At 61.8% G+C, this 57,671-nt stretch carries 46 protein-coding genes and 1 pseudogene (2 of these 47 only partly in view); 15 read left to right on the top strand and 32 right to left on the bottom strand.

Going from position 1 to position 57,671, the window contains the following annotated elements:
• Both HS122_16115 and HS122_16120 read left to right on the top strand, forming a co-directional pair.
• Positions 1 to 647 carry the end of a sugar porter family MFS transporter gene (locus tag HS122_16115; protein MBE7539922.1) on the top strand. 649 nt of this gene lie to the left of the window's left edge, so only the last 647 of its 1,296 coding nucleotides appear in the window; the start codon falls outside the window, past its left edge; it ends in the stop codon at positions 645 to 647.
• A 207-nt stretch (positions 648 to 854) separates the two neighbouring features.
• Positions 855 to 2,345 (top strand): NAD(P)/FAD-dependent oxidoreductase, encoded by a 1,491-nt coding sequence (locus tag HS122_16120; GenBank protein ID MBE7539923.1) that lies wholly within the window; start codon positions 855 to 857, stop codon positions 2,343 to 2,345.
• Positions 2,346 to 2,458: 113 nt separating this feature from the next.
• Here the strand turns inward: HS122_16120 and HS122_16125 are convergent, their stop codons facing one another.
• A complete protein-coding gene (locus HS122_16125; protein ID MBE7539924.1) occupies positions 2,459 to 2,899 on the bottom strand; it encodes a hypothetical protein in 441 nt (146 codons plus the stop codon).
• A 1,114-nt stretch (positions 2,900 to 4,013) separates the two neighbouring features.
• Positions 4,014 to 4,346: a hypothetical protein gene (locus tag HS122_16130; protein ID MBE7539925.1), complete on the bottom strand. Its 333-nt coding sequence runs from the start codon at positions 4,344 to 4,346 to the stop codon at positions 4,014 to 4,016.
• A gap of 61 nt (positions 4,347 to 4,407) precedes the next feature.
• Here HS122_16130 and HS122_16135 point away from each other — a divergent pair, with 61 nt between their 5' ends.
• Complete coding sequence (locus tag HS122_16135) at positions 4,408 to 5,796, top strand: IS4 family transposase (protein MBE7539926.1); 1,389 nt, start codon at positions 4,408 to 4,410, stop codon at positions 5,794 to 5,796.
• An 82-nt stretch (positions 5,797 to 5,878) separates the two neighbouring features.
• Here the strand turns inward: HS122_16135 and HS122_16140 are convergent, their stop codons facing one another.
• A complete protein-coding gene (locus tag HS122_16140) occupies positions 5,879 to 6,211 on the bottom strand; it encodes a hypothetical protein (protein MBE7539927.1) in 333 nt (110 codons plus the stop codon).
• Between the two features lie 61 nt (positions 6,212 to 6,272).
• Here HS122_16140 and HS122_16145 point away from each other — a divergent pair, with 61 nt between their 5' ends.
• Positions 6,273 to 7,661 (top strand): IS4 family transposase, encoded by a 1,389-nt coding sequence (locus HS122_16145; GenBank protein ID MBE7539928.1) that lies wholly within the window; start codon positions 6,273 to 6,275, stop codon positions 7,659 to 7,661.
• Positions 7,662 to 7,727: 66 nt separating this feature from the next.
• Here the strand turns inward: HS122_16145 and HS122_16150 are convergent, their stop codons facing one another.
• Complete coding sequence (locus tag HS122_16150; protein MBE7539929.1) at positions 7,728 to 8,711, bottom strand: hypothetical protein; 984 nt, start codon at positions 8,709 to 8,711, stop codon at positions 7,728 to 7,730.
• Between the two features lie 163 nt (positions 8,712 to 8,874).
• Here HS122_16150 and dprA point away from each other — a divergent pair, with 163 nt between their 5' ends.
• Positions 8,875 to 10,017 carry a DNA-protecting protein DprA gene (gene dprA, locus HS122_16155; GenBank protein ID MBE7539930.1) on the top strand — a complete coding sequence of 381 codons (1,143 nt, stop codon included), beginning with the start codon at positions 8,875 to 8,877 and terminating at the stop codon, positions 10,015 to 10,017.
• Positions 10,018 to 10,086: 69 nt separating this feature from the next.
• Positions 10,087 to 12,192 carry a S9 family peptidase gene (locus tag HS122_16160; protein ID MBE7539931.1) on the top strand — a complete coding sequence of 702 codons (2,106 nt, stop codon included), beginning with the start codon at positions 10,087 to 10,089 and terminating at the stop codon, positions 12,190 to 12,192.
• 49 nt (positions 12,193 to 12,241) lie between these two features.
• Here HS122_16160 and HS122_16165 read toward each other — a convergent pair whose 3' ends face one another.
• The 8 genes from HS122_16165 to HS122_16200 form a co-directional block, all read right to left on the bottom strand.
• A complete protein-coding gene (locus HS122_16165; protein MBE7539932.1) occupies positions 12,242 to 12,832 on the bottom strand; it encodes a hypothetical protein in 591 nt (196 codons plus the stop codon).
• Between the two features lie 161 nt (positions 12,833 to 12,993).
• Complete coding sequence (dnaA, locus tag HS122_16170) at positions 12,994 to 14,391, bottom strand: chromosomal replication initiator protein DnaA (GenBank protein ID MBE7539933.1); 1,398 nt, start codon at positions 14,389 to 14,391, stop codon at positions 12,994 to 12,996.
• Positions 14,392 to 14,838: 447 nt separating this feature from the next.
• Entirely contained in the window at positions 14,839 to 16,941 is a 2,103-nt protein-coding gene (ispG, locus tag HS122_16175; GenBank protein MBE7539934.1) for a (E)-4-hydroxy-3-methylbut-2-enyl-diphosphate synthase, read from the bottom strand.
• Between the two features lie 47 nt (positions 16,942 to 16,988).
• A complete protein-coding gene (rseP, locus tag HS122_16180) occupies positions 16,989 to 18,431 on the bottom strand; it encodes an RIP metalloprotease RseP (GenBank protein MBE7539935.1) in 1,443 nt (480 codons plus the stop codon).
• 45 nt (positions 18,432 to 18,476) lie between these two features.
• Positions 18,477 to 19,682, bottom strand: a complete 1,206-nt coding sequence (locus HS122_16185) for a 1-deoxy-D-xylulose-5-phosphate reductoisomerase (protein MBE7539936.1) — start codon at positions 19,680 to 19,682, stop codon at positions 18,477 to 18,479.
• A 38-nt stretch (positions 19,683 to 19,720) separates the two neighbouring features.
• Positions 19,721 to 20,545 carry a phosphatidate cytidylyltransferase gene (locus HS122_16190; GenBank protein MBE7539937.1) on the bottom strand — a complete coding sequence of 275 codons (825 nt, stop codon included), beginning with the start codon at positions 20,543 to 20,545 and terminating at the stop codon, positions 19,721 to 19,723.
• A gap of 48 nt (positions 20,546 to 20,593) precedes the next feature.
• Entirely contained in the window at positions 20,594 to 21,337 is a 744-nt protein-coding gene (locus HS122_16195) for an isoprenyl transferase (protein ID MBE7539938.1), read from the bottom strand.
• A gap of 138 nt (positions 21,338 to 21,475) precedes the next feature.
• Complete coding sequence (locus HS122_16200; protein ID MBE7539939.1) at positions 21,476 to 22,438, bottom strand: acetylxylan esterase; 963 nt, start codon at positions 22,436 to 22,438, stop codon at positions 21,476 to 21,478.
• Positions 22,439 to 22,714: 276 nt separating this feature from the next.
• On the opposite strand from HS122_16200, the gene HS122_16205 reads away from it, so the two are divergent.
• On the top strand, positions 22,715 to 25,753 hold the full coding sequence (locus tag HS122_16205) for a bifunctional proline dehydrogenase/L-glutamate gamma-semialdehyde dehydrogenase (protein MBE7539940.1): 3,039 nt from the start codon (positions 22,715 to 22,717) through the stop codon (positions 25,751 to 25,753).
• Positions 25,754 to 25,759: 6 nt separating this feature from the next.
• Here HS122_16205 and HS122_16210 read toward each other — a convergent pair whose 3' ends face one another.
• Entirely contained in the window at positions 25,760 to 26,101 is a 342-nt protein-coding gene (locus tag HS122_16210) for a hypothetical protein (protein ID MBE7539941.1), read from the bottom strand.
• 860 nt (positions 26,102 to 26,961) lie between these two features.
• A complete protein-coding gene (locus HS122_16215) occupies positions 26,962 to 27,228 on the bottom strand; it encodes a hypothetical protein (protein MBE7539942.1) in 267 nt (88 codons plus the stop codon).
• A gap of 662 nt (positions 27,229 to 27,890) precedes the next feature.
• Between HS122_16215 and HS122_16220 the strand changes: the two genes are divergently transcribed.
• A complete protein-coding gene (locus HS122_16220) occupies positions 27,891 to 28,664 on the top strand; it encodes an SDR family oxidoreductase (GenBank protein ID MBE7539943.1) in 774 nt (257 codons plus the stop codon).
• Positions 28,665 to 28,692: 28 nt separating this feature from the next.
• On the opposite strand, the gene HS122_16225 is transcribed toward HS122_16220, so the two are convergent.
• From HS122_16225 to msrA, 5 genes and pseudogenes are all read right to left on the bottom strand, one after another.
• A complete protein-coding gene (locus HS122_16225) occupies positions 28,693 to 29,733 on the bottom strand; it encodes an agarase (GenBank protein MBE7539944.1) in 1,041 nt (346 codons plus the stop codon).
• Between the two features lie 274 nt (positions 29,734 to 30,007).
• Positions 30,008 to 30,318: pseudogene (locus HS122_16230) on the bottom strand (type II toxin-antitoxin system RelE/ParE family toxin).
• Complete coding sequence (locus HS122_16235; GenBank protein ID MBE7539945.1) at positions 30,303 to 30,488, bottom strand: hypothetical protein; 186 nt, start codon at positions 30,486 to 30,488, stop codon at positions 30,303 to 30,305. Before HS122_16235 ends, HS122_16230 begins: the two are co-directional and overlap by 16 nt.
• Positions 30,489 to 30,640: 152 nt before the next feature.
• Positions 30,641 to 31,000: a hypothetical protein gene (locus HS122_16240; GenBank protein ID MBE7539946.1), complete on the bottom strand. Its 360-nt coding sequence runs from the start codon at positions 30,998 to 31,000 to the stop codon at positions 30,641 to 30,643.
• Positions 31,001 to 31,455: 455 nt separating this feature from the next.
• Entirely contained in the window at positions 31,456 to 32,082 is a 627-nt protein-coding gene (gene msrA, locus HS122_16245; GenBank protein MBE7539947.1) for a peptide-methionine (S)-S-oxide reductase MsrA, read from the bottom strand.
• Between the two features lie 125 nt (positions 32,083 to 32,207).
• Between msrA and HS122_16250 the strand changes: the two genes are divergently transcribed.
• Positions 32,208 to 33,050 (top strand): CHASE3 domain-containing protein, encoded by an 843-nt coding sequence (locus HS122_16250; protein MBE7539948.1) that lies wholly within the window; start codon positions 32,208 to 32,210, stop codon positions 33,048 to 33,050.
• 25 nt (positions 33,051 to 33,075) lie between these two features.
• On the opposite strand, the gene ettA is transcribed toward HS122_16250, so the two are convergent.
• From ettA to HS122_16265, 3 genes are all read right to left on the bottom strand, one after another.
• A complete protein-coding gene (gene ettA, locus HS122_16255; GenBank protein MBE7539949.1) occupies positions 33,076 to 34,764 on the bottom strand; it encodes an energy-dependent translational throttle protein EttA in 1,689 nt (562 codons plus the stop codon).
• A gap of 75 nt (positions 34,765 to 34,839) precedes the next feature.
• On the bottom strand, positions 34,840 to 37,977 hold the full coding sequence (locus tag HS122_16260) for a DUF748 domain-containing protein (GenBank protein ID MBE7539950.1): 3,138 nt from the start codon (positions 37,975 to 37,977) through the stop codon (positions 34,840 to 34,842).
• A gap of 26 nt (positions 37,978 to 38,003) precedes the next feature.
• Complete coding sequence (locus tag HS122_16265) at positions 38,004 to 38,381, bottom strand: dUTP diphosphatase (protein ID MBE7539951.1); 378 nt, start codon at positions 38,379 to 38,381, stop codon at positions 38,004 to 38,006.
• A 902-nt stretch (positions 38,382 to 39,283) separates the two neighbouring features.
• Here HS122_16265 and HS122_16270 point away from each other — a divergent pair.
• The 3 genes from HS122_16270 to ruvB all read left to right on the top strand — a co-directional run bounded on the left by HS122_16270 (position 39,284) and on the right by ruvB (position 42,335).
• Positions 39,284 to 39,871, top strand: a complete 588-nt coding sequence (locus tag HS122_16270) for a hypothetical protein (GenBank protein ID MBE7539952.1) — start codon at positions 39,284 to 39,286, stop codon at positions 39,869 to 39,871.
• 87 nt (positions 39,872 to 39,958) lie between these two features.
• Positions 39,959 to 41,248 carry a UDP-N-acetylglucosamine 1-carboxyvinyltransferase gene (locus HS122_16275; protein ID MBE7539953.1) on the top strand — a complete coding sequence of 430 codons (1,290 nt, stop codon included), beginning with the start codon at positions 39,959 to 39,961 and terminating at the stop codon, positions 41,246 to 41,248.
• A 7-nt stretch (positions 41,249 to 41,255) separates the two neighbouring features.
• Positions 41,256 to 42,335, top strand: coding sequence for a Holliday junction branch migration DNA helicase RuvB (ruvB, locus tag HS122_16280; GenBank protein MBE7539954.1), 1,080 nt, complete (start codon positions 41,256 to 41,258; stop codon positions 42,333 to 42,335).
• A 107-nt stretch (positions 42,336 to 42,442) separates the two neighbouring features.
• Here ruvB and HS122_16285 read toward each other — a convergent pair whose 3' ends face one another.
• The 6 genes from HS122_16285 to HS122_16310 all read right to left on the bottom strand — a co-directional run bounded on the left by HS122_16285 (position 42,443) and on the right by HS122_16310 (position 48,084).
• Positions 42,443 to 43,582, bottom strand: a complete 1,140-nt coding sequence (locus HS122_16285) for a Gfo/Idh/MocA family oxidoreductase (protein MBE7539955.1) — start codon at positions 43,580 to 43,582, stop codon at positions 42,443 to 42,445.
• A 13-nt stretch (positions 43,583 to 43,595) separates the two neighbouring features.
• Positions 43,596 to 44,666 carry a Gfo/Idh/MocA family oxidoreductase gene (locus tag HS122_16290; GenBank protein MBE7539956.1) on the bottom strand — a complete coding sequence of 357 codons (1,071 nt, stop codon included), beginning with the start codon at positions 44,664 to 44,666 and terminating at the stop codon, positions 43,596 to 43,598.
• A 109-nt stretch (positions 44,667 to 44,775) separates the two neighbouring features.
• The gene (locus HS122_16295; protein ID MBE7539957.1) at positions 44,776 to 46,002 is read right to left on the bottom strand and encodes a Gfo/Idh/MocA family oxidoreductase; all 1,227 of its coding nucleotides are present in this window, start codon (positions 46,000 to 46,002) and stop codon (positions 44,776 to 44,778) included.
• Positions 45,999 to 46,631, bottom strand: coding sequence for a DUF1080 domain-containing protein (locus HS122_16300; GenBank protein MBE7539958.1), 633 nt, complete (start codon positions 46,629 to 46,631; stop codon positions 45,999 to 46,001). Before HS122_16300 ends, HS122_16295 begins: the two co-directional genes overlap by 4 nt.
• A gap of 24 nt (positions 46,632 to 46,655) precedes the next feature.
• Positions 46,656 to 47,459: an SIS domain-containing protein gene (locus HS122_16305; GenBank protein ID MBE7539959.1), complete on the bottom strand. Its 804-nt coding sequence runs from the start codon at positions 47,457 to 47,459 to the stop codon at positions 46,656 to 46,658.
• A gap of 319 nt (positions 47,460 to 47,778) precedes the next feature.
• On the bottom strand, positions 47,779 to 48,084 hold the full coding sequence (locus tag HS122_16310) for a hypothetical protein (GenBank protein MBE7539960.1): 306 nt from the start codon (positions 48,082 to 48,084) through the stop codon (positions 47,779 to 47,781).
• Between the two features lie 332 nt (positions 48,085 to 48,416).
• Here HS122_16310 and HS122_16315 point away from each other — a divergent pair, with 332 nt between their 5' ends.
• Entirely contained in the window at positions 48,417 to 48,860 is a 444-nt protein-coding gene (locus HS122_16315) for a LacI family DNA-binding transcriptional regulator (GenBank protein MBE7539961.1), read from the top strand.
• A gap of 187 nt (positions 48,861 to 49,047) precedes the next feature.
• Here the strand turns inward: HS122_16315 and HS122_16320 are convergent, their stop codons facing one another.
• The 3 genes from HS122_16320 to HS122_16330 are packed head-to-tail and all read right to left on the bottom strand — an operon-like array spanning position 49,048 to position 54,607.
• The gene (locus HS122_16320) at positions 49,048 to 50,322 is read right to left on the bottom strand and encodes a TolC family protein (protein ID MBE7539962.1); all 1,275 of its coding nucleotides are present in this window, start codon (positions 50,320 to 50,322) and stop codon (positions 49,048 to 49,050) included.
• 59 nt (positions 50,323 to 50,381) lie between these two features.
• A complete protein-coding gene (locus HS122_16325) occupies positions 50,382 to 51,422 on the bottom strand; it encodes an efflux RND transporter periplasmic adaptor subunit (protein ID MBE7539963.1) in 1,041 nt (346 codons plus the stop codon).
• Positions 51,423 to 51,442: 20 nt separating this feature from the next.
• Complete coding sequence (locus HS122_16330; protein MBE7539964.1) at positions 51,443 to 54,607, bottom strand: efflux RND transporter permease subunit; 3,165 nt, start codon at positions 54,605 to 54,607, stop codon at positions 51,443 to 51,445.
• A gap of 181 nt (positions 54,608 to 54,788) precedes the next feature.
• On the opposite strand from HS122_16330, the gene HS122_16335 reads away from it, so the two are divergent.
• On the top strand, positions 54,789 to 55,124 hold the full coding sequence (locus HS122_16335) for a helix-turn-helix transcriptional regulator (GenBank protein ID MBE7539965.1): 336 nt from the start codon (positions 54,789 to 54,791) through the stop codon (positions 55,122 to 55,124).
• On the opposite strand, the gene HS122_16340 is transcribed toward HS122_16335, so the two are convergent.
• A complete protein-coding gene (locus HS122_16340) occupies positions 55,111 to 55,911 on the bottom strand; it encodes an IclR family transcriptional regulator (GenBank protein ID MBE7539966.1) in 801 nt (266 codons plus the stop codon). The genes HS122_16335 and HS122_16340 overlap by 14 nt on opposite strands.
• Before the next feature lie 420 nt (positions 55,912 to 56,331).
• Between HS122_16340 and HS122_16345 the strand changes: the two genes are divergently transcribed.
• A protein-coding gene (locus HS122_16345) for a Plug domain-containing protein (GenBank protein MBE7539967.1) crosses the window boundary here: on the top strand, positions 56,332 to 57,671 show its beginning. It continues 1,537 nt past the right edge of the window; only the first 1,340 of its 2,877 coding nucleotides appear in the window; it begins with the start codon at positions 56,332 to 56,334; its stop codon lies off the right edge, out of view.

Below are 57,671 nucleotides of genomic sequence, written 5' to 3' on the forward strand. Positions count from 1 at the left end.
GTGAAACATCCTCGGCCCCGCTCTTCACCAGAAAGCTCAGAAAGCCCGTCATTCTCGCGATCCTGATCGCAGCGTTCAATCAGCTCGGCGGCATCAATGCCCTTTGGTACTATGCCGATGCGATCTTCGCGGCGGCCGGATTCGGGCGGGATTCGAGTGCCAAGCAGGCCGCCATCCTCGGCGTGGTCAATCTGCTCTCAACCCTCTTTGGCATGGCCGTGATCGATCGGGTGGGGCGGCGGCCGCTCCTGCTTTGGGGAGCGCTCGGATGCGGACTGAGCCTCGCGGGCGCGTCCTGGATCATCGGCAGCGGCCAGCATGCCGGATGGCTCGTCGGATTCTTCGGCCTCTTTGTCATCTGTCATGCCTTCGGGCAGGGTGCGGTCATCTGGGTTTTCATCAGCGAGATATTTCCGACAGCGGTCCGCGGCAAGGGCCAGACCCTGGGCAGTTTCGTCCATTGGTTCATGGCCATGCTGATATCGTGGCTCTTCCCGCTTTTTGCAAAAGAAGCGGGCCAGCCCGGTGCGGGCTTGCCGTTTGCCTTTTTTGCCGGGGCGATGGTCGTGCAGATTGTCGTGATCGCCAAATATTTTCCGGAGACCAAGCAGATCGCCCTGGAAGACATGAGCGCAGCGCTCCGTTGAGGCGGCAGGAATGGAGCGCAACGAACCTTCGCGGGGCCGTCTGCTGCCGGACCATCGCGTCGCCCCGGGATGCATGGAATTGAGTTCTTGGGTGATGGGTTTCTCGCATCCGCGGCCTCATTTTCGTGATTGAGCACCGTTCGAATTCCTCCGCGGGCTGACTTCCCTGTTGCGCTTTTGCGGCCGGGCACGTGATCTCCCGGTGCTATGGCGTATGACTGGCTTAAGGGAGTTGCTGACGACTATGACGTGATCGTCATAGGCAGCGGTCTGGGCGGGCTCACGGGTGCGAATGTGCTCGCGAAGGCGGGGCATCGGGTGCTGCTGCTGGAGCATCACTACCAGTTCGGCGGGCTGGCGACCTGGTTCACGCGCAAGGGGGGACACATCTTCGACATTTCACTGCATGGGTTTCCCAGCGGAATGATCAAGTCCTGCCGCAAGTACTGGACGAAGGAGATCGCGGACTCGATCGTGCAGTTGAAGGACATCCGGTTCGTCAATCCGCAGATGGATGTGTGGACGACCTTCACCAGGGACGACTACAGTCGTGTGCTCATCGAGCAGTTTGGTCTGAGCCGCGAGGTTGTGGAGCGGTTCTACGACCACCTTCGGTCGCTGAACTACTACGACAACAATACCGAGACGACGCGCGAATTGTTTGAGCGGTTCTTTCCCGGGCGGGATGACGTTCACCGGCTGCTGATGGAGCCGATCGCGTATGCCAACGGCTCGACTCTGGATGATCCCGCGATCACGTACGGAATTGTCTTTTCGAACTTCATGGGGGCGGGAGTCTACACCTTCCGGGGCGGATCGGATCTGCTGATCGGAAAGATGATCGCCGAGTTGAAGCGGAACGGCGTGGAGTGCAGGAAACGCGTGCTCGTCGACCGCATCCATGTGGAGGATCGCGATGGAAGGAAGGTTGCCGCGGGGATTGTCAGCAAGAGCGGGCGGGTTATCCGCGCTCGGGCGGTTCTGTCCAACGCCAACATCAAGAACACAATCTTTCGGCTGGCAGGGGAGGATAATTTTCCTGCGGACTATGTCGAAGCAGCCCGTGCGGTTCGCATCAACACATCTTCCTGCCAGGTGTACTTCGGCGTCAGGAAGGGCGAGTCGATTCCCCACATCGGCGACCTTGTGTTCACGTCGCGTGCGGCGAAGTTCTGCAGTGACGAGCTCACGGACTTCCGGACGACGAGCCGCACCTTTTCCGTGTACTATCCCGACACTCGCCCAGGGTCGGAACGATACACCGTCGTGGCATCCTTGAACGGGAGATACCCGGACTGGCAGGCCTTGTCGGAGGACGAGTATGAGGCCCACAAGCGGCGGCTGATCGAGGAGTCGCTCGCCGCGCTGGAGGAGTTCATTCCCGGTGTGAGGGAGAAGATCGACTGGATGGAGGCGGCCACGCCGCGAACGATCGAACGCTACACTACCCACATGAGCGGGACCTCGTTTGGCACGAAGTTCGAGGGATTGAAGGTGTCGATGGACCTGCCCGAAAAACTGCCCGGGCTGTTTCACGCGGGCAGCGTGGGCATCATCATGTCGGGGTGGCTGGGAACGATCAACTACGGCGTGATCACGGCGAATCGCATCGACAAGCACCTCTTTGCGCTCGGCAGGGGAAAGCGGGGTTCCGCCTCCGGGATGTCCAGTCCGGCGGATGCGAGCCCGGGGGCATGAACAAACCCGCGTCGCGGCGCAGGGCGCGAGGCGGGTTTGGCAGAACTATTGCTCGCGCCGTCCGGTGGGAAACTCCCTGACGGAGGCGGCGGAGATTTCGGTCGTGCGGAAACTCAGTCGGGCTTCTTGAACTCCTTGTGCCCCTTCTTCTGCAGGTCGCCGAGCTTGGCAACGAGCGCCGCGGCATCCGCGTTCTTGTTGCCCTTGAGTGCTGCTTCAATCGGTTCAATGTTGGCAATGAATTCGCGCATCTTCTTGTGATAGGCGGCGACAAAGGCCTCGCGCTTGTCGGCGGGCTGGTCGTCCGCGAGCGCCGGTGCGAGAGTCAGCGCATGCTCGGCGGCTGTGCGGATGGATTTGACCAGTTCGAGGGAGTTTTCGTTGTGGGACGGATCCTTCACCTGGCGCCGCAGCTTCTTGTAGGCGTGACTCAGGTCCTCCATCGTCTTGCCCAGTTCAGTTGTGGGTTTATCATCCTTTGCGGAAGCATTTTGGGCGCGAACACCGGGAGCAATGACCGCGCAGATCATGAGGGCTAGCAGCAGTTTTTTCATGCAAGGCAAGTCGGGCAGGGGAAGAAAGGCAGGGCAAATCAATTCCCGAGCCGCTCCGGTCGGGCAGTTGTGGGAGCCGCTCGGATCATGGCGGGGCTTGAATCTCAATGCCGTTCAGCGCTCGCGATCGTCGCTTTCCCCGCTTGCAAGAAAGAATCGAGGGGCGCGCTTCGTCGTGCCCAGGGGACGGGTGCCGCAAGACGCCGCCGGCTCAATTCCCCCTCAGCATCGCACAATGTGATCTCAATTGTCGATGTACCCGATTACTGCTTGTTTTACCGAGTGAAATTCCCATCACAGGTGCGGTGACACTCCGGCAGCGGAGCGGCCTGGCTCGTCACATTCGTGCCGAGTTAACCGATGCCCGCGATCAATGCCCCGCGTCCATTGCTGGCAAATTGGCGGTTTGTAGCGTCGCCATAGTCCGCATAGGCGGTGCCCGCCTCGTGTGCTTTCAGTTTTCTTGGTCACCGCAAAGGTTGGGGGCCGGCCCCGAGGGAATGACTCGTTCGCGCTGGATCAACATTCCGCGCCTATCACTCCCCCGATGGCGGCATTTGGACACAGCTGGGGCAGCCCGCAACCATCCCGATGAATGAAGCCGCCTGCGTGGGTCTTGCGGGCTGTTCCATCGTCAACTCGCCATTCCTCTTCAAGTCCACTTTCGAAAGCGTGTATGTGAAGTAGTGGTCCCGGGGAAATTTGCATCGACAGGGTGAATGCTTGCGGGATCTCTCCATGGGGCGTATGGAGGAGGGCGCGCCGTTGCACCCGAGGATGGGCGTGAAGTTTGTCGCCGGACCATCTCAACCCGGGCATGTCGAGGTTCGAGTCAGGCCGTCGATGCGCGCGGCCGCGGCAGGCGGTTCCATTTCCCGTTTGGAATCATGTGTCGCCGAATTCACCATGGCACCAAGCGCAATCGCGCCTTCCTGCCGGTCATCGCGTGCCGAGACACATTGATGCGAATGATGATGTGTGCCACCATGGTCCCCAGATTGAAGCAAATGCGAAAAGTGAGGTTTGACCCCTTCGGCTTGAGAGAACCTTTTGACGGGGTTGAGACGCCCGTTTTTGGGGCTCCAAGTCAGAAGGGGTCAAACCTGAATGGCGCTTAGATAAGGCGTAAAACTTTTTTGTTGAGAGGTTTGCGGCGGACTGGATCCGGGAAGCGAGCGCGCATGATTTGACGGGATAGCCTGTACATTTCCGCGAGGATTTTTTTGAGACGGCGGTGTTCGGCAATGGCTTGATCAAACCAGTCGGCCTGTTCCTCTGACAATGCGAGGCTGACTGTCTTTGCGTTCACTTTTGTTGACCAGGTGAAACGATTTCCAGGCCGGCCCGGGGGGCGTCGGTAAACTGAACCTTGGCTGAGGGGACCCAGGCTTGCGAGTTCGGCCCGAAGCTGGGCGTAGCGTTGTTCCAGTCTGTCAATCGAGGGCATCGAGGAATTGTTGGCGATCGAGGGGAACAAAGTCAACACAGGACTGTCGATATACGGCCACATGCAAACGACTCCCTATTTCCCCTCCATGCGGGCGCTCTGCGCCCCTTTGGGCTCCTGCCTCCGGCAGGCCGCCAGTTCAGCCGGTGACCTGGGCGGCCTGTCCGCTCTGTTCGGATCCTTTTTCCCAGGTCTGCTTGTTTCCTCTGAAAAAGGCCCGGGCAGCCGCAGGCGTCAGTTCGGAAGAGTGGACATCTTCTGGGCCTTTCTCGCCCAGGTGCTCAGGCGCGGTGATTCATGCCGGGCCGCCTTGATTCGCCTTCAGGCCGCCATGGTGGCGCGAGGCGCCGCCCGGCCTTCCGACAACACCAGCGCCTACTGCCAGGCTCGCCAGTCCCTTGATCTCTCTTGGCTTCAGTCGCTGTTCGCATCAGTCAACCGATGGTTCACTCCCCGCACTCCCGGCGACTGGCTCGGACGCACCGTGCGCATCATGGACGGGTCCTGTTTCTCGATGCCTGATTCAGCCGAAAACGCCCGCCAGTTTGACTATCCCGGATGCCAGAAGAAAGGCTGCGGCTTTCCTCTCGGAAAGTTTGTCGGGTTGTTCTGCCTTCACAGCGGTCACCTGATCACTTTCGCCTACGCAACATGGAAGACCCATGAGCTCACGCTGGCCAGAATGATCACCCACCATCTCAAGCCCGGGAATGTCCTCCTGGCCGACCGCCTCTACTGCGGCTATGAGTTTCTCTCCGAGCTGCTGCGCAGAAGGGTCGACTTCGTCATCCGCCTTCATGGTTCTCGCAAGACCATTCGCAACGGCTGCGGCAGCTGGTGCGAAACCTTCAAGCGCGGACCGAAATCCAAGGGAGTTTCCCTCGAGCGCCTCCAGCGCATGCCCGGTCAGATCACCGTGCGCCTTGTCCGCTTCAAAGCACCCTGTCGCGGATACCGCACACAAACCATGACAATCGCCACCTCCCTGTTGGATCGCTCTGCGTTTCCCGATCACGCCATCGCGGCATTGTACATGCAGCGCTGGCACATCGAATTGCACTACCGCCAGATCAAGACCAATCTCGGACTGGATGTTCTTCGCGGGCTTTCCCCCGCCACAGTCGAGCGGGAGCTTTGGATGCACGCCATCGCCTACAATCTGATCCGCGCACTCATGCTCAAGGGCGCATTGACCGGCCAGATTCCCGTGGCGCGCCTCAGTTTCAAGGGCACCCTCGATCTTCTCATGAGCTGGGCGCCACTTGCGACACGCAAGCGACTCCTGCGTCATTTGAAGCAGGAACTGATTGATCGCATCATCTTCGATCTCGTCCCCTTCCGCCCCGGTCGCTCCGAACCACGGGCAAAAAAGCGCCGACCGAAAAACTACCAGTTCCTCACCAAACCTCGTCACATCTTCCGCGTATCTGCTTCTCGTGCCCTCAAATAATGCTTCCCTTCTCGCAACCATCACTGGATCGCTCCCCCTCGGGGCTTAACTTAGCGCCATTCGGGTCAAACCTGAATGGCGCTTAGATAAGGCGTAAAACTTTTTTGTTGAGAGGCTTGCGGCGGACTGGATCCGGGAAGCGAGCCCGCATGATTTGACGGGATAATCTGTACATTTCCGCGAGGATTTTCTTGAGGCGGCGGTGTTCGGCAATGGCTTGATCAAACCAGTCGGCCTGTTCCTCGGACAGTGCGAGGCTGACTGTCTTTGCGTTCACTTTTGTTGACCAAGTGAAACGATTTCCAGGCCGGCCCGGGGGGCGTCGGTAAACTGAACCTTGGCTGAGCGGACCCAGGCTTGCGAGTTCGGCCCGAAGCTGGGCGTAGCGTTGTTCCAGTCTGTCAATCGAGGGCATCGAGGAATTGTTGGCGATCGAGGGGAACAAAGTCAACACAGGGCTGTCTATATACGGCCACATGCAAACGACTCCCTATTTCCCCTCCATGCGGGCGCTCTGCGCCCCTTTGGGCTCCTGCCTCCGGCAGGCCGCCAGTTCAGCCGGTGACCTGGGCGGCCTGTCCGCTCTGTTCGGGTCCTTTTTCCCAGGTCTGCTTGTCGCCTCTGAAAAAGGCCCGGGCAGCCGCAGGCGTCAGTTCGGAAGAGTGGACATCTTCTGGGCCTTTCTTGCCCAGGTGCTCAGGCGCGGTGATTCATGCCGGGCCGCCTTGATTCGCCTTCAGGCCGCCATGGTGGCGCGAGGCGCCGCCCGGCCTTCCGACAACACCAGCGCCTACTGCCAGGCTCGCCAGTCCCTTGATCTCTCTTGGCTTCAGTCGCTGTTCGCATCAGTCAACCGATGGTTCACTCCCCGCACTCCCGGCGATTGGCTCGGACGCACCGTGCGCATCATGGACGGCTCCTGTTTCTCGATGCCTGATTCAGCCGAAAACGCCCGCCAGTTTGACTATCCCGGATGCCAGAAGAAAGGCTGCGGCTTTCCTCTCGGAAAGTTTGTCGGGTTGTTCTGCCTTCACAGCGGTCACCTGATCACTTTCGCCTACGCAACATGGAAGACCCATGAGCTTACGCTGGCCAGAATGATCACGCACCATCTCAAGCCCGGGAATGTCCTCCTGGCCGACCGCCTCTACTGCGGCTATGAGTTTCTCTCCGAGCTCCTGCGCAGAAGGGTCGACTTCGTCATCCGCCTTCATGGTTCTCGCAAGACCATTCGCAACGGCTGCGGCAGCTGGTGCGAAACCTTCAAGCGCGGACCGAAATCCAAGGGAGTTTCCCTCGAGCGACTCCAGCGCATGCCCGGTCAGATCACCGTGCGCCTTGTCCGCTTCAAGGCGCCCTGTCGCGGATACCGCACACAAACCATGACAATCGCCACCTCCCTGTTGGATCGCTCTGCGTTTCCCGATCACGCCATCGCGGCATTGTACATGCAGCGCTGGCACATCGAATTGCACTACCGCCAGATCAAGACCAATCTCGGACTGGATGTTCTTCGCGGGCTTTCCCCCGCCACAGTCGAGCGGGAGCTTTGGATGCACGCCATCGCCTACAATCTGATCCGCGCACTCATGCTCAAGGGCGCATTGACCGGCCAGATTCCCGTGGCGCGCCTCAGTTTCAAGGGCACCCTCGATCTTCTCATGAGCTGGGCGCCACTTGCGACACGCAAGCGACTCCTGCGTCATTTGAAGCAGGAACTGATTGATCGCATCATCTCCGATCTCGTCCCATTCCGCCCCGGTCGCTCCGAACCACGGGCAAAAAAGCGCCGACCGAAAAACTACCAGTTCCTCACCAAACCTCGTCACATCTTCCGCGTATCTGCCTCTCGTGCCCTCAAATAATGCACGCCTTCTCGCAACCATCACTGGATCGGCTCCCCCTCGGGGCTTATCTTAGCGCCATTCGGGTCAAACCTCACTTTTCGCATTCGCGTGCGACGGGAGGATGCCTTCAACCCGGGGATCCTGCGCCGGTCCTCCGGGGGATGTTTGTGCCGTCGGGAGGCGTCCGAAGCTTGCGGGGGAATCAATCATCCTGACTGCGGCAACGAGCGCCAGCGCGGAAAGGCAGTGCCAGAGCGCATGGGCCTGGACTGGCGATGCGGGGTCGCACAGGAATCCGCCCGGGCGGTCGCCGATCTGAAAGACAATGGCTGCGCCGAACGCCGAGAGTGATGCGACGCATCCCAGAACGGCCCCACGGGTGCGCCGGCGAAAGCCAGTGATGAGGAGGGCCGCGATGATTGATGCGGCAGATGCAACGATGATGACGTCGAGCGCCAGCGGCTTTGTCCCGGCGACCGTCACGTTCCTCGCAGCCGCTCCCGCCGTCGCAAGAGCCAGTGTCAGGATTCCCATGGCCATCCCGTGTCTGTCAGTCCGGGCACCAAACCGCGGGAACATCGAACCCATCGCATGAAGGGTGGCGGAGAGAAGGACCCAGTACATGCCCCCGACATCGAGATGCCGCAGGGTGCGCGATGCGGATGCGTGGTAGAGAAAGCTGCCAATGCCCACGCCGATGAGGGCGATGCCGATCAACCGGACGGTGCGGCTCGAAACCACGGAGCAAAGGAGGAGGGATCCGCCTGCGAGATAGGCGATGTTCGACCAGGCGTTCTGCGGTTCCCGGATGAGGTGTGACATTGCCTCGGCCGAATGCACCGCCTTGCGATTTACCATGAGCTGGGTTCGATCCAGTGCCTCGCCCTGGCGCGGCGGCGCCTCGGGAACAGGCCAATGTTCAGGAGTGGCGACGATTGCGAGCACCCCGATCAAAAGGATGATTGCGGCAAGTGTCGTTGGGAATCCCGTTCGCATCAGACGCTGGGAAATGGGAGTCACTTGTGTGGATCGCGTGTCGCCGGTTTTCTGCGGAGGGATTGAAACCATTGGGGCGGTTCGCGTTGCGCTATTGCGCAAGGCTGGACGATTTTCAAGTGGATTTGTCATGGCTGACATCAGTAGTTGGGTTGCCCATCCGGGGCCGGGGTTGCCCCAGACTTGGGGTAAAATTGGCGGCGACAGGGGAGGGGGCGCGATGCATGAGGTGGGCATGTCGACTTCGGAACCTCCCTCACATTTTCAATCCCTCCTCATTCTGAACGCGCTTTCAGAGGTGGGGCCGGTGACGACCAATCGGTTGCTGGCCGAGTTTGGCGGGGATGCCTGCCAGATTCTTTCAGCGGGATTGGAACGCCTGATGAGCGTTCGCGGGGTTGGCGACATCAAGGCCCGTTCCGTTGCAGGGTGGCGGGAGGCGTTTGACCTCGAAAAGGAGGAATCGCGGATGGCGGCGGCCGGGGTCGGATTCCTCACGGCTTCGCATGCCGGCTATCCGCCGCTCTTGAAGGAGATTCACGACCCGCCCATCGGACTCTATCACAAAGGCACCTACGCGCCGGACAGGCCATGCGTTGCGATTGTGGGCTCCAGGCGCACGACGCTGTACGGCCAGACTGTAGCTGCAAAGCTCGGAGCGGACCTGGCCGGCGCGGGATTCTGCGTTGTCAGCGGGCTTGCCCGCGGCATTGACACCGCCGCGCACGAGGGGGCGCTTTCGGCCGGGGGAAAAACGGTGGCGGTGCTGGGTCATGGCATCGACAGCGTCTACCCCCCCGAGAACCTCCCGCTGTTTCGACGCATCGCCCAGGATGGCGCGCTTCTCACGGAGTTTCCCTTTGCGCGCCGGGCGGATCGTCAGACATTCGCCATGCGAAATCGCATCGTTTCAGGGATGAGCGTGGCATTGATCGTTGTTGAGAGCGACATCGACGGCGGATCCATGATCACTGCGAAGTTTGCGGGCGATCAAGGCCGTCTGGTGTTCGCCGTGCCGGGACGAATCGATCAGGCGTCCAGCGCGGGCTGTCATCAATTGATCCGCGATGGCGCCGCGCTCCTGACCAGCGTTGATGATCTGCTCTCGGAGTTGAGTTATCTCGACGGGCTCAGACCGACTGCAATCATGCCCAATGCGAGTCGCCATGAGTGTCTGGCACCTCCACAGGATCTTTCCCGGGAAGAACACCTGCTGCTCTCCTGCTTCAAGGGCGGATCGATTCTATCGATCGATGCCCTTTGCTCCCTGTCAGGACTGCCGCTGCCGGTAGTTTCTGTCGGCTTGATGCGCCTGGAGCTCAAACGGATGGTGGCAAAACGTGTTGATGGAGCCTTCGAGGCAAGAACCACGCCTTGAGCAGGGCCGGTGGTGCCGGACTCAAAATGAGATCTGGCACCCGCTGAAGAAGCGAATCAGTCTTCAAGGATGCCCCCCAATCAATTCGCCCTGCTTGCGCTGACCCTGGCGGTGACGTCCGCCGCAACGCCCTTGAACGCGGCCCGGCGTGCCATCACGCACGAGGACGTCTGGTTGATGAAGCGGGTTGGGAGTCCCGTGCTCAGTCCGGATGGCCGGTGGGTGGTCTTTCAGATGGTGGAGCCCGCCTATGACTCCAAGGACCAGACGAGCGATCTCTGGATTGTGCCCTCGGACGGCTCGCAGGAGCCGCGCCCCTTGACCCGGACAAAGGGCGGCGAATCCGGCGCCAGTTGGAGTCCCGACGGCCGGCGGCTGGCGTTCTCAGCGAAGCGCGACGCGGATGAGGCGCAGCAGATTTATGTTCTCGATCTTTCCGGAGGAGAGGCTGAACGGGTGACCTCGCTCTCGACGGGTGCCCGGATGCCACGCTGGAGTCCGGATGGTTCAAGGCTGCTGTTCACGAGCGAGGTTTATCCGGGGACCATCGATGATGCTGCAAATCAGAAGGAGGCGAAGCGGGAGAAGGCGCGGAAATGGAACGCCCATGTTTACGAAGGCTTTCCGATTCGGTACTGGGACAAGTGGCTCGACCGGAAGCAGGCGCATCTTTTTGTGCAGGCGGCAAAGGCCGGTGCGGTTCCCCGGGACCTGCTTGCAGGCACACAATTGGTGGCGGAGGCTGGGTTTGCCGGCAGGGAGACTGAATCGGGCGAGGAGATCGCCGCGGTCTGGACACCGGACGGCAGGCAGATCGTTTTTGCCGCGAGAACGGATCGGGACAAGGCGGCCTATCAGACGGTGCCAACGCATTTGTTCGCTGTCGACGCCGATGGCGGGGAACCGCGGAAGCTGACACCCGGCGCCGACAGCTACGGCACGCCTTCCTTCCGGCCGGATGGGCGCGCGATGCTGGCGGAGTTCACTCCCGGTGGTGATGGGCGCGTTTATCACCACAGTCGCATTGCGAGCTTTCCCTGGCCCTTCGATGCGTCGCAGCGCAAGGTGCTCACTGCGGCTTTGGACTTGTCCGTTGGCGGATTTTCGACGAGCGCGGACAGCCGCGCGATTTATTTCACGGCTGAGGACGCGGAGCAGATCAAGCTGTATTCAGTCGGTGCAGCCGGCGGCAAAGTTTCCCCCATTGAAATCGAGGGGACGGGGGTGTTTTCAGGGATTGCGATCAGGCGCGGTGTCATCGTAGCGAATCGGGAAAGCGCCCTTGCGCCGGCCGAGGTCGGCGTCATTGATCCGGGGAGAAGAACCTGGACGCCACTGACGCGATTCAACGATTCGAGGCTGGCGCAACTCGACCTTTCGGCGCTGGAGTCGTTTCGATTCAAGAGTTCGAAGGGGCGCGAAATTCACAGCATGATTGTCAAACCGGCAGCCTTTGATCCGGGGAGGAAATATCCGCTGTTTGTGCTGCTTCACGGGGGGCCGGCACCGCAGTTCAAGGATGCCTGGGGAACACGGTGGAACTATCACCTTCTGGCTGCGCCGGGGTATGTCCTGCTGCTTACCAACTATTCCGGATCGCGCGGGTATTCGGAGGCCTTCGGCCAGGCCATTCAAGGGGATCCGCTGCGTGGGCCCGCCGATGAAATCAATCAGGCCGCGGACGAGGCCATTCGACGATATGCCTTCATCGATGGTTCGCGGCAGGTGGCCGGTGGCGCCAGTTATGGCGGGCATCTCGCTCACTGGCTTCAGGCGACAACGACCCGGTACAAGGCGCTGGTTGCGCACGCGGGACTCGCGAATCTTGAGAGCCAGTGGGCGACGAGCGACGGCATCTTTCACCGGGAGGTTGCGATGGGCGGCCCGGTTTGGGAGCAGGGGAGCGTCTGGCGCGAGCAGAACCCGGTGCGCCTGGCGGGGAATCATGACAAGGGCGCCGGCTGGGTGACTCCCATGCTGCTGAGCGTCGGCGAGCGCGACTATCGCGTGCCGTTCAACAACACGATCGAGTCATGGAGTTTTCACCAGCGACTGCGAATACCGAGCAAGCTGATCGTTTTTCCGGAGGAGAATCACTGGATTCTCCGTGGCGAGAACAGTCGCTACTGGTATTCAGAGGTTCATGCGTGGCTTGCCAGGTGGCTCGGGCAATAGCCTCGATTCGCCCGGGCTCAACAATTACGGGCGGCGCCGCGCACGGCTTTCAGAATCCGCGCTTCTGGAGCTGCACGCTGAGTTCCTGCATGAACGCCTGGGCTTCCTCGGGTTTGGGACGATAGCCGGGCTTGCTGACCTCCGTGAATCCCGGGCGTCCATAGTTGTCGACAATCCATTTTGCGGTGACTCCGTCGCTGAAAGTCACCGAGCCGCTGGCCAGTGCACCGGGGTTCAGGGTGACCTTGTCCACGTCAACGATCACGCCGCTTGCGCCGTCTGATGGCGGAGCATCGGCTTCGTCCATGGTGTCGCCCTCGGCATCCTCCATCGCATCCGCACCGGCCGAAGGCTCATCCATGACAGTCTGGTCGTCATCGCCGCCCGCCGGATTTGCCGCCGGGCGTGACCTTGTCTTTTCCGCGTTCGAAGGGGGCGGGACCTTGGAAACATCCGTGGATTCCGCCTTCGACGGCGGGTCCTTGAGATTCAGGTTCAGGTCGTCCACCAGAAAACGCACATCCATGTAGGTCATTGTGACCGAGAACTGCTCGCGGAGCTTTTTTTGGACGGCAGACAGGTTGTCACCTGCGGCAATCCAGGTGGCGACCGTTTCCTTTTGTTCAGGCGTAAGCGTCATGATGGGATGATTGGGAGGGAGAGTGCTTGTGAAGGATGTGAGTTGACGGCAGCACGCGATTCACGCGCCCATGCGTTTTGAACGTGCGGCAGACAGGCTATACACGCGGTCTGCGATTCCACAAGCCGTGAAAGGCAGGGGGAGAGGGACTGCAGCCGCGGTCAGCGGGAGAGCTGGGCCTTGAGGAACTCCACGCTGCCGCGCACGGAGGAGTCCTGCTCCATCATGATGTCCACGGCCTTGCAGGCGTGGATGACGGTGCCGTGATCTCGACCCCCGAAGGCGTCGCCGATTTCCTGCAGGGAAAGCTTGGTGAGCGTGCGTGCAAGGTACATGGCGATCTGGCGGGGAATCGCGATGTTGTTGGGCCGGCGTTTGCTCGTCATGTCGCCCATTCGAAGCTGATAGTGTTCCGTGACCTTCTTCTGGATCACCTCCACCGTGAGCTGGTGCTGGGCCTGCTCCATGAGCACGTCCTTCAGCAGTTCCTCCGTCGTGGCGAGCGTTATGGGGCGCCCCGTGAGCCCGGAATAGCTGGCGACCTTGATCAAGGCTCCCTCAAGGCGGCGGATGTTCCTTGAAATGTGCTGCGCGATGAAACTGAGCACTTCCGCGGGAGCGTCGAAGCGCAGTGCCGCGGCCTTGGTGCGAAGGATGGCGAACCGGGTTTCGTAGTCGGGAGCCTGGATGTCCGCGGGAAGGCCCCATTCAAATCGCGACACCAGCCGGGCTTCGAGCTTGGCGATTTCCGAAGCCCGCCGGTCGCTGGAAAGGACGATCTGCTTTCCCGATTCGAAGAGCTCGTTGAATGTGTGGAAAAACTCCTCCTGTATGCGCTCCTTTTCCGCGAGGAACTGGACATCATCGATCAGGAGGATGTCCACGCTGCGATAGCGCTGACGGAACCTGGTCAGGGCGTTTTCCTGAAGGCCCTGGATGAATTCGTTGGTGAACTTTTCGGTTGAGAGATAGGCGACCCGGGCTTCGGGATTGTTCTTCAGGATCGTATGCCCGATGGCGTGCATCAGGTGGGTCTTGCCGAGACCCGTGTCGCCGTAGAGAAACAGCGGGTTGTAGGCCTGCGCAGGTGCCTGGGCCACGGCGAGCGACGCCGCGTGGGCCATCTGGTTGTTGTTTCCGACGACAAACGTCTCAAAGGTGTTTCGCTGATTGAGGGTGCCGCAGGAGGATCCGTGGTTGTTTCGTTCGTCGAAACGAGGCGACCGGCGGTGGCCGTGGTTTCGCGCCTTGGGTGCGGGTTGTGCGTCCCCCAGACCGGCGGAATGTGGAAGCGTCGGGGCACCCTCGGATTTCCTCAATCTCACCGTGATCATCCGGCCCGCTGTCAGGCGCAGGCGTTGAGTGATGAGGTCCAGGTAATTGTCCTGGATCCAAAAGGCCGCAAAATCCGTTGGGACGCCAAGAGTCAGTGAATCATCGCTGGATTCAATGCAGCTTATTGGCTCGAACCACAGCTTGTAGACGTCTTCCGGAAAAAGCCCGCGAATGTCATTCTTGGCGGATTCCCAAAGGGAGGGAGACGTTGAAACTGAGGACATGGAAGAGTCAGGAGGGGAGATTATTCACACCCTTTGGTAATCGGGCGCTTGAGAGAGGGAGAAGAGAGGGAAACGTTGAGTCGGGCGATAACAATTCGCGTGCGGCCGGGTGCAGCGGCCCGTCAATCAGGATGGTGTAAATTAATGGTATGCAGATCGTTGAAATGTCATGTGCCGAGGATCATTGAAAGGATGTCGATGTGATCGTTGCGAGCCATGCGGGTGGAAGCAAAAGGGAAGTTCGCTATAACGTTGAACAAAAAGAGCCTTTCAAGAGCAACTTTCTCCCAAGTTATTCACCAGAAAAATGCGGATAAGTTTTCCGGTTTTTTTTGGTTGCCAAGAAATCGCCCGCTGCCCCGCCCGTCGAAGGCTGTCCGCCCCACGTAGTCGAAATCCTGCTACACGGGCCTGTTTCCCCTCCAGGACGATGAAGTTGCGCCGTTGCTACACGGTTTCCGCGGTCTCCGCCGCGGCCGGTTCGATCCATCTTCCATGCTCCCTGAGAAGCTCGATCAGGCGCGCGTCAGCTTGGTCCTGGGGAAGGTTGTACTGCACGCACTTCCTGCCGACGTAGAGGTTGATCCTGCCCGGAGCACCCCCCACGTAGCCAAAGTCCGCGTCGGCCATTTCGCCGGGGCCGTTCACGATGCAGCCCATGATGGCAATCTTGACGCCCTTGAGGTGTCCCGTCTTCGCACGAATGCGCTGCGTCGTGGTTTGAAGATCGAACAGCGTGCGGCCGCAGGAAGGGCAGGCGACAAATTCGGTTTTCGAAATCCGCGCGCCCGCCCCTTGCAGGACGTTGTAGGTCAGCCTGGCCGCACGAACGGGGTCACCCTCCGTCTCAATGCTCACGCAGTCCCCGATTCCGTCGCAGAGGAGCGAGCCCGTGAGAAGGGATGCCTCGATCAGTCGGGAGAGAAAGCTGGCGTCCCCGGCGACCGCCGCATCGGACGTATTGCGGATCCAGACCGGCTGCCGGCACCCCTCAGCGCGCACCGCCGCGGCGAGGGCGCGGTAGGCGCCGACCGCGTGGCCCGGGCCCTGGGCCGGCGCCGCCGCGGGCGCGAACCGCGAATGTGTCACCAAAAATCGGATACAACCGGATGCCCGCATTGCGGCAAGGACGGCCGGAGCGTCGCCGGCCGCCATGGCCGGAGCCAGCGTGCAGCCGTGGCGCGCCGCGAGCTCCGCGAAGGCCTGCAATGCGGGGATGTCATTCCCGCCAAACTCCCGGACAAGGACGATGGGAGTCCGGGTGGACGCGAGCACGGGCTCGAGATCCGCGGCGTCGATGCCAGAATCAAGCTCGAGTGCGAGAAAGGCCGCGGGGACCGGCGGCCTGGCTGCCGCGGCCGCGAGCGCTGAAAGATCGGCATGCGTCCCCACGGGCATCAGAAGTCCCTCGACCGGTGTGTCGGCCCGGATCCGCGTGAAGCCGGTGTCCAGTCCTCCCGTCAGGAACTGCCCCAGCGGGGCGCGCACGACCACGCGCGGAGGATTCTCTCCGCCGACTTCGCAGCCGGGCGCGAGGCTGATCGCGGAGGCTGGGGCGCGCGTGTAACTGAAGGGATCAATGCCGTCGTCGACGGATGGCGGACTATTTTGCGATGCCTGCGATGTGGAGAGTCCGGGACCGGCGCCTTGGGGCGTGCCCCACAACGACATCGCCTTTGCGGCGATCGCGCGAGCAACGGGAATTTCGTAGACGCTGTCCTCGGTCAGCGAGACCCGGATCGTGTCGCCCAGTCCGTCCAGCAGCAGGGAGCCGATGCCGATCGAACTCTTGATTCTCCCATCCTCGCCGTCGCCCGCCTCAGTCACGCCGAGGTGCAGCGGGTAGGCCATGTTCTCCTGCTGCATGCGCGCGACGAGGAGTCGATACGCCTGGATCATGACCTTGGGGTTGGAGGCCTTCATCGACAGGATCATCTGCCTGAAGCCGTGGGACTCCGCGATGCGGAGGAACTCCAGCGCGCTCTCGACCATGCCGAGCGGCGTGTCTCCGTAGCGGTTCATGATCCGGTCCGACAGCGAGCCATGATTGGTGCCGATCCGCAGGGATCGGCCGAGCTCCTTCGCGCGCAGCACGAGCGGCGAAAAGGCCTCGTGGAGGCGCTCGAGTTCCTGATTGTAGTCGGCGTCCGTGTACTCCCGCACGGCAAAACGCTTCTTGTCCGCGTAGTTTCCGGGGTTGACCCGCACCTTCTCGACGTGCTCCACGGCCTCCATCGCGGCCTGGGGAAGGAAATGAATGTCCGCGACGAGTGGAACATCGGCAAAGCCCGCGGCTGAAAACTGCGCGCGGATGTCGCGAAGGCACCGCGCCGCCTGCACGTTCGGGGCGGTGACGCGCACGATTTCGCAACCCACCTCCGCGAGGGCGATCGCCTGCCTGACTGTCGCGGCGATGTCCTGCGTGTCGCTGGTCGTCATCGACTGGATGCGGATCGGGTTGTCGCCACCGACGCCGACTGAGCCGACCTGCACGGGCATGGTCGCGCGGCGGATCGTCCGGAATCGGGAGGTGCAATAGGACAGCGGCATGCCGGCACTTTCCACGCTGGGCCCGGAAATGTCCAACGACGATTGCGTCACCTGTCCGGCGCAGGCGATGGAGCCGGTGAGGGGCTTGCCGCGGGCGGGGCCGCGGGATGGGCATCGCGCGCCCAGCGGCGAACGTCAAAGAAGCTGACGTAGATGATCATGCTGAACAGCAGCACGACAAAGACGCTCTGCGTGGTTGCGATGAAGTTTGCGGGAAGGGAGCGTCCGCGAAGCTTCGCGATGGTCGCAAAAAGCATGTGCCCGCCGTCGAGAACGGGAATCGGCAGGAGGTTGAACACCGCCAGGTTGATGTTCACGAGGATCGTGAACCAAAGGACCAGCCGGATGTCCGCCTGCGCGGCCATGTGGAAGACGCGGATTATTCCGACGGGGCCGCTCAGCTTTGAGATCCCGATGTCGCTGCGGGGATTCACGAGGCTTGCGAGCGTCTGCCAGGTCTTGTCCAGGTGGGAGGCGAACTGCTTGAAGGGCGTTTCGTACACAAGCCTGCTTTCGAAGGCAAAAGTGAGGCCGATGTCAGCCGGGTCCTTCGCCTTTTCCGCGCCCCGGGCCGGCAGCGTGAGGGCGAGCGGCTGTCCGTCCCGCAGAATGCTGACCGCCACCGTCCGGTCCCTGTGGCTGCCGAGGTACTCCCCGTAGGCCTGAAGACTCAGGGTGGGAGTTGTATCCAGGGAAAGGATACGATCCTTCGGGCGCAGGCCGATGCGCGAGGCTTCGGAGCCGGCGTCCACCGAATGTACGACGAGGTCGTAGGCGGGGGCGATGCCGACCTTTCTCATCTTTTCGTCGCCGGCGAGCAGGGGATAGACCGTGAGATCGAGGAGTTTCCCATTGCGTTCGACGGTGAAGACGGCCTTGCGCCGCCCATCGGCCGCACGCTGCGTTCCGGTCACGAGCGTTTGCAGGAGGTCCTGCCAGTCCTCGAGCCTGCGACCGTCGATGGCCCTGACGACATCGCCCACCTGAAGGCCGGCCTCCCGCGCCGGGCTGGTGACGGGCGTGTGGTCGGGCAGTTCAATCTGTGCCGCGACATAGCCGATCCGGGTGGTCGCCTGATCGCTGCTCACCGGCTGTCCGATCATCCAGAGGATGATGGCAAGGCAGAAGGCAAAGAGGATGTTGAAGAACGCCCCGGCTGCGGCGACGATCATCTTGTCCGCGTAGCCGGCGGGTGGCAGCGCGTCCGCCCCGGGTGAGGCAGCTCCCTCGAGGCCCTTGAGGTCAGCCAGTTGTGGAAGAGCCACGTATCCTCCCAGCGGGAGCCAGGAGACGCGGTAATCGACGCCATCCCTGCCTTTCCAGCCAAACATTTTCGGGCCGAAGCCGATGGAGAACCGCTCGATGTGCATGCCCCTGCGGCGCGCGGCGAGGAAATGCCCCAGCTCATGGACGAAGATGGATCCGCCGAAGAAAAGAACGATCAGAAAAACCGCCCAAAGGTTGGAAAGGAGGATGGTGAGGAGGTCCATTTATGGTGTTTGGAGGGAATTTGGATTTCGATCGATCTTATGGATTCAGGTTCCAGAAGGGTGAATGAGCCGGGGCCCGGCGGCGTCTTGACAGCGATCCGTCGCGACCCGGCGGGCCACGGCATCGACAGCGAGAACGGACGACAGATCCGACGGTTCGAAGGAACTCACGGTCTGGAGAGTATGATCGACAACCTCGGAAATCGCAAGAAAGCCGAGTTTGCGCGCCAGGAACGCCTCGACGGCGACTTCGTTGGCCGCATTGAAGATCGCCGGCGCGACCCCTCCGGCAGCCATCGTCTGGCGTGCGAGGCGATAGAGGGGGAAGCGGGTTTCATCGACGGGTTTGAAATCCAGCGAGAGGCATTGCTGCAGATCAAGCGGACGGTCGACGCCCGCCTCCGTAAGATCGGGGAGCAGCGCGCGCTGAATCGGGAAGGTCATCGATGGCGGGCTGAGCTGCGCGAGCATGACTCCGTCGACGAATTCAACCAGGCAGTGCACGATGCTCTGGTCATGAATGACGGCCGAACACTGCTGCGGCTTCAAATCAAAGAGCCACTGGGCCTCGATCAGTTCGAGCCCCTTGTTTGCGAGTGTGGCTGAATCGACGGTGATCTTGGGCCCCATTGACCAGTTCGGATGCTTGAGCGCGTCCTCCCGGGTGACCCGTGCCAGATTTTCCAGCGGGAGATTGCGAAAGGCGCCGCCGCTGGCCGTCAGAATGACCCGGGCGACCGCCGACCTGCCGTGTCCGGCCAGGCACTGGGCGACCGCAGCATGTTCACTGTCAACCGGGAGCAGCCGCGCGCCGGATTTCCGGGCGGCGTCCATCACAAACCGTCCGGCAAGAACCAGAATTTCCTTTGAAGCGAGTGCGAGGTCCTTGCCAGCGGCAAGAGCAGCCAGTGCGGGAGCGAGTCCGGCGGTTCCAACGACCGCGACAAGGACCACGTCGGCCTCCGGCAGCGAGGCCAGTTCGATGAGACCCTGTTCGCCAGTGTGGAGATCGTGCGCACCTTGGAAGAGCGAATTCCTCCTGGCGCCCATTGCGACGGACTCATCAGCGATGGCCACGTGCCGCACACGGTGGGCGGCGGCGATTGCGGCCAGGCGGGGAGCATTGGCGCGGGAGGCGATGCCGACGAGCTCGAGCCTGTCCGGATGCGCGGCAATGACACGCAACGCGCTTTCTCCAATGGAACCGGTGGCGCCCAGCAGGACGACGCGACGGCGGGGACGGGATGGCATCATGCGAAGACGGTCAAGGAGTACGGCGCGAGTCCCCGCTAGCGGGTGAATCCGTGAAAAACCGCGTAGCCCAGTGGAGCGGCGAGGATCAGGCTGTCGGTCAGATCGAACACCCCGCCAATACCGGGAATCGTTGCACCCGAATCCTTGACCGCCGCACGGCGTTTCATGATGGATTCGACCAGATCGGAGACCACGGCGACGCCTGCGATGGGCAGCGCGATCACCGCGGCCAGCCAGGGGGAGAAGCCGGCGGGGAGGAAGTCGCGCGCAACGTGCGCAATGAACGCGCCGATCAGCGCCGCAGTGAGCAGGCCGCCCGCGAATCCCTCCCAGGTTTTTTTGGGGCTGATCTGAGGCGCCATCCGGTGTCGCCCAAAGGCCATGCCGGTCAGCAGCGCGCCCGTGTCGCAAAACTTGGAGACGGCGACAAGCCAGAGTGTCATCACCAGTCCCGCGTTGGGGTGCGGGGTTTCGATGAGGATGATGCGGGTGAGGAAGTGCAGCATGAACGGCACGTAGATGACGCCGAGAACCGACCAGGCGAGGGCGTCCATGCGGTGCTGCGCCTCGGGCTCGCCAAGCATGCGTATTGAAAAAACCACTACGGCGAGTGCGAGCAGCTCCGCGGGGCCCGCCCAGGCGTCGAGGTAGAGCGGGCCGAGGGTGATGGCGGCGCCGAGGGCCATGCCCGATCGATCGAACGGCCTGATGCCGGTGCGGGCGACCATGGCGTAGAATTCACGCAGTGTCAGCAGGCTGGCGATCGTGATCAGCCATACACCCCCGACAGCTCCAAAATAGTGGAGGGCGGCGAGGACTATCACCCAGAGCGCGAGGGTGCTGAGAGTGCGTTTCAGCATGCGGGGTGCTGGTTGGGATGAGGCGGGCCGCCCGGGCGGAGGCAGGGTTTAGCGAACACCCGCGGGCGCGTGCTGTTCACTCGTCCTGCCAAACCGGCGCTCGCGACGCGAGAAGTCCGCGAGTGCCGCCTGCAGATCCTCCCTGCCGAAATCCGGCCAGAGAACGGGGGAGAAAACGAGTTCGGCATAGGCGCACTGCATCATGAGAAAGTTGCTGAGGCGAACCTCCCCCGACGTGCGTATCAGGAGATCGGGATCCGGTATGCCCGCGGTCTGGAGGTAGCGACTGAAGGTTTCCCAGGAGCTGTCATTGAGTTTCTCCCTGCCGGCGGCCACGGCGGCAGCATAGGCGCGGGCCGCGTCGACGATTTCCGTGCGGGAACCGTAGTTGAGGGCGAGGATGAGTGTATGCTCCGCAAAGGCGGAGGTTTGTTCCTTGGCTGCCTCGAGCTGTCCCCTCACTGCATCCGGCAGGTCCTCCGTGCGGCCGATCGTCAGCAGGCGAACCCTGTTCTTCACCAGCGTGGCCGTTTCCCGCTTGAGGAAGATTTCAAGCAGGCCCATCAGCGCACCAACTTCATCCGCGGGGCGATGCCAGTTCTCGGCGGAAAATGCGTAAAGCGTCAGGTAGCGGATCCCCAGTTCGCGCGTGGCCTCCAGGATCGTCCGAACAGCTTCGACCCCGCGGCGATGGCCTTCAATCCGCGGCAGGCCGCGCTTCTTGGCCCATCGGCCATTGCCATCCATGATGATGGCGACGTGTGTGGGAACGGCGGCGGTTGGACCTGACATGCTTTGGCGTGCAAGTGAGCGGTCAGCCCCTTCGTTTGACAAGGCCGAAGGTCGACGGGAGGGAAATCACCCGGCTTTGTAATCGGGTGGCGCCGGGAACCATGGCTGCCGCCTTGTGATCCGCCTGGAGGACTGCCATCAGAGTCCCAGCATGAAGTTCAGCGTCCGATCGGCCTCGCCAGGAAGGTGTTCATGAGCAAAATCCGGGTAAATCGCCATTTGTTTCGAACCGCCCAACTTGTTGTAGGCTGCAAACTGCGTGCTTGGCGGGCAGATGGGGTCCATGAGTCCAACGTGCATGAGCACATCCGCACGGATGCGGGGCGCGAGGTGCTGCACGTCAATGTAGCCTAGTCGGCTGAAGACTTCGTGCTCGCGTTCATGACAGGGATCAAACAGTCGGAAATAGTCGCGAAGCTCCTGATAGGCATCCTTGGCAAGATCCATCTCCCAGGTGCGCTGGTAGTCGGATAGAAAGGGAAACACGGGAACCGCGCGCCTGATGCGCGGTTCGAGCGCCGCGCAGGCAAGGGTCAGTCCTCCACCCTGCGACGGACCCATGGCGCCGACGCGCGAAGGATCGACTTCCGGCAGTCCCATGACGACGCGTGCAAGCTGCGCGGCATCAAGAAATACCTGGCGAAACAGCAGGCGCCGCGGATCCGCGTCGTCCAGACCGCGGATGATGTGCCCCCGAAGTGTGTTTCCCGTCACACCGCCTCGATCCTCGGACCGTCCACCCTGGCCGCGACAGTCCATGGCGGCCACGCACAGACCCTGCGATACATACGCAAGTTTGGGCGTCCAGTCACCGCTGTTCTGGCTGTACCCGTGAAACTGAAGCACGGCAGGCGCCGCCTTTGCGCCCGCGGGCCGGAGATACTTGGCGTAGATCCTCCCACCTCCGACGCCGGTGAATGTGAGATCGAAGCATTCCGCCCCCCGTGCCTTCAGCGTCGGACTTCTTGAAAACTCCGGGCGGGGAGGAGTGGCGTCGAGTTCGCGCAGGGCTGCATCCCAGTATTCGTCAAAGTCGGAGGGACGCGGATTGCGTCCCTGGTAACTGCGCAGTTCTTCCAGAGGCTTGTCGATGAGTGGCATGGCGGTTGGAGTGCCCTGCTGGAAAGCACGAATGCGCGGCGTCGGCAATGGCGCAGTGCAGGATGGCGGGCGTTGTGCATTCGTTGATGCGTACTGTTGACACCGGAACTGGCGGTGTTTCGGCCCGTGCTGCGGCGGGAATGCAGGGGGTTCAGGCGACTGGGCTGCGCCGGGCGACAACGGGTCGGAAGTAACAAACGGGCAAGGGACCGCGTGTCCTCTTGTGCGGTCGACTCCGGTTCGGTAGCTCCGTTGTCCAACCCCGGCACGCCCATCATGCCCAAGCCCGATCTACTGCTCGAATCCCGCATCCACGCCATCGGTCGGAAGCTTTTTAAGCTCATGGCGGATCATCCCGCCCCCGGAATCTTTTCAAGGAAGGGCGCCTACGCGCGGATCATGGATTGGTCGATGCGCGATCCGGCATTCAAGGCCCAGCTCTTCAGGTTCGTTGATGTCCTGCCATCGCTCGCGTCGAGCGGGGAGATCGTGCGGCATCTTCGCGAATACCTGGGAGACAAGGCGGTGGAGCTGCATCCCGCCCTGAAGGCGGGCCTCGGTGCGGCCTCATTTGCACCCGCGCTTGTCGCGGGCCCCGTGAAGGCCCAAGTCACGGACATGGCGCGGCAGTTCGTGGCGGGGGAGACGGCGCAGGAATTGGTCCGGAGGCTTCTCGCCAACAGCCGTGAGGGCATTGCCACGACGATCGACCTTCTTGGAGAGACTGTCGTGAGCGAGGAGGAGGCGGACACGTTTCTGAAGCGCAATCTCGAGATCATCGACGTCGTGAGCGAGGCCCTTCGGGGAAGTCCGGAGCCCTGTGCGAGCGACCTCGGACAAGGAGGCCGGCCGCTGCCCCGGCTGAATCTCTCGCTGAAGATTTCGGCGCTTTCGGCGGACGTGAATCCAATTGATCCGGAGTGTTCGGTCCCTGGGCTCAAGCAGCGGTTGCGTCCCCTGCTGCGTCGGGCCGCGGCGGCGGGGGCATTGATCAATTTCGACATGGAGAGCCACCGCACGAAGGATCTCACGCTTGCGCTGTTTCGCTCCATTCTTGAAGAGGAGGAATTCGCGGCAACGCCGGCCGTGGGCATCGCCATACAGGCCTACCTGCGCGACTCCGATCGTGACCTTCGCGAACTCATCGCATGGTCGAGGAGCCGGATGCGTCCGATCACAGTGCGGCTTGTCAAGGGGGCCTACTGGGATTTCGAGGTCGTTACCTCGGCCCAGAAGGACTGGCCGGCGCCGGTGTGGCTGCGAAAGTCCGAGAGCGACGCTTCATTCGAGGCACTGACGGTGCTCCTGCTGGAGAACAGCGACCTGGTTTCGTCCGCCTTTGCGTCGCACAACGTGCGGTCCTGCGCCCACGCCATCGTCCAGGCGGAGAGGCTGGGCGTTGATCCGCGCGCATTCGAATTCCAGGCGCTTTACGGCATGGCGGACGAATTGAAGGCGGCTCTTCGGGAAAGCGGGTATCGGGTTCGTGAATACTGCCCGGTTGGCGAACTCCTTCCCGGCATGGCTTACCTCGTGCGCCGGCTGCTTGAAAACACGTCGAACGAGGGATTTCTTCGCGCAAGCAATCGCGGGGAGCAGAGCCACGAGGATCTGCTGAAGAGTCCGGTTGAATCGATAGCGGCCGGGCCTCCGGCGCCTGAGAGTGCGGATGCGAATGCGGCTGCAGGCGGGCCTGTGCGTGGCGCCTTTCGCAATGCGGCCAACACCGACTTCAGTCTCGGCGAAAATCGGACGGCCATGCGGGACGCGCTCCGGGCTTCAGCAGGCGGCGCGTCAGCCGGTTACTTCGGCAAACGCTGGCCGCTTGTGATCGGTGGTCGGCGCTGCGAGCCGTCCGGACGGCGGTATGCACCCGCGACCAATCCGGCCCGGCCAGCCGAGGTGCTGGGGCATTGGGCGCTGGCAACGGTGGAGGATGCAGGCCGGGCGGTCGATGCCGCTGCAGCGGCGTTTCCCGCATGGCGTTCGACTCCGGTCGAGACCCGCGCCAGTATCATTGAGCGTCTGGCTGATCTCATGGCGAGCCGCAGATTCGCGCTCTGCGCCCTCGAGATCAGGGAGGCGGGCAAACCCTGGATGGAGGCGGATGCGGATGTGAGCGAGGCCGTGGACTTCTGCAGATTCTATGCCCTGGAGATGCGGCGGCTTGCGGCACCGACTGTCACGCAGATGATTCCTGGAGAGTCCAACGTCCTTGTGCACACCCCGCGGGGTGTGGGTGTGGCGATCGCGCCGTGGAATTTTCCGCTCGCCATTCTTTGCGGGCTCACCGTCGCCCCACTGGTGGCCGGCAATGCGGTGATCATGAAGCCGGCGGAGCAGACCTCGATCATCGGGGCGGTTTTCATGGACCTGCTCCTTGAAGCCGGCGTGCCACCCGGCGTGGTCAATCTGGTGACGGGCAGGGGTGAGGAGGTCGGCGCCCACCTGGTTGCGCACCCACGGGTCGATTTCATCGCGTTCACCGGTTCGCGGGCGGTTGGGCTCAGGATCTGGGAGACCGCGGGGCGGACGGTGCCCGGTCAGGCGAATCTGAAGAAGGTGGTGTGCGAGATGGGAGGAAAGAATGCATTGATCATCGATGCGGACGCCGATCTCGATGAGGCGGTTCCAGCGGTGCTGTATTCGGCCTTTGGATTCAGCGGGCAGAAATGCTCCGCACTGTCCCGTCTCATCGTGCATGAGGCGATTCATGACGCCTTCCTTCAGCGCTTGGTCGCCGCAGCCGCCAGCCTGCGGGTGGGTGACCCCGCGCAGCCGGGGACGCTGGTTGGGCCGCTCATCGACGCGGAATCCAGGGACCGCATTTTCGCGCGGGTGGCTGAGGCGAGGCGAGAAAGCCGCATGGTCCATCAGAGCGACCTGCCGGATGGAGCCAGGGCGAGCGGCGGGCACTATGTGCCGCCGATCATATTTGCGGATGTGGAGCCCGGCCACCTGCTCGCCCGCGAGGAGCTGTTCGGGCCGGTGCTTGGAGTCATGCGCGCTCGTTCGCTGGATCAGGCCTTCGCGCTTGCCAACGCCACCGAGTACGCGCTCACCGGCGGTATCTTCTCCCGAAGCCCCAGTGCCCTGGTCCGCGCCCGGGAGGAGCTTTTATGCGGCAATCTCTATTTGAACCGGACGATCACCGGCGCTTTGGTCGAGCGACACCCTTTCGGCGGATTCCGCATGAGCGGCGGTGGCACGAAGGCTGGAGGCCGCGGATATCTGGAGAATTTTCTCTTTCCCAGGGTGATCAGCGAAAACACCCTGCGCCGCGGCTTCACCCCGCCGGAGGCGCCGCTTGATTAGATTCCTTCATCCGAACAACAGGAGAGCCAATAATTCACCAAAAATCAGAAGCAAGACAATCGCGAACAGCGGAATATTCTCCCACTTGAATGCAGCCTTCCTGGAACCATACGTGGGATACGGCTCTTCGGTAAGTTCCTTCTTATCGATTCGCGCTAGAAAATATACGAGACCCGCGGCAAGACCGCCGAAGATGGCGAACCCAGTGATCGCGGAAAGAACGCTCTGGCTTCCGATAAAATAGAGCACGCCTTTGACAGCTCCGAGAATCGCAGCAGCGGCATACGGATTGAACTTCTTCCTCGTGGCCCCGAAGACGAGAAATATCAGGACAATATTTATGACCATGATTCTTCAGTTGAACGAAGCCACAGAGCGGCGGCAGAGGCAGGGGAGTTGAGCTGACGTCCGGGGCATCGACTGTGTGAATCTGGAGCAGTTATGACTCCGCTGCGATTCAAATTCATCCGTGAACCGAGCGTTCGTGAACATGCCGGGCGCGCGATCCGCTCATGCGTCGCCAGAGTGGCCGCGCTGACGAGGTACTGTCCCTGAGTGGCATGACCTTCCAAGCCAAAAAAGGGTCATTCCTCTCGATTGCAACAAGTCCATGCTGCCGGCAAGGCGCTGGTCCCCAGGGAAAGGACAGGTTGGCAGTGCTCCAAGAATGCGAAAGGTGAGGTTTGACCCCTTTGGCTTGGGGAAGCGCTCATTCGGTTTGATTCGGACATGGGTTACACTTTGTCCGGGGACATAGGTTACACTTTTTGTTTAGTTTTGTGTGTGATTTGGCGAGAGGTTTTGATCCGGCAGCGCGATGTAGGCCGCAGGCCGGAATCGCGCGCTGCCGGATCAAAGACGAGGTAGCGAGGAGATGTACGTTGGCAAAGTGCAGCTCTCGGTGCGGCCAGTGGAATCCTTGCGCAACGCCACCCGGCAATGAGCGAAGATTTCACCAAGAGCGTAGTCGTGTCCGTCATGCCACAGCTTGCCTGTTGCATGAAACGCGCCGCACCAGCCAGTCCTTCGGGTAGCGCACCGCGGTGTCGTTCTCGCGCAGGCGGCGGGGACTGCGACGGTAGATTTGAGCTGGGCAGAGGCGCCCAGCGCTTCATGTGGCCGGACATGGTTTCGCAGTGCTGCCAGCGATCAAATCGCCGCTGCTGGGCGGACCAGGGTTGGGGACGGCGGTTGCGTGGCCTCGGCCTTCAGATCGCGGTGAGCGCGTTCGTGAGAACCGTTTTGTTGCGGTGAAGCCGGTTGGATGAACTCGACGACGATGCCCGGTTGATCCACCACACGCTCAGGGCGGAGAGCCCAAAGGCAAGAGAGGCGAAGGGCGTGCCGTTGTCACCGGATGATCTCGGGCAGCCATGCAAGCGCATGATCTTGCGGAAGGTCCGCAGTGTTCCGGCAAACTGCTGATTGGGTTGGGCTCGGCAGGCCAGATAGTAGCGGCTGAACAGATCACACACCGTCAGGGATCGCAGCGCTGCCTGTTGCCCAGAGTGAACCAACCTTTGAAGTCCACCGTCCAGACATGGTTCGGATGCGTCGGTGTCGTCAGTGCACAGCGCGGCGTGTAGAGGCCGGCTTGCGTCGCGGACGCTGACTCAACCGTGACGCCGCAGGATCGCTGCTATGGTGCTGCATGCCGGCGGCCGCCGGATGCCGTGGTCGCGGCGCAACAGTTTGCGCAGCTTCTTCGGCCCACGTCCGGTGCCTGCGGCGCAACCGCACGATCAGCCCCTGGATCTGCCCAGCGGTCTGGTGCGAGCATCCTTGCGGACGGCGGCTGCGCTCGCGCAATCCGCGGTGCCTTCCCGGACGGTAACGGGCTTCCACCAATAGCCGGTCTTCCGACTGACGAAAGTCCGCGCACAATTCGGTAAACGTGAAGCGGCCCGTGGCCGCGAGACTGACAAACCGATGCTTCTGTTCCATGAGGGTTTCTTCGTTCCAGGCCATAGCCTGAAAGTGTAACCCATGTCCCCGGACAGTTTGTTACCTATGTCCCCGGATCATACCTTCTCCTATGGACCGATTCTTGTCACCGCTGCCATGCTCGCACCGCTTGCCACGGCGAGCCTTTTTGTGATCTCTGGTCGCGTGAGAATGCTGGAACTTTGATGAAATCATGAGCCAGGAATCCCCGCTCTTCGATTTGAAAGGCCGGACGGTGCTGGTCACCGGTTCCAGTCAGGGAATCGGATTCACCCTGGCTCGAGGTCTTGCGCGCGCCGGCGCAGTGGTCGTGCTGAACGGTCGTGACGAGGGAAAGCTGTCGGCTGCCTCGATGACTTTGGAAAGGGAAGGCCTGAGGGCTGCGAGCTCGGCGTTCGATGTCACCGACAGCGTGGCGATCGCCGAGGGCATCGGCCGCATCGAGGCGAAGGTCGGGCCGGTCGACATCCTCGTGAACAATGCGGGGATCCAGCGTCGCGCCCGCCTCGAGGAGATGACGGAGGCCCAGTGGCGCGAGGTCATTGACGTGAATCTGACGAGCGCGTTTCTCGTGAGCCGCCGCGTGGCGCCGGCGATGATCAGGCGCGGCGGCGGCAAGATCATCAACATCTGCTCGCTGATGAGCGAGGTGAGCCGGCCCTCGATCGGCAACTATGCGGCGGCGAAGGGCGGGTTGAAGATGCTGACGCGCGCGATGGCGGCCGAGTGGGCGAAGTACAACATTCAGAGCAACGCCATCGGGCCCGGGTATTTTGAAACCGAGCTGACGAAGCCCCTGCTCGACAATCCGGAATTCAGCGAGTGGCTGCGCAGGCGCACTCCGGCGGGGCGATGGGCGCAGCCCGAGGAACTTGTCGGAACGGCGGTGTACCTTGCGTCGCGCGCATCGGATTTTGTCAATGGCCAGATCATCTACGTGGATGGCGGCCTGCTCGCCGCGATTTGAAGGCGCAACCGCAGGCAAACGCTCGCTATCATCCGCGGCGCATCCACCCGGCCGCCTCGCGGTTGGCGGCGGTGATCGCGGCGATGGCTTCGTCGTCGGGCCGCTCCGCGGCGTCGCGCAGGCCGCGGTTGCGCGCCTTGTTGCGCAGGTAGCCGCCGCAGAGGTGGTAGCCCACGCAGCCCGGAACATCGCGAAGCGTGCGAAGCATCCCGGCATAGCCGGCGCCGTGCAGGTGCTGTTCCTCGCCGGCGCGCCGGTCGACCGCCGCGTGGTCGGCCAGCAGCACCGGTTTGCCCGTCTCGGCGTGCCACTTCGTGAGATTCCGCCGGATGTTTTCCGCCGTCGAAAAATGCTGGAACGACAGCACATCGACATACGGCAGCGCGGCGCGCACGACCTCGGCCGAGATGGGCTGCCCCGCCTCGTAGCGGTCGCCGAGAATCAGGTGATGCGGATCGTAGCGCCGGATCGCGTCGTGAGTGATGCGGTAGTAGCGCGACGCGAGTTCGAAGAGCGCGTCGCGACCAGCCTTCGTCCCGAGTTTCTCCGGATCGAACATCGGCCCCTTCCATGCGCTTGGCGGGCGCGTGTGGATCCACGTCGGGCAGTCGACATAGAAGTACCCGATCAGCTTGGGATCGTCCTTCATGCGCGCGCAGTACTCGCGCGCCACGTAGTCGCACCACTGGGCGAACTCGGGGCTGGCGAAATCCGGATAAATCGTCTCCGCCTCCCACTGGTGGAAATCGGCGAACGGGAGCATGTGGCAGTACGGCAGTCCGAGCCACTGGTATTCCTCGTAGGTGAATGCGCGCGAGTGGCGGTGGTTGCGCAGCCCGCGCGTGACGACCTCCTGCGTCCAGCCCACGCCGTTGAAGCCCCACGCGCGCAGGTCGGGCGCGACGGCTTCCTTCAGCCAGCGCTCCATTGAGTTTCCGTAGCGGCGCGCCCAGATGTCTCCATTCTCCGGATACCGCAGCGGTGACGGATCAATGTGGTTGAGCGCGAGGGAGAATACCTGCGCGCCGTCGGGTGCGATGAACCAGTTGCGTCCGCCGCGGCGCCCGATGCTGTAGAAACTGTCCGACGCCGTCGCTGCGGCTGAGCGAAGGCATGGCGGGACGGCGACCGCCGCGGTGGCGGTCGCGAGGGAGGACAGGAAGCGGCGGCGATGCATGGAGTGGAAGTGGGGGCGGGATGCTCAACTGAGGGACCAGCAGGAGGGCGTCCTGCGCGAGACAAACGCTGGCTCCCTCAAGGCGGCGAACCGAGTGAATCGCGCCATCAGTTTCGCCGATTTCCACCGCGTCAGCGATGCCGGCTGCGGTGCCTGGTTTGCGCTCTCACGATCTGATGTCATCGAATCCGAGTTCATTTCGCGAGCCGTGCCAATAGCGAACCACCCCGATGACCTTCGAATGCTCGTCGACTCGATAGACGATTCGGTACGGCTTCAAAATGAGCTCGCGAATCAACCGATCATCAAATTCGGGGACGACACGGCCGGAAAACGGAAAGATGCTCAAAGCCTTCGTCTTCTCGATCAATGCCAGACCGAGGCGTTTCGCGGCTTCGGGACGATCTGCGCAACATGGAGAACAATGTCTTTGAGATCTTCAATTGATCGAGGAGCGAGGACTACCTTGTAGTCCATGACTCAATCAGCTTCTCCACGTGTTCGATTTCGATGCCTTCCCCTCGGTCGAGTTGGTCAAGCCCTTCTCTCACACCCGCGACGAACTCGACCTCCCGGGCGATTTGACGAAGTGAAACACCTTCGGGCAAACGTGCGAGCAGACCGGCGACGACTTCTTTGTTGCTCATGGGATGAATCAGAAGCCGGCGGAGGATTGGGCGCAAGCCTTCTGCAGAACCTCAACCATGACCCACGACGCCATTGGGTGCCAGAGGTGCGAACGCACGGAGATCCACGGAAGTGGGCGGAGGCTCTGGCACCTCGTTGAGCCACATGTTCTTCATGCGAAACGATCCCGTCCTTTCCAGAACGGACACTTCGGGCAGTCTTCGCCCAGAGGGTAGTCGATCCCTTCCTCGTGCGGACAGCCAAAGATCTTCTCACGCATGATGAGCGTGCGAACCTCGTGTTCCCGCAAACGTGCGAGCACGTCTTCCTGAACGTCGATCTTGAATCTCACATCCCTGTCCTCGCTGAAGTAGCGGTGAATCGTGCCTTCGTCGTCGTTGTGCAGAAAGATCCCCAGCACCGCCTTTGTGGCCCGCTTGTCGTCAGGCCCGTAATAGGCTAGGGTCGCGCGGGGAAAACCCCGGTCGCCGAGCTTCGCCTTGTTCCGCAGATGGGTGATTGGTTTTGGCATGATGTTCCTTTGCAGAAGTCAAAGGTGAGCCGCGAACGATGTCGGCGCGAGACGTGCGATGGCGGGTGGTGTGAGGGATCGAGACTTTGCCACTGGCGTCTTGTTGGGCTGACTGAACGAAGCCGCGGATCGGCGGTACGGGCCGGGGAGATGAGCTGACGTCTGGGGCATCGGTGGGGTGAAACTGGCGGGGAAATGACTCCGCTGCGAATCAAATTCTTCCGTGGAGCGCAACATCTGTGAGCGTGCGGAGTGCACGATCCACTCCTGCCTCGCTTGTGGGGCGGAGCTGATCAGGTGCTACGATCGTTCTCCCGTCCTCCGTCCTCCTTCGCGTCCTCGCGCCTTCGCGTTTAACTTTCCGGCGACGTTTCGCGACGCGCGAACCCAAGTCACGACGGAGGGTGCCCCTCCAGCGGAGAGTGGGGCACTGGAAAACGAAGGGGCGCGGCGGGTTATTTTTTTCCGAGCACCGCCGGTGACTTCTTGAGTTTGTCGATCTTGGGCTTGATCACCACGCGGCAGTATCCCTCGTTGGGGTGATTGCGGTAGTAGTTCTGATGGTAGCTCTCCGCGGGATGGAAGACTTCAAGGGGAACAACCTCGGTGACGATTCGACCACCCCAGGACGGCTGCGCCGCTTCGAGCGATGCCTGGGCGACTTCCTTCTGGTTCTCGTCGGTTGTCAGAATAATTGACCGGTACTGGGTGCCTCTGTCGGCCCCCTGGCGATTGAGAGTTGTGGGATCGTGAATGTTCCAGAAGTAGTCGACGATTTCACGATAGGTGACCACGGCGGGGTCGAATTCGACGCGCACGACCTCCGCGTGTCCGGTGGTCCCGGAGCACACTTCCTCGTAGGTCGGCTTTCTCGTGTGTCCTCCAGCATAACCGCTGACAACTGACTTCACGCCCGGGAGCATCTCATACGCCGCCTCCGTGCACCAGAAGCAGCCTCCGCCAAGATAGGCGAATTCGGTCGAGGTGGGCGATGCAGCCGGACTGGCCGCGGCAACGGGCGAGGCGGTGGTTGTGAGCATGGCGCAAAGGGAAGTGATCAGGGGGAGGATGCCGACTTTCATGGGATCGTCGCAACAAGTGGTTCACAAATTGGAAAATCGCAATGGCACGCCGGCGGGCCCATGCTGTCCAAAACGAAGGCAGCAATTGAATTTTCTGTGATCTCAGATTCCTCGCCATCAAGGTCATGACTCCCCTCCGGCCGCTCATCGTTTCCCAACCCGCTGTTCTGGTGTCGCTTGCGGTTGCATTGATCCTGACGGTGGGCACGGCGCTGCTCGGGGTCGTTTCGACGCGGCGCGTGGTTGAGGCGAACGCGCTCACAGCCGACAGTCATGGGCGGATAGTTGCGATCCAGCAGACCCTGACCGCGCTGGCGGATGTGGAAACCGGGCAGCGGGGCTATTTGCTGACGGGCGACGAAAAGTACCTGCAGCCCTACCGGCAGGCGCTGGGGAAGATTGATCCGCTGCTTGCGGATCTCAGGCGCCAATACGCGAAGCAGCCGGAACGGCTTGGGTCCGTGGAGCGCGTTCTGCCGTTGATCGCGGAGCGGCGGATGGAAATTGAGAAGACGATTTCCCTGCGGGAAAGCGGTGCCATGGCGGCGGCGCTCAACATCATGGAGTCCGACACCGGATTCGCCACAACGGAGTCCATCCGCCGGCTCCTCGTGGGTCTGGAGATTCGCGAGGTGAGGGAGCTGAAGGCCGAAGGCGACCGGCTCGAGGAAAGTGCGTACCGGTTCCAGTTCCTCATCCTCTGCATGATTGGTCTGGCCATAGTGCTCACGTTCGTGGCGGCGGTGCTGCTGGTGCGGCGCCTGCGGCAGCTTGCGACCATGGTGACGGTATGCGCGTGGACGAAGCGGGTGAAATGGCGGGGCAGGTGGGTGACGTTCGAGGAGTTTCTCGAGCAGCGCTTTAATCTTCGCTTCACTCACGGCATGTCGGAGGAGGCTGCCCGGCAGTTTCAGGTCGAAGCGCACGAAGTGCATGAGGCCCATCTGCCACGCGTGCCTCCGAAATAGTCCGGGCGCGCGCCGGCATTCCCGCTCAGGTCCGGGACAGCCGGCGGTACTTGATCCGTCGCGGAGTATCGGAGTCGTGCCCCTTGCGGCGCCGGTAGTCCTCGAGGTAGCTTGAAAAGTTTCCCGCGAAGGCATGCACGACGCTCTCGCCCTCGAAGGCGAGGATGTGGGTTGCTACACGATCGAGAAACCAGCGATCGTGTGAGACGACGACCGCGCATCCGGCGAATGTCTCCAGTCCCTCCTCGAGCGCGCGAATGGAATTCACATCGAGATCGTTGGTGGGCTCGTCCAGGAGGATGAGATTCGCGCCTTCCTTGAGCAGGCGCGCGAGGTGCACCCGGTTGCGTTCCCCCCCGGAGAGCACTCCGACTTTCTTCTGCTGGTCGGCGCCGGTGAATCCGAACTGCGCGCAGTACGCCCGGGCGTTCACGCTCCGGCCTCCAAGGTTGAGGATCTCCTCGCCTCCACTGATCGCTTCGTAGATTGTCCGGTCGTTGGGAAGGGAGTCGCGCGACTGATCGACGTGGGCGATCTTCACGGTTTCACCGACGCGAAGCGTGCCGCGGTCGGGCTTTTCCGCGCCGACGATCAAACGAAACAGCGTGGTCTTGCCCGCGCCGTTGGGGCCGACGACACCAACAATCCCCCCGGGTGGGAGCGTGAAGGTGAGGTTCTCGAAAAGCAGTCGGTCGCCGTAGGCCTTGGCGATTCCCTGCGCCTCGACCACGAGGGAGCCCAGGCGCGGGCCTGGAGGGATGACCAGTTCGAACTCGCGCTCCTTTTCCGCGACGTTTTCCTTGAGCATGTTTTCGTACGCGGTGATGCGCGCCTGTGATTTCGCCACACGCGCCTTGGCGGACTTGCGAATCCACTCGAGTTCCCGCGCCATCGCCTTTTGACGGCGATCCTCCGTGCGCTGCTCAACCGCCGCCTTGCGCTGCTTCTGTTCGAGCCACTGGGAATAATTTCCCTTCCACGGAATGCCGTGCCCACGATCGAGTTCGAGGATCCACTGAGCGACGTTGTCGAGGAAGTACCGGTCGTGGGTCACCGCGATGACGGTGCCTTCGTAACGCGCGAGATGCTGCTCGAGCCAGTGCACACTCTCGGCGTCGAGGTGATTTGTGGGCTCGTCCAGCAGGAGAATCGCCGGTTGCTGAAGGAGAAGACGGGCGAGCGCGACGCGCCGGCGTTCGCCACCGGAAAGCTCATCAACGATTTGATCCGGCGGCGGACAGCGCAGGGCGTCCATTGCCATTTCGACCTTGGGTGCGACATCCCAGGCGCCCAGGTGGTCGATCTTTTCGTGAAGTCCGGCCTGCCTGGTGGCGATGCTGTCGCGTGCGGCGTCGTCCGCTGCGTCATTCAATTCGTCCCATGTGGCATCGTAGGCGGCGACGAGGTCGTTGAGGTGCTTGACTCCCTCCTCGACGCACGCGCGCACGGTCATTCCGGGAGTGAGCGAGGGCTCCTGCTCGAGAAACCCAACGGGATAACCGGGCTCGAAATGGACATGGCCGTCGATGTCGCGATCCAGGCCCGCGAGGATCCTGAGGAGAGAGGATTTGCCGGAGCCGTTGAGTCCGAGCACGCCGATTTTCGCCCCGAAGAAGAAGGACAGCGAGATGTCACGAAGGATCTCCTTGCGTTCGATCTTCTTCGAAACGCCGAGCATGGAGAAAATGATTCTGGGCTCTTCGGGCTTTGCCATGGACGGTGGATAAAGGGACTTTTGCGCAAAACAGAATACAAAAACGGAAGGTGGGAATTGAAAACAGCGGGGCGTTCACTTCAGCTTCAATTCCACGCGAGATCCGTTGCCGTTTGGAGCGACGATGAATACGCGGTCGGGCGAGACCTCTCCGGAAAGCAGGATCCGGCTGCGGATTTGCTGAGCGCGCGTGTTCGCGAGTTTGCGCAGTTCGTCGTCATCGATCGCGACCCTGGCTGCGAGTCGGGATGTCATTTCCTCCGTGGAAATTGCGGGCGTGGTGTCCCCACCTGATCCGCTTGTTGGAGATTGTGCTTCCGGCGCGGGCGCCGACGGTGGAGGGGAGGAGGGGGTTGACTCCTTCGCGGAGAAGAGCCGGCGCACGCGTTGAAGCAGGGTGGTATGATGCGTGACCGGTTCAACGGGTTGCGTGATGACAACTGCGGGCTCCGGAACGGGAGGAATGAGCTCCGGAAACGCTGCGGCAAAGAGGCTGCGCACGGCTTCTTCACGCTCATCCTGAGATGGCGGAGTCTCTCCAGAAGCTGAAGGTGCTTCAGGCACTGTGATGCTGGACCGGGACTGCAGAGCCACGGCGTCTATCTGTTCATTCAGCCTGGCACGCTGCAATTCAGCGCGATCAGTCGTCGGATCGAAACCGCCGGCGAGGTCCAGACGCAGCCCAGGACGGTTTGCCATGGCCTTGATCACGGTGGCCAGCTTGCCGGACTCGGTGTCGCGAGGTGCTGTCGCACCGGGGGCAAAGGCCTGGAACGCAAGCTCCTCGCCGCCACCGCCAAACATGCTGCCGAGCAGAGCGAAGGGCGAAGTCGCGGCCTTTGCGAGAAGGTTGCCGATCACGCGCCAGACGACGCGTCCGATCCGGAAATTCGGGTCGTCGAGACGGCCTTCCACCGGGACGTCGATGACAATTTGTCCGCTTGAGTCCTTGAGGAGCGCGATCGCAAGCGTGATGGGGAGCTTCACGGCGTCCGGGCTTTCGTTCTTTTCCCCAAGGGTGAATTGATCGAGAGTGGCGACGTCCGAACTGTTGATGGTCCGGTCGGCGAGTTTGAAATCGATGGCGAGACTGAGGGCGCCCCGCTCGAGCGCGTAGCCGGCGAATTTTGCGACGTAGGGGGCGAACGGGGAGAGTTCGATGTCCTTGATGTCGAGTTTGACATCGGCGCTCGCGGGAGTGCCGAGAGGATTGAGCCTGCCAGTGATCTCGACGGGCGCCGTGCCGTTGACGACACCCTTGAGTTTGATCTCACCCTGACCGGGGGAAGTGGACGAGAGACCTTTGATCGTGCCGCTCAGTCCTGAGATTTCCGACTCAGCGGCGGGCGCGACAGATTTGTCATGAAAGGCGAGGCGCGCCTGTTCGAGGGATAGTTGGCCAATTGAAATCGGCGGCAATGGCGGTCCCGCGTTGGGAGTTGCCGATGGGGGCACTGACGTGGTCTGAGTCGCTGAGGGCGCTGTCGACTGACTTCCGGAGGCGAGGGTGCTCAGATTGAGTTTACCCTCCCGGTCGATTGAAACATGGGCCTGGAAATCCTTTAGCAGAACCTGGGCGATGTCGGCCTTCAACGGAAGGGAGGAAACATCCATGCCCTCAAGCGACAGCGCCGACAAGCCGAGGAGCGGACTCGAGGTGGCAGCATCCCGCAGGTCGAGGTTGTTCAGGTCCGATTTGCCCCTGAAAGAGATGGCGTTGCCCGAAAGCGAAACTTCGCCGGAAAGCGCAGCCACGCCCTTTTGGATTTTCAAGGGCAGGGATGCGTCCAGGTACGGATTGACGAGCGCCAGGGGAACGTGATTTGCGGAGACAGTCAGAGTTCCTTTCAGCGGATTCAGCGCCAGCGATCCGTCGATCGAACATTCGCCGTCATCGCCGAGTTTGAATTTGGCGGCGAGTGCCGATGGCGCACCCAAGTCGTGGAGCATCAGCGGAGCAAGGTGCGAAGACAGATTGAGCACCTGGAATTTCGCGGGCCTTTCCAGCGTGCGGTCGACGAGGGCGATATCGAAGGCTTCAACAGCGGCGTCGTTGAGTGTGACCGACCAAGGACCTGTTGTTTCCGATGGAACAGGAGTGGAGGAGGATGCCTCCATGGGGGTTGGAGGTGCACCTGGCAATCGATGGCCGGTCTCTGGAGCGTGCGGTGAGAACATGCCCGTGAGATCGATTCCATTCTCGGTTCGATTGGCGGTGAGGTTTCCTCCCTTGAGCCGGATGCCCGCGATGACGAGTTTCCGGCTCGCGGTGTCGGCCTCGATGCCAGTCAATGCGGCTTCCTTTACGCTGACCCGCCCCTCCGGGGAGTGAATCGGCGCGAGTTCAAGCGCTTGCACGGTCACCGATCCGTTGGAGACACGAACCACCGGTGACTTGCCGTCCATCGCGGCGTTGTACTGCGCCTTGACGGAGAGATCACCTGATTGAACCCTGAAGCCTGCCCGGCCCTCGATGTAGGGTGCGTATTTGGGAAGTTTGATATTGGACAGGGCAAGTTCTCCGGACGATTTCAGCAGGCGGGGCTCGACTGATCCCGTCCACTTCACTGACTCGCCGGACTCAGTCGTTGCCGTGAACGAATAGGGAGCACTGGCGTCGCTCGTTGTCCGAAAGTACGTCAGCGCAAAACTGACGGGACCGATTTCGGTCTGGAATGGCGCGGCGAGTCCATGGTCTTCAAAATGCACGCCTGCGCCGTTGATGGAAAGTTGCCCGATGGAGATGGACGGTGGTGCGTCCTGGCTTGCGGCATCCGCCTTGGGGGCGGCGCCGGTTTGCTTCGCGAGCAGATCGGCGAAGTTCATGTGTCCGCTGGCGTCGCGGACAACCGATGCGTGAAACCCGTCCAATTCGATCACCTTGAAAGTCCATGTGCCAAACACGCGCTTAAAGGGGTCGAAGTTGACGAACAAGCGCCTCCATTCGAGTAACGTTCCGCCTTTGCCATCTCCCACGTGCAGCCCGGTGACCTCCACTGAAAAGGTCAGCGGGTTTGTCCGGATTGCCTGGATCCTGACTGGTCGGTCAAGCGTCTTTGAAAGGCGCTTTTCGCCCTGGGATCGAAGCAGCGGGGGTGCGGCGAAAAAACCCAAGGCCACATAGAGGATTGCCAGAATACCGACGGCGACCAACAGCCGCCGAAGTATTGTGTGGCGCCGGAGGAAGTTCCACTGATGTAAAGGGAAAGGCATCCGCCCGCGAGTCACTTGGGTGAGGTTCAAATGTGGCGGGAATCGCCCGAGTCTTTTGCCGCGTACCCCGTTTCCTGGCGCTGGTGATTCACGGCGTTTTTCTTGAGGTACGCTTGATAGACGTCCTCTGCACTCATGCCAAGCGTTTGCGCCAGAGACACCAAAAAATGGAAAAGATCGACTACCTCGACGCGCGCATTCTGCTCGTCGAATTTCTGGTATTTTGCCCACCATTTCCAAGGAACAGAGTCGACGAGTTCGGCGAGCTCCTGCTGCATGGCGCGCGTATAATTGAGGATCCATTTCGCCTTTTCCTCCTCGGTAGGTGGCGGAAGGTTGACTCCAATCCGTTGATTGAGAGCAGCCTGCATGGTGAAGATCGCTTCCAGTCGGTCGGGTGTCATGGGGGGCCGAGATTCAGCCGAATAGGCACGGTGCGCAAGGTTTCTGTCTCAGCCAGTGAACACCCTCGTCAAACGAAGTGAATTTGCAGGGCTGTGCTGATTCTGTATCCGATCCCGAACTGGCAGGGATTCTGGGATTTTTGGTTGCGAGCGGATTTGCATTAGCCGAAATTGGGGAACGTGCTGCCTGCGTTGAGCGCATTTGCTCCGCCCATGGCGCCGTCTGCGCATCTCTGCGAATTCGCGGTTACTGCGCTTCAACCCAACCAAATAAAAACAAGTCATGTCCGATACATCCACGTCCAGTGCGACGCCTGCGCAGGCTGAATCTGCCGCGCCTTCGCCTGTGACCTCCAGCGCGCCCTCCGCCGCCACCGAGCCGAGTACATTCGGTTCGAGCCGCGGGTCCGGTCTCGCGCGCGGCAAGCGTTCGACAACCCTCGCGCCCACTGCCGCAAACGCCGCTCCTCGTGGCGATTACAAACCGACTGCTGTTCAGGTGATTGTCGCCGAACGCGAGTACCAGAACCCGTTCGCTCCCGAAGTACCGCCAGCTCAGGAGGCCGCGCCTCCGATTCCGGCCTTCGAGACGCGGGATTCTGTTGAAACCTCAGCGGAAGCTGTCGCGCCCGTGGCGGCTTCCTCGACCTCAGATGGAACCGTGATCAGGGCGACTCCGCTCGCTGAACCCGTTGGCGCGGAAGATGCCTCCGCGGCGGAGCGAGTCGCATCCACGGAAACAGAGAAGACCGGCATCACCATTCTGCCTCCGGCGGAACCGCGCCGTCCGTCGACAAGCTGGGACCACACATCCCTGAAGGAGAACGATCGAAACGAGTCGTCGGGACGTCGCGAAGAGCGTCCGTCCTTTCGCTCGGAGCGAGCCGATGATCGTCCGAGGGGTGAAGAATACCGCAATGGTGGACACGGCAACCGACGCGATGGTCGTAGAGAAGGCCGGGACTCGCGGTTTCCCCGCGACGGACGTCCTCCACGCGAAAATCGAGGCAATCGAGGCCCGGGTTCGGATCGCGGCAATACGCAGCCGAAAACTTTCTCTCCGCAGCCTTCGGCATCTCCCGCACCGCAAGCCGAAAAGAAGGCCGGCGGATTTGTGGGTTGGTTCAAGGGCCTTTTTGGCGGAAAACCCGCTGAAGCGCCCGCGGCCCAGGGAGAACGCGGTTCCTCGTCTGGACGCGAGCCGGCGCGCTTCGATGATCGGGGTGGTTCCCGCCGCCGTCAGGGCGGTGGCCGGCGCTTCGATCAACGCGGTCCGCGGGATGGCCAGGGTGGTGAATCCCGCAGCTACGGCGCTGGAGAACAATCCGGCGGTGGGGATGGCGGCAGGCGCCGGCGTCACCGCGGCGGCCGGGGTCGCAATCGAGGAGACTATGGCGGTCAGGATTTCCGTTCAGGCGGAAATCGTGACGACAGCGGATCTTCAAACCCCTGATTTTTCAGCATTGAAACCGGCTGTGATGGCCGGGTGAATCGAAGGCGTCCGCGGCTGCGGGCGCCTTTTTTGTTGTTTCGGCGATTGAGTCGCCGCTGATTCCCGTTCTCGTTTCACGCCTCGCATGGCAGATCTCATTGTCAATGGCGGCAAGCCGCTGTCCGGTACCATCACGCCTTCCGGCAACAAGAACTCGGTTCTTCCGATCTTCTGCGCCTCCCTGCTGACCGCCGAGCCGGTGACCCTGAGGAATGTCCCAGACATCACGGATCTGGAGAAGCTTGTCGGTTTTTTCCGGGCGCACGGTTCGCGAATCAAATGGGATCGCGAGCACGGGGTCATGGAGATAGACCACTCCGGATTCACCGAGGCGCTGGCCAACGCCGAACTCCCGCAGGCGATGCGGTCGACCGTGTTGCTGTATCCCGCGCTCCTGCACCGCCTGCGCCGGATCACCGTGCCGTCGAACTCCAAGGGATGCTCGCTGGGGGTCCGGGAAATCGATCCGCATCTCGACGTTTTCCAGACACTCGGCGCGATAGTCGACGCGGGGGACCCGCTCGTGATCGGGCTTCCGAACGGCTTCCACGGCGGACGCCACTGGTGCGACTACATGTCGGTGACCGTCACCGAGAATTTTGCGATGGCAGCGGCGGTTGCCGACGGCGACTCCACGCTGATCAACGCGGCGAGCGAGCCCCACGTGCAGGAACTGTGTTCCGCGCTGGTGAAGATGGGCGCGCGCATCGAGGGAATCGGCACCTCGATGCTGAAGATTTCCGGCGTCGAAAAGCTGCATGGTGCGACGATTGAGATCGGAACCGACTACCATGAGGTGGTGACGTTTCTCGCGCTGGGTGCGATCACCGGCGGTGAGGTGCGCGTTGAGAAGTCGCTGCCACATCACTTCGATCTCATCCTGCGAACCTTTCGAAAACTCGGGGTGAAGGTGGAGCATGATGGCCTGGCGGCGGTTGTCGGGCGCAATCAGGAGCTCAGGATCGAAACGCCGTTCACGAGCAATCTCCTGACGAAGATCGAGGCGGCGCCATGGCCCTATTTTTCCGTCGACCTGCTTCCCGTGATGATCGCGCTGAGCACCCGTTCGGAGGGGGTTGTCCATTTCTGGAACAAGGTGTACGAGAACGGATTTTCCTGGATCCCCGAACTGGCGAAATTCGGCGCCCACGTGATTGTCAGCGATCCCCACCGGATCGTGGTGTTCGGCAACAAGCCCATGCGCGCGGCCGTTGTCGATTCGCCCTACGTCATCCGGGCGGCGATTGCACTCTTCATGGTGGCCGCCAGCGTGCCGGGACGCAGCGTTGTCAAGAATGCGGACGTGATCCAGCGTGCGCACCCGCGGTTCGTGGAGAACCTGCGCCGGCTTGGAGCGGATGTGGAATGGAAATGATCCCGGCATGAACGCAAAACCCAAGGCATCCCCCGGCGCGCCGCCGGCGGCGCCCGCAACCGGACTCGGTTATCTCACGAACACGCTGTCCCAGCCCGTGACCCAGGCGGAGGCGGCGCTCCGCCCGCTCACATTTGCCGATTTCACGGGGCAGCCGAAAAGCGTCGAGCGCCTGCAGGTGATGGTCGGCGCGGCGAAGCGCCGGGGCGAGGCGTTGAATCACATCCTCCTGAGCGGGCCGCCCGGCCTGGGGAAAACCACCCTGGCATTCATCCTCGGCCACGAACTGGGCAAGAACGTGCGGGTGACATCCGGGCCCGTGGTCGAGAAGGCGGGCGACCTTGCGGGACTGCTGACAAATCTGGAGGAAGGAGACCTGCTGTTCATCGACGAGATACACCGCATTCCGAAGACGGTGGAGGAGTACCTGTATTCGGCGATGGAGGACTTCCGGCTCGATATCATGATCGACCAGGGGCCGAATGCGCGCAGCGTCCGCCTTTCCATCCCGCGCTTCACGCTGGTCGGCGCCACAACGCGGGCGGGCCTGCTGACGGCTCCGCTGCGTTCGCGCTTCACCCTGCAGACCCGGCTCGAGTACTATGATGTGCCGACACTTGTCGGAATTGTGCGCAGGAGCTGCGGACTGCTCAAGGTGGACGTCGACGAGGCGGGAGCGGGTGAAATCGCGCGACGTTGCCGCGGCACGCCGCGCATAGCCAACAATCTCATTCATTTCTGCCGCGACTACGCGCAGGAGCGCGCCGGCGGACGGATAACCCAGGCTGTGGCCTCATCGGCGCTCGAACTGCTCGAGATTGACGCCCGCGGGCTCGACGAGATGGACAAACGCGTGCTTCGCGTGATGGCGGAGAACTATCGCGGCGGTCCCGTGGGGCTCGGCACCATCGCTGTCGCGGTGGGCGAGGAGGCGGAAACCCTGGAGGAGGTGCACGAACCTTTCCTGATTCAGGAAGGCTACCTTCAGCGTACACCGCAGGGGCGCGTGCTCACCTCCAAGGGCTACTCCGTGATTGGATTGAAAGCACTTGCAGGCGATTCATCCGGCCAGGGAACGCTGCTCTGACGGATCTTCCTTTTGGCGCGAATGGAAGTTTGAGGGGGCGGTGACGATCACCGTAACCCAAGAGCAATGCGAGAGCAATGGATCCATTGCCGCACCTCTGTTCCGGCTCAGTATCCCGACGCCCTTGAGGCCGTCCCCGGCCTGATCGAACGGCCGGTGTCGGCGCTTTTCATTGCCGCAAAGCACAACTCAAGGGTTCGCAGATTGTTCGCCGCGCTGTTTTCCGGCTCACGTTTTTCTTCAATTGCACACAGGAGCTCGCCCATTGCGCCACGGAAACCATCCGGCATCCATGCCCCCTGCAGTCTTGGACGCGCATGGCAGCCCGCCCAGTACATGTCGAGCAAGTCGACTTGAATCACGCCGGCACCCTCACCCCGAAGGGTCCCTGCTGTTCCGCAAACGTTGAATGCTTCCCTCGGGCCATGCTTCGAATGCGCGTTGAACGCCAGCGTCGCGAGTCCTGATTCGAATTCGACCGCGCAATGCGCCAGCATGGGGGGGCGCATCGTCTGCCCGGGCGAACGCGCCACATGAGCCGTTACACTCCGCACTTTCCGATCCGAAAACAGGCTGGCGACAAGGTCAAACCAGTGCACGCCGAAATCGAACAGTACAAGGTGATGAATCTTCTCGAACACGCCACCCTTGGTCCAGGTGTGATCCCAGTTGATTGCGAAGTCAGCGGTTTGAATCCCGCCCAGCAGACCCGCCCGCACCGCGGCAAGGAGATATGCATGGTATGGCGCCCAGCGTCCGTTCTGATTCACCGCAAGGAGGCGTCGACGGCTTTGCGCCAGCGCAACGAGACGCCTGCCAACGGCAAGATCGAGCACGAATGGTTTCTGGCTGAGCACATGTTTTCCGGCGCGAAGCGCGTCTGCAATGATCTCGTCCCGTCCGAATGGATGGGTGGCGACGTCAACAACCTCGATGTCATCCCGCGCGAGCAGCTCTTTGTGATCGGAATAGACCTCAGCCTTTGGGAAAAACGCATCCCGCCGCTCCTCCGCCGCCCCCTTCCGACGGCTGGCCAGCGCCGTCACTTCGTATCCGTCCATCTGATACGCTTGCAGATGCACCTTTGAGATCCCGCCGCAGCCAATCAGACCAATCTCTGGCCGGTATCGCCGGGGAATCGAAGGCCGGTACGGAAGATCAGGCGCATCAACTTCCCTGAATCCGGACCGTTGCAGCGTCCTATCGGATGAGCCGGAACCACCGGGCGTGGAGCGGAGCCTTTTCATTTCCCATGCATCCTCAGGCAGGCAGCTTCACGGTTTTCTTCAGTAGAGAACTCCGCACGGCTGAATCGACAATCTGCTGGCCGATTCGAGAAATGCCCGGAGAAAGCGGTCCGTCAATCGGAAATCCATTCCTGATGCAATGCGCCAGATACTCAACCGGATTTCGTTCTGGCGCACGCAGGCGATCAACAGGGACGTCCTCGCCAGCCGGACAGGAATGCGTCTGCAGCCTGACGGTTGATTCAAAGTCATAGGAGCTGATCGTGCCGGCGGCACCCTTGAGCACGAATCCGCACTTGGGCTGGGGCTGCGCTCTCCACGGGTCGGTGAAAGTCCCCCAGCGGGTTTCAAACTTGGACAGCCCGCACGCATAGCGAGCCACCGTGATGCTATGCTCGTCAACCTCGAGGCCTGGCGATGTTGAGGTGACTGCGGTCACTTCAAGCGGCCTTCGTCCACCGTGAAACCAGGTTCCCAAGGTCGCGCCATAGCCCAGGTAGTCGAGAAGCGATCCACCGCCGCGCTCCCTTGAGTAGAACCAGCTTTTTCGCTTCATGGCGCTTGTCGGCTTGTTTTCCACCTTGTCGGCGGCGTGCCAGAGCGGACCTCTGTTGCCATCGTAGTAGTGCACTTCCTGCAGATCTCCGACGCGTCCCTCGCGCAGCAGCCGGCATGCGGTGACATGAGCCGGATACCAGCGAAGCGGCCAGTTGATCGCCAGGAGCCGCCCGGTCCTCCGCGCCGCCGCGATCATCCGGTCGGCTTCGGCCAGGGACGCCGCAAACGGTTTTTCAACCAGCATGTGCGCACCGTATGGGGCGACCATTTCAACATACTCCGCATGCAGCGATGTCGCCGGGCACAGAATCACAAGATCGGGCTTCGTGACCTCCATGCATCGAATGGGATCGGTGAAAACCCTGTCCGGTGGAATGGAGAAATTCGCGATTGCAGACTGCATCCTTTGCATATCGGCATCGCAGATTCCCGCAATTTCCAATCCGGGCTGCTCATGACAAAGGCGGAGCAGGTCGCCCATGTGCATGTGGTCGAAGTTTAGCGCGGCAACGCGCAGCCTTTTCATGCCAGATCGGACCATGCGCACGAATCGGGCTCGTGGGATCGGGATGCTCCCGCGTGTTTCAGCATTTGAACCGATGAGGCGGAAATACCCATGCCGGGCCTCCGGTCCCTCAGGCCTTCAATCCTCGAAGGTCAACCTCCAGTCGGCGATTCTCCCGAAGCAGCGCATCCATCGTCAGTTTTCCGTGCCGCGCTCCCGCTTCATAACCAAGGACGCAGGCCAGCACGCCGTCCACCGCGCGCTGGCAGGTGTCGTTTGAGTGCACCCCGGAACTGATCTCCTTGTGGAAGCGATCGATGTTTCGCGTTGCGCCCATCGCATAAAGATTTTCAACAGCTCCTCCCCCAAAATGCCGCGGCCCTCCGCGAAGGAAGGCATTGCCCTTGTAGCTCACAAACGCGTTCGCAACCGTCCCCTCAAATGTGGCACTGATGTCTCCGGGTCTGTTGTTTGAGAGCGCCGAGCCCGTGTGCTGATGAATGAACCCTTCCGCGTACTCATAAGTCAGTGCGATCATGTCGCGTGAATCCCCATGGGCATCAGGGCGATAGATTCCCGATGCACCCATTGCCGCGACCGGCATACTCCCCAGGACCCAGAGTGCCGCATCTATCGCATGTATGTCATAGTTTCCAATGTAGTCACATCCCATGGCGACATCATTCACCCAGATGAGATCACGCAGGCGGCTTTCCATCGTGGCTGTCCGGGGAGGATCCTTCTGCGCTCGCGTTTGGCCGTTGGTCAGCACCCGCGCAATCCGGCCCAGGCCTCCGTCGCGGATGCGGCGCGCCACTTCAATGTTCACGGGGTCGGTTGGGATCTGGTAGTCCACCAGAAAACACTGTGCCCTGGCGCTCGCTCTCCTGCCCGCCTCCGCGACTTTCAGGGCGCCAGGAACATCGACGGCCACGGGCTTCGCCATGTAGACGTGAAGCCCGGCCTCAACCGACTCAGTCACCTGTTCGGGCATGAAATAGGGAGGGGTTTCAACCGCCACGGCCTCCACACCGCTCTCCAACAGGCGACGATAGCCCGACAGGGTCGAGAAACGGCGGGAACGCTCCACACCAAGAGCATCGCCACACTTGTCCGCCACCTCCTTAAAGTAGTCGGCGACCGCCCAGATTTCATAGCCGCCATGGTCCTGAAAGAGCTTCGCTATCCATGCTCCGCGACCACCATTTCCGATGACACCCAGCTTGATTCTGCGTGGCGATCCGGGTGCTCCTTCCACCCGGCCAAATGCCTTCGATGTGGCGGCCGCAGCGAGCGCCGCCGCCGTTCCTCCCAGAAAGCGCCTGCGCGAGAATTGCATCGTTTTGGAAGTTTTCATGGCTGGGAATCTTGCTTGAGCGTTCTGATTGCAATGTCCTTGAACCATACATCGCAGTCCTTCCCTCCGTGAATCTGAAGGGCCAGCCGTCCTGTCCGCCGGCCCGTGTCATTCACGACCTCCGCTGACACCTTTCCGTTGATTCGCACGACAACATGCCCTCCCTGCGCACTCACCTCCAGCTCGTTCCACTCCAAGGGATGAAACCAGGCGGCGACCTGATCAGCCGAGGGCTGCACGATCCATTTTCGCCCGTTGGTCTCATACAGTCCGCCGACGTCGACCCTGGCGTCTATCTCCGCTTGAATGCCGGAAACACCGCTGAATCCCGTTTCATCAATTCGAAAATAGAGTCCGCTGTTTCCCTGGAGAGCCCTGAATTTCAGTCGCACGACAAAGTCAGCGTATTCACGATCCGTGACGAGGTGCCCGTACGCGGGTTCGCTCCGTTTCATGCGCCCGTGAATGGCGCCATTCCTGACCAGCCACTCCCCCTTGCCAATCACATGCCATCCGCTGAAGTCACTGCCATTGAACAAAGGCTGCCAGGTGGAGTCCCGGCCTTGAACAGGCTGCAGGCAAAGAGCGGCCAGAACCGCGCATATGAAGAGAGTTGATGATCGTTTCATGATGATTGAGTAGGGTTGATTTGGTCAGCCGGACAACCCGGAGGGCTCCCGCCCGCCGACGCTGGCATACAACCTGGACAGCCGGTGGGCGTGCTCGTCGTAGGCGGTTTCAAAAAGCTCCGCCGCACGGTCCGCGCCCACGACATTTGACGCGGACAGCACCTTTGGGGGGTGCCCCGCTTCGACGAGCCGTGCGGCGACCTCGGCCTTGATCGCGTTGATGAGCAGGCATCCGCCCACGGTGGAGCCGGGGGCGACGGGCGTGTCGAGTCCGTTGATGCTCACCATCGCGTCTCCAACAGGCGCACCGGTGTCAAGAACGAGTGTCGCAAAGTCCGTGAGCTTGAGACCATCGCGCCGGCGTGAATCGCTGGCATCGGAGTGGGCGCGACTCACGATTGCGACAACAGGGATGCCGACTCGGCCAAATTCCTGTGCCATCTCGATGGGCACGACATTGCAGCCGCTTGATGAAATCACGAGCGCGGCGTCCTCCTTCGAGAGCGCAAAGTTGCGCAGAATCCGGCCCGCCAGACCGCTCACATTCTCGAGAAACATGGCCTGGCGCTGGCCGTTGCACCCCACGACCAGATTGTGAAAGGAAAGCGACAGCTCCACGATGGGATTGAAACCAGGAAATGAACCATACCGGGGCCACATTTCCTCAACCATCATGCGCGAATGACCCGAGCCGAAGACATGAACCATGCGCCCCGCAAGAATGCTGCGGGAGAAAATGTCCGCGGCGCTCATGATTGCGGCGTGCTGGGCGGCGGCGGAATCGACCATCAGGCGCGCCCTGGCGAGATACTTTTCGGATGGAGACATCTTCAGCACAGGGGTTCGTTCCCGCCCGACGGCAGGTGGAGGTTTTCCCTCGCCAGCGCGATGGCTGATGGCGCGTGCCTCGAATCCACGGCATCGCCCGTGAATATCGCCGCGGCCTCCCCAGGCAGTGCCTGCGCGGATCGCCCGGAGTTTTCATCACACCCCGTCAGAACGGTGGCCCTCGCGCGTGCTTCAAACACAGCGCGCGCTGCCGGCAGGCGAGGACCCGTCGCACCACCAGTCACCTCAGGAACCTTTCCGTCCAATGCCGCGGTTGACATCCCGCGATGCTCCATGCGTCATCCCTTTCCATCAATCATTACAGTACCATTGGAATCAGCAACTGGTATGATAATCTCCTGTTGACATGGCCCGCCCAAGGTCCGCTCGCGTCATTGAGCTCAAGGCCGCCCTGTCCGCCCGCCTCCGCCATGGCGTTGTCCAGCCTGGCGGACGCTTCCTGTCCGCCCGTGCGCTGGCACAGCGTTTTGACGTCAGCTACCAGACCGCGCACCGCCTCCTCTCGGAATTGCACGACGAAGGTCTCATTCGCCGCGTACCGGCAAGCGGAACATTTTTGCCCGGCCTTCAGACCGTCCTGAGGGGAGTGCAGTTCATTTTTCATTCGCGAGCGCGCAGAAAGGGCAGCTTTGGCCACCATCTCCTCGACCTGTTGAAGTCGGCGCTGCAATCGCGGGGGATCGCCTGGTCATGTCACTGGCCAGACCATGATGCGGCGCCACGACTCAGAAGGGGGTTCATTCCCGTCATATGGGAGTGCCGGGCCGCGGCCCGGGCCGCGGCATTGGATCATCGTTTCGCGCTGGTCCTCAACGATCTGCCTCCACTGGTTCCGCCGGCGGATTCATCGATGCCATCACAACGGATGACTATTCCGGCGGCGCCTGCGCCGCGGAGCTCCTCAAGGCGCGCACGGGAAGATCGGGCGGCTTCGCCGTGCTGGGAGGTCCGCTCGGCGATTCAAGAAGCGAACGACGCATTGAGGGATTCCAGGCACACGTGCGTTCCTCCCGCGTGCACCATGCCGCTTCATGGTATCGTGAGGCAGGGCTCGCCCGGGCATGGGATATCCTGCGCGAGGCGCCCGCGGGAATTTTTGCCTGCAATGACCGGCTGGCTGAGGCTCTTATCCTCGCATGCCGCATGAGACGGCTTCCGCTCCCACCACTTGTGGGCTTCGACAATGCACCCATCGCCGAACACCTGCGCCTAACCACGATCGGCATTCCGTGGAGTGAACTCGTCCAGCAGTCAATGCACCTTGTTGAAGGACGCCTGCATGGAAGCACCTCCCCGGGTCGACTCCTGTGCCTTGCACATGAGATGATCGTCCGCCTGACATGCGAGAATCGCCTCCAATCCGCCAACTCGCGCCCGTGAAACTTCAGTGCCTGTCATCAGGATCGTTACAGCCTGATTGAACATCAACGGGATTGGACGGATTGCGACGCCCAGGGCTGATTCATGACGGGGTGGAAGCGAGGGAGCCTGGATCAATTGCAGGAGTCTGCCGCGCGCGATTTCCGATGCTTGAAGGTCTCGCGAGTGCGCGGCCTCGGCCGTCCGCTCAATCACCGGTGGCGAAGCGCAGCGCGTATTGGGCGAGATTGTAGTCGGCGATCGTGCCCAGGTAGTCGCGCTGGGCCCGCGCGAGTTCGTCCTCGGCCTCGAGATCCTCGAAAGGCGCACCGACTCCCGTTGCGCGTCTTTCCCGCGACAGGCGCGCGGTTTGATCCGCAGCATTCAACGCGTTTCCTGCGAGTTCAATCTGTCTCGAGAGCGACTGCAGGCGGGCGTGGCTCTCCACCACCTGGCGGCGGATGGCATCCCGCACCTTCTCCTGATCCAGCTCCACCTGCCGTTCGCGGGAGAGCATCTCCCGCTGGCGATTTCGATCCAGCAGTCCGCCGGGTCCGATGCGCCAGCTGACCCCGAAGCTGAGGTCGCTGCTCATGTCGAAATCCCGCGTCAGCGTCGAACCGGAAGGCCCGCCGCCCAGTCCGCCCAACGAGGCCTGTGCGCCGAGCGTGGGAATCAGCGGACCCTGGGTGGCGGCCCGGCGGTTCAATCGCGCGCCCGCCAGCCGGGATGCCGACTCATCGATTTCAGGCCGCCGGGCGAGTGCGCGTGCGATGCGTTCGCCGAGGTCGCCGGCGGGTGATTCGAGCGACATCGGGACGAGTGCACCGTCGTCGGACACGAGGTCGACCGAAGGATCCAGTCGCAGGATCTCCGCCAGGCGGGCGGCCGCCACGCGCTGGTCGGTTCGCGCGCGCAGCAGCGCGAGTTCGGAGCGTTCGCGGGCTGCGCCAGCCCGGGCGGCGTCCCCCTTGAAGGCGATACCGGCTTCGGCTGCGACGCCGAGCTGCGCCGCGTGTTCTCGCGCGACGCGCGCGGCTTCCTGGGCTGCGATCACGGCGGCGCGCGCGCGAGCCAGTTCAAAATAGGCCGACGCGGCGCGAAAGGTCGTCTCGCGCTGGCGCCCGGCCAGGGCCGCTTCGCTCGACTTCACGACCTGTTTTGCGACCAGGTTCTGGAAATAGGTTTCGCCCAGATCGAGCTGTGCATTGATGGCGATGCCGGCGGCGAGGGACTGCTTGTCCGCGTCCAGAATGCGTCCGCCTGCGTCCTGCACATTTTCCTCGTGCCTGCGAACAACGATTGACGGGCTGATCCAAGGGATGAAGCGGGCGCGTGCGGAATCGCTGGCGGCGCGCGCCTCGCTGACCTTTTCGCGCGCAATCTCGACATCCAGATTGTTTGCCCCCGCAAGACGGAGCGCGGTCGCCAGATCGATCGTCTGCGGCTCGGATGCGCGGAGAAACGCGCCTGGCAGAAGCATGAGCAGAGCCGGGACGCGCCAAGTCCATGATTTCCGCCGGAGTGGTGCGGTTGATCCGTTCATTTGCCCCCCGCCACGTTGACTGACTGACCATTCACCAGCGTCGCCTTTCCAGGGAGAATGACGCGGGCATTGGCGGGGAGCTCGTCCAGAATCTCCACGTCGCTGCCGTCGTTGAAACCGTACTTCACCGGCACGCGTTTCGCCTTCCCGTCCTCGAACAGAAAGAGGAAGCCCGCAGCCTTTTCGCGCACGAGGGCGGGCGCAGGCACCAGAAGTGAATCCCTGTGGTGTTCGACACCGATCTTCACGTTTGCGTACATCCCGGGACGCAGGGTCAGGTCCGTGTTTGCGAGATCCGCCTCCACGAAAAGCGTGCGGGTGCGTTCGTCCAGGGCGCCGGAGTGGCGGCTCACTTCGCCCTTGAACACCATTCCCGGCAGGGATTCCGTCGTGACGACCACGGGCTGCCCTGTGCGGATGCGCGCGGCTTCGATCTCCGGCACGGGAACGTGGATGCGGATGGTTGAGTAGTCCATCAAGGTGAGGATGGCCGCAGCCTGTGCGTTGCCGCCGCCTGTGGCCGCGGGCACCAGTGCGCCCGGGTCAATGTTGCGCTGGGTAACGATGCCGTCGAACGGCGCCACGATTTTCGCGTAGCCGAGCATTGTCTCGAATTGCTCGATTCCCGCCTGCGCGGTCGAGAGCCTCGCTTCCGCGGCGTCCGCAGCCTGGGGAGTGATGAGATCCGGGGCCTTGTTGCGCGCCTTGTGGATGCGCTCCACTTCAAATTGCGCCACCTTGAGCTCGGATTGCTGGCGGGAAAGTTCGGCCAGAAGCTCCGGCATTTCCAGTTCAGCGAGCACCTGACCGGCCTTGACGACATCACCGGTGTCGACCGCGATCGACTTCAGGTAGCCGGCCACTTTGGCATGCAGCGTCACCTGATGGTTGGCGCGCATGGTACCGGGAAGCGTCACATACCGGTATATTCCGCCCCGGTGGGGAGAAACCACTTGGACGTCGGGTGAGTTTTGCGCAGGGCACGTCGCTGCGCCGGCCAGGGCCAGCATGATGCTGGATGCACGAAGTAAGCTCATGGGATTGCGAAGAAAGTTGCTCAAAGGGTGGATGTTGATGGAGCACGCTCCTGTCCGGAGTCGTCGGGATGCAGCGAGACCGCTCGGACTTTTCTGCCGGCGAGAATGGCAAAGAAGGCGGGAAGAACGAAGAGCGTCGCGACAGTGGCGAGCGCCAGTCCGCCAACCACGGCTCGGCCCAGGGGTGCGGTCTGGTCGCCTCCTTCGCCCGCTCCCAGGGCGAGCGGCAGCATGCCTGCAATCATGGCGCAGCCGGTCATCAGGATCGGGCGAAGGCGGCTGCTGCCTCCGGTGACCGCACCTGAGATCGGGTCGGCGGTGGAGATCCTGGCCTTTTCCGAGAAGGTGACCAGCAGGATGGAATTCGCAACGGCGACACCGACGGCCATGATCGCGCCCATTGAGGATTGGATGTTCAACGTGGTGCCCGTCAGGCGGAGGGCGAGCACGACCCCTGCGAGAACGGCAGGCACGGTTGAAACGACGGCCAGCGCGAGGCGCACCGACTGGAAGTTCGCGATGAGCAGGAGGAAGATCACCACGATCGCGATCACGAGGCCGGAGCGAAATCCGTCGAGGAGCTGCGTGAGCGGAATGGTCTGTCCTCGATAATCAACCTTCGTGCGCGCCTCGGGCGCGGGGCCCGCGTCGGCAACCGCCCTGCGGATCGCCTTCATGGCCGTGCCGAGATCGGTCCCATGAAGATTCGCGGTGATGCTCACGAGCCGCGCGACATTGTAGCGCTCATAGATTCCCGGCGATGTGCCGCTTCCGATCGCGGCAAGATTGCGCAGAAGGACCGGATCGCCGCCCGATGATTTGACGGGGACGTTGCCGATGTCCTCGACGGTTGTGGTGCGCGCCTCGGGAATCTGCACCTGAACATTGTAGCTGATGCCGGTTGCCGGATCGGCCCAGTAGACCGGCTTCGTGAAGCGACTCGAAGTGGTCGCGGCGACCAGCGAGCGGGTCACATCGGCCATCTTCACACCGAGCAGCCCGGCCCGCTCGCGGTCGACGTTTACGGTGACGGTCGGGTAGTCGAGCGTCTGGGCGATCTGCACGTCCCGCAGGTAGGGAATCCTGGCCAGTTGCGCGATGATGCGATCGGCGTAGGACTTGCTGACCGCCAGTGACGAGCCGCTGATGGCGATCTCAACGGGCGTTGGTGAACCGAAGCTCATGACGCGGGAAACGATGTCCTGCGGCTCGAAGGAGAAACGGACGTCAGGAAACTCCCGGGCGAAGACGCCGCGAAGCCTCTCGATGAACGCCTCCATGGGTATCCGGGTTTCAGGCTTGAACTGAACAGCGAGCCATCCCTCCTCGGGACCGCCGTTCCAGAGGTGAATGAGGTTCACGGGAAAGCTGGAGTTGTGCACGCCAACCATGCCTATGGAGACCTCGACCTTGTCCTCTCCGCCGGCCTCGCGATTGATTGTGTCGAGAACCTTCCGTGCGATCGATTCCGTGACGTCAACCCTCGTGCCGCTCGGGGCGCGGAGCCGCACGGCAAACTGGCCGTTGTCGGTGCGGGGGAAAATTTCGGTACCCAGTCCGCCGCCGACGAACCAGACCACGGCAGCGCAGGCGACAATGTATGCTGCCGCCAGAGGCCAGCGGACGGCGACGATCGCGCGAAGCAGTTTCGCGTACGCGGATTTCAGCTTTTCGAAATAGGATGCCTCGTGAATCTGCGAAACGTGACGACGCAGCAGCCAGATTGAGAGGATGGGAACCAGCGTGCTTGAGAGGAGGTAGGATGCGATCATCGAGAAGCCCACGGCGAGCGCCATGGGCACGAAGAGCGCCTTTGCAGCGCCCACCATGAAGAATGCAGGAATGAAAACGGAGAGTATGCAGAGCATGGCCAGCAGGCGGGGCAGGGCAGTCTCCTTCGTCCCCGTGTAAGCCGCCTGCGATGGGGAAACGCCTCCGGCCATGTGCGTGTGAATGTTCTCAACGGCGACGGTCGACTCATCGACCAGGATGCCGATGGCGAGCGCAAGACCGCCCAGTGTCATGAGGTGAATCGACTGCCCGGTGACCCAGAGGGCGAAAACGGCGCTCAGCAGCGAAAGAGGGATATTGATGAGGACAATGAACACGCTCCGCCAGTCGCGCAGAAAGAGCAGCACCATCACCCCCGTGAGGATGGCGCCCAAGCCTCCCTCCTTCATGACATCGCGGATCGAGCGGTTGACGACGGGCGATTGATCGAAGACGTAGCGGACCTTGATGTCGTCCGGCAGGATCTTTTGAAACTCGGGAATGTTTTTCTTCACGAGTTCGACGACATCGAGGGTCGAGGCGTCGGCGCGTTTGGTGACCGGGAGGTACACGGTGCGCAGTCCGTTCGCGAGCGCGTAGCTGGTCGTCACGTCCGCACCGTCCTGGACCGTTCCCACGTCCCGCAGAAAGACAGCCTTGTCACCGACGCGGCGGAGAGGGACTGACTCGAGATCCCTGGGGTCTTTGACGATCGAGTTCATTTCCACGATCGGATACTTGTCGCCGAGATTCATGTTGCCCGACGGACTGATCGGATTCGCCTCGGCGACCGCCTGGACGATTTCGTCGGGTGAGAGCCCGTAGGCGCGCATGCGCTCGGGGTTGACATTGATGATGATGCCCCGGGAGCTCCCTCCGAAGGGGGGCGGCGCGGAAACTCCGGGTAGGGTGGCGAATGTCGGCCGCACGCGGTTCAGCGCCTGGTCCTGCATTTCCCCGAGCGTGCGGTTGGGGTTGTCGGAGGAGAACACCAGATAGCCGACCGCGACGCTTCCGGCGTCGAACCGCGTGACGAAGGGCGCCGGCGTGCCTTCGGGCATGAACGCGCGCGAACGGTTGACGTAGGCGATGGTTTCCGAGAGCGCCTGCGACATGTCCGTGCCGGGGTGGAACTGGAGCTTCATGATGGAGGCTCCCTGGATGGATTTGGACTCCACATGGGAGATCCCTGCGATGTAGAGAAAGTGGTATTCGTACCGGTAGGTCAGGTAGCCCTCCATCTGCGCGGGATCCATGCCCCCGTAGGGCTGGGCGACATAGATGGTCGGCACGCCGAGCGGTGGAAAGATGTCGCGCGACATCCGCTGGATGGCCAGACCCGCCGCGAGCGCGACCGCTACCACCAGGACCACGACGGTTAGGGGACGGCGAAGCGCCGCATCGAGGATGTTCATGTGTGACGTCTGGAGATCAGGGGGGGCCGGGCCGGGGTGTGCTTGAGGGTGCGAGAGGCATGCCGGGATTTCCGGGAATTGACAAAGACGCGGCGCATCGCGCAGGGTTACAGGGGAATTTCATCGTCATGCCGTTTCGTGGGAAAGTTTTAACGGCCGTCGTTTACGGCCACCGTAACTGATGAGTAAGGAAACGGGATCATCCGCCGTCGAGCGCGAAATTCTGCGCCCGCTTTGGAAGGTTCACATCCTTCATCACGCGTGCGAGGCTCCCTTTGTTGCGAACTGGATGATCGAGGAGCTGCGCGAGCACGGGTATCGCGTGAGTCCCGGCACGCTCTATCCCATGCTCACAAGGCTGTGCCGGCTGGGCTGGCTGAAGACGGTCGAGCAAGCCAGGGCGGGCACGGGGCCGGCGGTGACGCACTATCAGGCGACGTCCGTTGGCAGACGGGCGCTGCGCGAGGTGCAGGCGCGCATTCGCGAACTGCAGGGCGAGGTTTTCAGGAAGCGCTGAGAACGGTTTCCCCCGGACTGCCGCGGGTCTGTCCCGCTCCCCCGAGTTTCTGCGACATTTCCCGGCTGATCTCCTTCAGGCGGGATAGGACGAAGGATATCTGGACATCCGTGCTGCGTGAGATTGGCGCGCTGAAGCCGATGGCCAGAATGGCCTGGCCGTTGGCCTCAAATATCGGGGTGGCGACGGCCGCGATGCCGCTGTTGGAAACATTGCTGGTGATAGCGAAACCGTCGCGGCCGATCTGATCGAGCAACTCGGTCATCTCCCGGGCGTTGGCCGGCGAATTGGGCAGAAATTTTGCCAGGTCCTCCTTGGCAGAATAGCTGAGTTGCACCGATCGAGGCTGATAGGCGAGTAGCACGCGGCCTGTGGCGAAGACGATCGGATGCTCGACCATGCCGTGGTCGTGCGTGACGGAAAGGGGATGATCCGCCTGGATCCAATCCACCACGAAGGCGTGATCGCTTCGCCAGGTCAGAACGACCACTGTTTCCGCAAACTCGCTTGCGAGTGACTCAATGTAGGGACGGCAGAAATCGCGCATGCTGTTCAGCGGATCCGCTGCTGCGCCCATGATGACCGCCGCGAGTCCGAGACGGTACTGTTTGGTCTCGCGGCTTGTCTCCACGAAGTTTCGCGCGAGCAGGGTCTTTAGAAGATTATGCGTTGTTGGCGGCGACAGGCCGATGGTTCGCGCAAGTTCCCTGACACCCATCCACCCGCCGTGTGCGTCCAGCGCTTGAAGTATGCGCAACGCTTTGTCAACGGATTGGATTAAGCCCATTTCTCAAGAGTGTTCAGCGGTGTTGAATAGACAATAGGTTTTTTCTGACAAAATTCTCTTGATACGCGTTTGGTGTTCAGATTAGCTAATCGCTGTTCACACAGAAAGAACAGTGACTGGCTCAGTGCTCGGCTGCGTTCTTCTCAATCCTCCCCACCAAACATCCCCATGATATCATTCCACAAGAATACCTGTGGGCGCGTTCGGCTCGTTTTTGCCCGAGTGACGCCTGTCTGCATAGCGTTGGCCTTGTCGGCGAGCGTGCTATCCGGCCAATCGACGTCTGCCCCGCAATCCGACGGGACAAGACCTCAGGAGAGAGACACGATTGTGCTCAGTCCTTTCGATGTATCCACAAGTCGTGACAAGGGATATGCAGCTGGTGACTCGCTTGCTGCGAGTCGTTTCAATACGCGGCTGATGGACTCTGCGTCCACCATCTCCGTGTTCACCGAGGAATTCCTTCAGGACCTCGGAGCGACGAGTCTCGCGCAGGTGCTGGAGTACGGGGTCAATTCCAACATTGATTATGATCAGAATCGTCCTGATCCGACGATGTTCTATCTTGATGCAGGGCTCCAGAGCACGCGCATCAACAATCGCGGGTTGTCGGGATCCAGCCTGACCGACTTTTTCCGTTCGAGGATGCCAGTCGATTCATACAACACGGGTCGCTTCGATTTCGCATCCGGACCCAACAGTGTGCTTTTTGGCGTGGCGAATTCGGCTGGCTCCATCAACACGTCGACGCTTCAGGCGGAGCTACGGGGCAATCACTATCGTTTCCAGACCCATGCCGGCCGGTGGGAGAATTACCGTGCCTCAACCGACATGAATGTCGTTGTCATTCCCAACCGCGTCGCCCTGCGCGTTATGGGCATGCATGCCCGGCAGGACAGCTGGCGCTATTGGGATGATCGCGAGGACAACCGTGTCACGGGCTCAATCCGGATCGTTCCCTTTCGGAAAATGGGCACCAACATTGTGGCGTCCTATGAGAATGCCGACCTGTCTGGCAAATGGTCGGTTCCGCAGAACATGTCGGACAACACATCCTTTTGGGAGACGCTGCCGGACTCGGTTCGTCTCGTTGACAATCGTGGCACGGTGGCGCTCAGCACGGCGGCGGCGGCGGCACGGGGCCTTGAGCGCATCGCCGGAAACCGCCAGTATGTCGTGACCAACACGGGCGATGTTTTCGCCAACACGATCAATCCCACTCTTGGGGGGATGAATCTGTACACGAGCACGAGTTTCTACGAGACGGCTGCTCAGTTCAACTCCCTCGTGGGCGTCGTGCCCGGCTGGAATCCAACGGTGTTTCGAGACACGTTTCCCACGCTCCTGCCAGCCAGTCAGGAGGAGGCCGATCGGAACGGACCGTACCAGTCGAATCTTGTTGCACCCTATCAGGTCGGTTATGGACCCGACACGACCAGCCTGAGCGACATCGAGCGCCTTTTCGTGCGGCTTGAACAGCCGATCGGCGACAATCTCTTCCTCGATGTCAGCTATCAGAAGGAGACCGCATCAGGCACCGCCAAGCGCCTGGATACGCAGATTTCAGCCGATCCGAATCTCTATATTCCCAATGGGGCGGGCGGCGTGAAGGCCAATCCCAATGTCGGCCGCTACTACATCGACGGCGCGCCCCTTCGCACATTCAATTCAGACGACAACGAGGCGCTGCGGGTCTCAGCGCTGTACAACCTGAATCTCAACAAGTTTGGCGACCACAAGATTCTCGCGATGTTCGAGAC

The sequence above is a fragment of the Opitutaceae bacterium genome (assembly GCA_015075305.1).
GTDB lineage: Bacteria > Verrucomicrobiota > Verrucomicrobiia > Opitutales > Opitutaceae > UBA6669.

Bases quoted from the DNA above. Each gene is read 5' to 3' on its own strand.
- HS122_16185 (MBE7539936.1), bottom strand. From the start codon at position 19,682: ATGCCATCCCGTCCCCGCCGTCGCGTCGTCCTGCTGGGCGCCACCGGT.
- HS122_16300 (MBE7539958.1), bottom strand. From the start codon at position 46,631: ATGAAACGATCATCAACTCTCTTCATATGCGCGGTTCTGGCCGCTCTT.
- HS122_16135 (MBE7539926.1), top strand. From the start codon at position 4,408: ATGCAAACGACTCCCTATTTCCCCTCCATGCGGGCGCTCTGCGCCCCT.
- HS122_16235 (MBE7539945.1), bottom strand. From the start codon at position 30,488: ATGAGCAACAAAGAAGTCGTCGCCGGTCTGCTCGCACGTTTGCCCGAA.
- HS122_16335 (MBE7539965.1), top strand. From the start codon at position 54,789: ATGAGTAAGGAAACGGGATCATCCGCCGTCGAGCGCGAAATTCTGCGC.
- HS122_16125 (MBE7539924.1), bottom strand. From the start codon at position 2,899: ATGAAAAAACTGCTGCTAGCCCTCATGATCTGCGCGGTCATTGCTCCC.
- HS122_16210 (MBE7539941.1), bottom strand. From the start codon at position 26,101: ATGGTCATAAATATTGTCCTGATATTTCTCGTCTTCGGGGCCACGAGG.
- HS122_16205 (MBE7539940.1), top strand. From the start codon at position 22,715: ATGCCCAAGCCCGATCTACTGCTCGAATCCCGCATCCACGCCATCGGT.
- HS122_16160 (MBE7539931.1), top strand. From the start codon at position 10,087: ATGCCCCCCAATCAATTCGCCCTGCTTGCGCTGACCCTGGCGGTGACG.
- ispG (MBE7539934.1), bottom strand. From the start codon at position 16,941: ATGCCGCTGTCCTATTGCACCTCCCGATTCCGGACGATCCGCCGCGCG.
- HS122_16190 (MBE7539937.1), bottom strand. From the start codon at position 20,545: ATGCTGAAACGCACTCTCAGCACCCTCGCGCTCTGGGTGATAGTCCTC.
- HS122_16130 (MBE7539925.1), bottom strand. From the start codon at position 4,346: ATGCCCTCGATTGACAGACTGGAACAACGCTACGCCCAGCTTCGGGCC.
- HS122_16200 (MBE7539939.1), bottom strand. From the start codon at position 22,438: ATGCCACTCATCGACAAGCCTCTGGAAGAACTGCGCAGTTACCAGGGA.
- HS122_16250 (MBE7539948.1), top strand. From the start codon at position 32,208: ATGACTCCCCTCCGGCCGCTCATCGTTTCCCAACCCGCTGTTCTGGTG.
- HS122_16290 (MBE7539956.1), bottom strand. From the start codon at position 44,666: ATGAAAAGGCTGCGCGTTGCCGCGCTAAACTTCGACCACATGCACATG.
- HS122_16195 (MBE7539938.1), bottom strand. From the start codon at position 21,337: ATGTCAGGTCCAACCGCCGCCGTTCCCACACACGTCGCCATCATCATG.
- dnaA (MBE7539933.1), bottom strand. From the start codon at position 14,391: ATGTCCTCAGTTTCAACGTCTCCCTCCCTTTGGGAATCCGCCAAGAAT.
- HS122_16120 (MBE7539923.1), top strand. From the start codon at position 855: ATGGCGTATGACTGGCTTAAGGGAGTTGCTGACGACTATGACGTGATC.
- HS122_16340 (MBE7539966.1), bottom strand. From the start codon at position 55,911: ATGGGCTTAATCCAATCCGTTGACAAAGCGTTGCGCATACTTCAAGCG.
- msrA (MBE7539947.1), bottom strand. From the start codon at position 32,082: ATGAAAGTCGGCATCCTCCCCCTGATCACTTCCCTTTGCGCCATGCTC.
- rseP (MBE7539935.1), bottom strand. From the start codon at position 18,431: ATGGACCTCCTCACCATCCTCCTTTCCAACCTTTGGGCGGTTTTTCTG.
- HS122_16275 (MBE7539953.1), top strand. From the start codon at position 39,959: ATGGCAGATCTCATTGTCAATGGCGGCAAGCCGCTGTCCGGTACCATC.
- ruvB (MBE7539954.1), top strand. From the start codon at position 41,256: ATGAACGCAAAACCCAAGGCATCCCCCGGCGCGCCGCCGGCGGCGCCC.
- HS122_16260 (MBE7539950.1), bottom strand. From the start codon at position 37,977: ATGCCTTTCCCTTTACATCAGTGGAACTTCCTCCGGCGCCACACAATA.
- HS122_16310 (MBE7539960.1), bottom strand. From the start codon at position 48,084: ATGAAAAATGAACTGCACTCCCCTCAGGACGGTCTGAAGGCCGGGCAA.
- HS122_16145 (MBE7539928.1), top strand. From the start codon at position 6,273: ATGCAAACGACTCCCTATTTCCCCTCCATGCGGGCGCTCTGCGCCCCT.
- HS122_16165 (MBE7539932.1), bottom strand. From the start codon at position 12,832: ATGACGCTTACGCCTGAACAAAAGGAAACGGTCGCCACCTGGATTGCC.
- HS122_16240 (MBE7539946.1), bottom strand. From the start codon at position 31,000: ATGCCAAAACCAATCACCCATCTGCGGAACAAGGCGAAGCTCGGCGAC.
- HS122_16305 (MBE7539959.1), bottom strand. From the start codon at position 47,459: ATGTCTCCATCCGAAAAGTATCTCGCCAGGGCGCGCCTGATGGTCGAT.
- HS122_16325 (MBE7539963.1), bottom strand. From the start codon at position 51,422: ATGAGCTTACTTCGTGCATCCAGCATCATGCTGGCCCTGGCCGGCGCA.
- ettA (MBE7539949.1), bottom strand. From the start codon at position 34,764: ATGGCAAAGCCCGAAGAGCCCAGAATCATTTTCTCCATGCTCGGCGTT.
- HS122_16150 (MBE7539929.1), bottom strand. From the start codon at position 8,711: ATGGTTTCAATCCCTCCGCAGAAAACCGGCGACACGCGATCCACACAA.
- HS122_16285 (MBE7539955.1), bottom strand. From the start codon at position 43,582: ATGAAAAGGCTCCGCTCCACGCCCGGTGGTTCCGGCTCATCCGATAGG.
- HS122_16220 (MBE7539943.1), top strand. From the start codon at position 27,891: ATGAGCCAGGAATCCCCGCTCTTCGATTTGAAAGGCCGGACGGTGCTG.
- HS122_16265 (MBE7539951.1), bottom strand. From the start codon at position 38,381: ATGACACCCGACCGACTGGAAGCGATCTTCACCATGCAGGCTGCTCTC.
- HS122_16140 (MBE7539927.1), bottom strand. From the start codon at position 6,211: ATGCCCTCGATTGACAGACTGGAACAACGCTACGCCCAGCTTCGGGCC.
- HS122_16330 (MBE7539964.1), bottom strand. From the start codon at position 54,607: ATGAACATCCTCGATGCGGCGCTTCGCCGTCCCCTAACCGTCGTGGTC.
- HS122_16295 (MBE7539957.1), bottom strand. From the start codon at position 46,002: ATGAAAACTTCCAAAACGATGCAATTCTCGCGCAGGCGCTTTCTGGGA.
- HS122_16320 (MBE7539962.1), bottom strand. From the start codon at position 50,322: ATGCTTCTGCCAGGCGCGTTTCTCCGCGCATCCGAGCCGCAGACGATC.
- dprA (MBE7539930.1), top strand. From the start codon at position 8,875: ATGTCGACTTCGGAACCTCCCTCACATTTTCAATCCCTCCTCATTCTG.